At 73.2% G+C, this 56634-nt stretch carries 52 protein-coding genes; 30 read left to right on the forward strand and 22 right to left on the reverse strand.

Annotated features, from left to right (window positions below; all coding sequences use genetic code 11):
- Positions 1-250 precede the first annotated feature (250 nt).
- The 5 genes from ftsH to folK all read left to right on the forward strand — a co-directional run bounded on the left by ftsH (position 251) and on the right by folK (position 5220).
- Positions 251-2779, forward strand: a complete 2529-nt coding sequence (gene ftsH, locus ACL03H_RS04540; RefSeq protein WP_412809799.1) for an ATP-dependent zinc metalloprotease FtsH — start codon at positions 251-253, stop codon at positions 2777-2779.
- A gap of 99 nt (positions 2780-2878) precedes the next feature.
- Positions 2879-3502: a GTP cyclohydrolase I FolE gene (gene folE, locus ACL03H_RS04545; protein ID WP_412809800.1), complete on the forward strand. Its 624-nt coding sequence runs from the start codon at positions 2879-2881 to the stop codon at positions 3500-3502.
- Positions 3502-4329, forward strand: a complete 828-nt coding sequence (gene folP, locus ACL03H_RS04550) for a dihydropteroate synthase (protein WP_412809801.1) — start codon at positions 3502-3504, stop codon at positions 4327-4329. The genes folE and folP overlap by 1 nt, the downstream gene beginning before the upstream one ends.
- Complete coding sequence (gene folB, locus ACL03H_RS04555; protein ID WP_412809802.1) at positions 4322-4699, forward strand: dihydroneopterin aldolase; 378 nt, start codon at positions 4322-4324, stop codon at positions 4697-4699. The genes folP and folB overlap by 8 nt, the downstream gene beginning before the upstream one ends.
- Entirely contained in the window at positions 4696-5220 is a 525-nt protein-coding gene (folK, locus tag ACL03H_RS04560; RefSeq protein WP_412809803.1) for a 2-amino-4-hydroxy-6-hydroxymethyldihydropteridine diphosphokinase, read from the forward strand. Before folB ends, folK begins: the two co-directional genes overlap by 4 nt.
- Before the next feature lie 195 nt (positions 5221-5415).
- On the opposite strand, the gene ACL03H_RS04565 is transcribed toward folK, so the two are convergent.
- Positions 5416-6360, reverse strand: a complete 945-nt coding sequence (locus ACL03H_RS04565) for a MerR family transcriptional regulator (RefSeq protein WP_412810012.1) — start codon at positions 6358-6360, stop codon at positions 5416-5418.
- A gap of 122 nt (positions 6361-6482) precedes the next feature.
- On the opposite strand from ACL03H_RS04565, the gene ACL03H_RS04570 reads away from it, so the two are divergent.
- The 12 genes from ACL03H_RS04570 to ACL03H_RS04625 all read left to right on the forward strand — a co-directional run bounded on the left by ACL03H_RS04570 (position 6483) and on the right by ACL03H_RS04625 (position 20888).
- Positions 6483-6947, forward strand: a complete 465-nt coding sequence (locus ACL03H_RS04570) for a DUF3180 domain-containing protein (RefSeq protein ID WP_412809804.1) — start codon at positions 6483-6485, stop codon at positions 6945-6947.
- A 132-nt stretch (positions 6948-7079) separates the two neighbouring features.
- On the forward strand, positions 7080-8201 hold the full coding sequence (locus ACL03H_RS04575) for a DUF6779 domain-containing protein (protein ID WP_412809805.1): 1122 nt from the start codon (positions 7080-7082) through the stop codon (positions 8199-8201).
- A 116-nt stretch (positions 8202-8317) separates the two neighbouring features.
- Positions 8318-9757, forward strand: a complete 1440-nt coding sequence (locus ACL03H_RS04580; protein ID WP_412809806.1) for a PrsW family intramembrane metalloprotease — start codon at positions 8318-8320, stop codon at positions 9755-9757.
- A gap of 130 nt (positions 9758-9887) precedes the next feature.
- Complete coding sequence (locus tag ACL03H_RS04585) at positions 9888-10787, forward strand: Rossmann-like and DUF2520 domain-containing protein (protein ID WP_412809807.1); 900 nt, start codon at positions 9888-9890, stop codon at positions 10785-10787.
- The gene (gene panC, locus ACL03H_RS04590; protein WP_412809808.1) at positions 10784-11683 is read left to right on the forward strand and encodes a pantoate--beta-alanine ligase; all 900 of its coding nucleotides are present in this window, start codon (positions 10784-10786) and stop codon (positions 11681-11683) included. The genes ACL03H_RS04585 and panC overlap by 4 nt, the downstream gene beginning before the upstream one ends.
- Before the next feature lie 66 nt (positions 11684-11749).
- Complete coding sequence (gene panD, locus ACL03H_RS04595) at positions 11750-12214, forward strand: aspartate 1-decarboxylase (protein ID WP_412809809.1); 465 nt, start codon at positions 11750-11752, stop codon at positions 12212-12214.
- Positions 12215-12252: 38 nt separating this feature from the next.
- The gene (locus tag ACL03H_RS04600; protein ID WP_412809810.1) at positions 12253-13044 is read left to right on the forward strand and encodes a type III pantothenate kinase; all 792 of its coding nucleotides are present in this window, start codon (positions 12253-12255) and stop codon (positions 13042-13044) included.
- 730 nt (positions 13045-13774) lie between these two features.
- Positions 13775-14131 (forward strand): histone-like nucleoid-structuring protein Lsr2, encoded by a 357-nt coding sequence (locus ACL03H_RS04605; RefSeq protein WP_412809811.1) that lies wholly within the window; start codon positions 13775-13777, stop codon positions 14129-14131.
- Positions 14132-14996: 865 nt separating this feature from the next.
- Entirely contained in the window at positions 14997-16103 is a 1107-nt protein-coding gene (locus tag ACL03H_RS04610) for a FecCD family ABC transporter permease (protein WP_412809812.1), read from the forward strand.
- Entirely contained in the window at positions 16100-17188 is a 1089-nt protein-coding gene (locus ACL03H_RS04615) for a FecCD family ABC transporter permease (protein ID WP_412809813.1), read from the forward strand. The genes ACL03H_RS04610 and ACL03H_RS04615 overlap by 4 nt, the downstream gene beginning before the upstream one ends.
- The gene (locus ACL03H_RS04620) at positions 17185-18045 is read left to right on the forward strand and encodes an ABC transporter ATP-binding protein (protein WP_412809814.1); all 861 of its coding nucleotides are present in this window, start codon (positions 17185-17187) and stop codon (positions 18043-18045) included. Before ACL03H_RS04615 ends, ACL03H_RS04620 begins: the two co-directional genes overlap by 4 nt.
- 287 nt (positions 18046-18332) lie before the next feature.
- A complete protein-coding gene (locus ACL03H_RS04625) occupies positions 18333-20888 on the forward strand; it encodes an ATP-dependent Clp protease ATP-binding subunit (protein ID WP_412809815.1) in 2556 nt (851 codons plus the stop codon).
- 222 nt (positions 20889-21110) lie between these two features.
- Here the strand turns inward: ACL03H_RS04625 and ACL03H_RS04630 are convergent, their stop codons facing one another.
- Positions 21111-21839 (reverse strand): DedA family protein, encoded by a 729-nt coding sequence (locus ACL03H_RS04630; RefSeq protein ID WP_412809816.1) that lies wholly within the window; start codon positions 21837-21839, stop codon positions 21111-21113.
- 540 nt (positions 21840-22379) lie between these two features.
- Between ACL03H_RS04630 and ACL03H_RS04635 the strand changes: the two genes are divergently transcribed.
- Positions 22380-25523 carry an ATP-binding protein gene (locus ACL03H_RS04635; RefSeq protein WP_412809817.1) on the forward strand — a complete coding sequence of 1048 codons (3144 nt, stop codon included), beginning with the start codon at positions 22380-22382 and terminating at the stop codon, positions 25521-25523.
- A gap of 271 nt (positions 25524-25794) precedes the next feature.
- Here the strand turns inward: ACL03H_RS04635 and ACL03H_RS04640 are convergent, their stop codons facing one another.
- Complete coding sequence (locus ACL03H_RS04640) at positions 25795-26622, reverse strand: ABC transporter permease (protein ID WP_412809818.1); 828 nt, start codon at positions 26620-26622, stop codon at positions 25795-25797.
- On the reverse strand, positions 26619-27575 hold the full coding sequence (locus ACL03H_RS04645; protein ID WP_412809819.1) for an ATP-binding cassette domain-containing protein: 957 nt from the start codon (positions 27573-27575) through the stop codon (positions 26619-26621). Before ACL03H_RS04645 ends, ACL03H_RS04640 begins: the two co-directional genes overlap by 4 nt.
- A gap of 106 nt (positions 27576-27681) precedes the next feature.
- Here ACL03H_RS04645 and ACL03H_RS04650 point away from each other — a divergent pair, with 106 nt between their 5' ends.
- The gene (locus tag ACL03H_RS04650) at positions 27682-28665 is read left to right on the forward strand and encodes an endonuclease/exonuclease/phosphatase family protein (RefSeq protein ID WP_412809820.1); all 984 of its coding nucleotides are present in this window, start codon (positions 27682-27684) and stop codon (positions 28663-28665) included.
- 179 nt (positions 28666-28844) lie between these two features.
- On the opposite strand, the gene ACL03H_RS04655 is transcribed toward ACL03H_RS04650, so the two are convergent.
- The 6 genes from ACL03H_RS04655 to ACL03H_RS04680 form a co-directional block, all read right to left on the reverse strand.
- Positions 28845-29684 carry an SIR2 family NAD-dependent protein deacylase gene (locus tag ACL03H_RS04655; protein WP_412809821.1) on the reverse strand — a complete coding sequence of 280 codons (840 nt, stop codon included), beginning with the start codon at positions 29682-29684 and terminating at the stop codon, positions 28845-28847.
- Between the two features lie 56 nt (positions 29685-29740).
- Entirely contained in the window at positions 29741-30049 is a 309-nt protein-coding gene (locus tag ACL03H_RS04660) for an antibiotic biosynthesis monooxygenase family protein (RefSeq protein WP_412809822.1), read from the reverse strand.
- Positions 30050-30100: 51 nt separating this feature from the next.
- Entirely contained in the window at positions 30101-32041 is a 1941-nt protein-coding gene (locus tag ACL03H_RS04665) for a YhgE/Pip family protein (protein ID WP_412809823.1), read from the reverse strand.
- A complete protein-coding gene (locus ACL03H_RS04670; RefSeq protein ID WP_412809824.1) occupies positions 32038-32730 on the reverse strand; it encodes an ATP-binding cassette domain-containing protein in 693 nt (230 codons plus the stop codon). Before ACL03H_RS04670 ends, ACL03H_RS04665 begins: the two co-directional genes overlap by 4 nt.
- A 165-nt stretch (positions 32731-32895) precedes the next feature.
- Positions 32896-33405 (reverse strand): 2'-5' RNA ligase family protein, encoded by a 510-nt coding sequence (locus tag ACL03H_RS04675; RefSeq protein WP_412809825.1) that lies wholly within the window; start codon positions 33403-33405, stop codon positions 32896-32898.
- 13 nt (positions 33406-33418) lie between these two features.
- Positions 33419-34303, reverse strand: coding sequence for an HhH-GPD family protein (locus ACL03H_RS04680; protein WP_412809826.1), 885 nt, complete (start codon positions 34301-34303; stop codon positions 33419-33421).
- A 180-nt stretch (positions 34304-34483) separates the two neighbouring features.
- Between ACL03H_RS04680 and ACL03H_RS04685 the strand changes: the two genes are divergently transcribed.
- Positions 34484-35107, forward strand: a complete 624-nt coding sequence (locus ACL03H_RS04685) for a hypothetical protein (protein ID WP_412809827.1) — start codon at positions 34484-34486, stop codon at positions 35105-35107.
- Here the strand turns inward: ACL03H_RS04685 and disA are convergent.
- From disA to ACL03H_RS04700, 3 genes are all read right to left on the reverse strand, one after another.
- The gene (disA, locus tag ACL03H_RS04690; protein ID WP_412809828.1) at positions 35104-36183 is read right to left on the reverse strand and encodes a DNA integrity scanning diadenylate cyclase DisA; all 1080 of its coding nucleotides are present in this window, start codon (positions 36181-36183) and stop codon (positions 35104-35106) included. The two genes, ACL03H_RS04685 and disA, sit on opposite strands and share 4 nt — an antisense overlap.
- Positions 36184-36271: 88 nt before the next feature.
- Entirely contained in the window at positions 36272-37648 is a 1377-nt protein-coding gene (radA, locus tag ACL03H_RS04695) for a DNA repair protein RadA (protein ID WP_412809829.1), read from the reverse strand.
- A gap of 151 nt (positions 37649-37799) precedes the next feature.
- Positions 37800-38363 (reverse strand): copper chaperone PCu(A)C, encoded by a 564-nt coding sequence (locus ACL03H_RS04700; protein WP_412809830.1) that lies wholly within the window; start codon positions 38361-38363, stop codon positions 37800-37802.
- 288 nt (positions 38364-38651) lie between these two features.
- Here ACL03H_RS04700 and ACL03H_RS04705 point away from each other — a divergent pair, with 288 nt between their 5' ends.
- From ACL03H_RS04705 to ACL03H_RS04745, 9 genes are all read left to right on the forward strand, one after another.
- Positions 38652-39140, forward strand: a complete 489-nt coding sequence (locus ACL03H_RS04705) for a CarD family transcriptional regulator (protein ID WP_184483481.1) — start codon at positions 38652-38654, stop codon at positions 39138-39140.
- 19 nt (positions 39141-39159) lie between these two features.
- Complete coding sequence (gene ispD / locus ACL03H_RS04710) at positions 39160-39861, forward strand: 2-C-methyl-D-erythritol 4-phosphate cytidylyltransferase (protein ID WP_412809831.1); 702 nt, start codon at positions 39160-39162, stop codon at positions 39859-39861.
- Positions 39858-40340, forward strand: a complete 483-nt coding sequence (gene ispF, locus ACL03H_RS04715) for a 2-C-methyl-D-erythritol 2,4-cyclodiphosphate synthase (RefSeq protein ID WP_412809832.1) — start codon at positions 39858-39860, stop codon at positions 40338-40340. The genes ispD and ispF overlap by 4 nt, the downstream gene beginning before the upstream one ends.
- Positions 40341-40441: 101 nt before the next feature.
- On the forward strand, positions 40442-40651 hold the full coding sequence (locus ACL03H_RS04720) for a hypothetical protein (RefSeq protein ID WP_412809833.1): 210 nt from the start codon (positions 40442-40444) through the stop codon (positions 40649-40651).
- Positions 40652-40803: 152 nt separating this feature from the next.
- On the forward strand, positions 40804-41511 hold the full coding sequence (locus ACL03H_RS04725) for an HAD family hydrolase (RefSeq protein WP_412809834.1): 708 nt from the start codon (positions 40804-40806) through the stop codon (positions 41509-41511).
- A gap of 88 nt (positions 41512-41599) precedes the next feature.
- Positions 41600-42994: a cysteine--tRNA ligase gene (cysS, locus tag ACL03H_RS04730; protein WP_412809835.1), complete on the forward strand. Its 1395-nt coding sequence runs from the start codon at positions 41600-41602 to the stop codon at positions 42992-42994.
- A gap of 7 nt (positions 42995-43001) precedes the next feature.
- The gene (gene rlmB, locus ACL03H_RS04735) at positions 43002-43961 is read left to right on the forward strand and encodes a 23S rRNA (guanosine(2251)-2'-O)-methyltransferase RlmB (RefSeq protein WP_412809836.1); all 960 of its coding nucleotides are present in this window, start codon (positions 43002-43004) and stop codon (positions 43959-43961) included.
- Between the two features lie 154 nt (positions 43962-44115).
- Positions 44116-45546 (forward strand): MBOAT family O-acyltransferase, encoded by a 1431-nt coding sequence (locus ACL03H_RS04740; protein WP_412809837.1) that lies wholly within the window; start codon positions 44116-44118, stop codon positions 45544-45546.
- Between the two features lie 68 nt (positions 45547-45614).
- A complete protein-coding gene (locus tag ACL03H_RS04745; RefSeq protein WP_412809838.1) occupies positions 45615-46898 on the forward strand; it encodes an alginate O-acetyltransferase AlgX-related protein in 1284 nt (427 codons plus the stop codon).
- Between the two features lie 2 nt (positions 46899-46900).
- On the opposite strand, the gene ACL03H_RS04750 is transcribed toward ACL03H_RS04745, so the two are convergent.
- From ACL03H_RS04750 to ACL03H_RS04770, 5 genes are all read right to left on the reverse strand, one after another.
- Complete coding sequence (locus ACL03H_RS04750; protein WP_412809839.1) at positions 46901-47383, reverse strand: ion channel; 483 nt, start codon at positions 47381-47383, stop codon at positions 46901-46903.
- 301 nt (positions 47384-47684) lie between these two features.
- Positions 47685-48557, reverse strand: a complete 873-nt coding sequence (locus tag ACL03H_RS04755; protein ID WP_412809840.1) for a metal ABC transporter permease — start codon at positions 48555-48557, stop codon at positions 47685-47687.
- Complete coding sequence (locus ACL03H_RS04760; protein ID WP_412809841.1) at positions 48554-49399, reverse strand: metal ABC transporter ATP-binding protein; 846 nt, start codon at positions 49397-49399, stop codon at positions 48554-48556. Before ACL03H_RS04760 ends, ACL03H_RS04755 begins: the two co-directional genes overlap by 4 nt.
- A gap of 38 nt (positions 49400-49437) precedes the next feature.
- Entirely contained in the window at positions 49438-50496 is a 1059-nt protein-coding gene (locus tag ACL03H_RS04765; protein ID WP_412809842.1) for a metal ABC transporter solute-binding protein, Zn/Mn family, read from the reverse strand.
- Positions 50497-50759: 263 nt separating this feature from the next.
- Positions 50760-51857, reverse strand: coding sequence for an ABC transporter ATP-binding protein (locus tag ACL03H_RS04770; protein ID WP_412809843.1), 1098 nt, complete (start codon positions 51855-51857; stop codon positions 50760-50762).
- Positions 51858-52045: 188 nt separating this feature from the next.
- On the opposite strand from ACL03H_RS04770, the gene ACL03H_RS04775 reads away from it, so the two are divergent.
- On the forward strand, positions 52046-53146 hold the full coding sequence (locus ACL03H_RS04775) for a LacI family DNA-binding transcriptional regulator (RefSeq protein ID WP_412809844.1): 1101 nt from the start codon (positions 52046-52048) through the stop codon (positions 53144-53146).
- 1 nt (position 53147) lies between these two features.
- On the opposite strand, the gene ACL03H_RS04780 is transcribed toward ACL03H_RS04775, so the two are convergent.
- From ACL03H_RS04780 to ACL03H_RS04795, 4 genes are read right to left on the reverse strand one after another with little or no spacing between them, the layout of a single operon-like run.
- Positions 53148-54737 (reverse strand): polyamine aminopropyltransferase, encoded by a 1590-nt coding sequence (locus tag ACL03H_RS04780; protein ID WP_412809845.1) that lies wholly within the window; start codon positions 54735-54737, stop codon positions 53148-53150.
- A gap of 4 nt (positions 54738-54741) precedes the next feature.
- A complete protein-coding gene (locus tag ACL03H_RS04785; protein WP_412809846.1) occupies positions 54742-55167 on the reverse strand; it encodes a DUF350 domain-containing protein in 426 nt (141 codons plus the stop codon).
- A gap of 45 nt (positions 55168-55212) precedes the next feature.
- Positions 55213-55632: a DUF4247 domain-containing protein gene (locus ACL03H_RS04790; RefSeq protein WP_412809847.1), complete on the reverse strand. Its 420-nt coding sequence runs from the start codon at positions 55630-55632 to the stop codon at positions 55213-55215.
- A gap of 31 nt (positions 55633-55663) precedes the next feature.
- The gene (locus tag ACL03H_RS04795; protein WP_412809848.1) at positions 55664-56266 is read right to left on the reverse strand and encodes a DUF4178 domain-containing protein; all 603 of its coding nucleotides are present in this window, start codon (positions 56264-56266) and stop codon (positions 55664-55666) included.
- Positions 56267-56634: the final 368 nt, after the last annotated feature.

Genomic DNA, 56634 nt, shown 5'->3' on the forward strand with positions numbered 1-56634 from the left:
TCCCCCCTCCCCTCCCCCCCCCCCCCCCTCGCCCCCCCCCCCCCCCCCCCCCCCCCCGACGCGGGAAAGGTCCGGTTCGGGCCGGGGAGTAGGGTTGTCCAACTGCCACGACGCTCGGCGTGGTGGCGCGCTCCCAGCGGCCGGTACGCTGGTCCGAGGGGGTTGACGGCGGCGACGGTTCGCCGTTCACCGGTGCCGTTGACCGAAGTGAAGTCAGGGAGGGTCGAGGCCGACCGTCGGCCGCAAGTGAATGGACCTCAAGCGCCTGCTCCGTAATCCGCTGATCTGGATCCTGGCGGTCTTAGCGCTGATAATGAGCCTCAGCGTCCTCTTCGACGAGACGAAGGCCTATCAGCAGGTCTCGACCTCCGACGCCCTCCGGCAGATCTCCGAGGGCAAGGTTGCCGAGGCGACGATCCAGGACAAGGAACAGCGGGTCCTGCTGACCTTGAAGCAGGGTCAGACCTTCGCCGACAGCGGACAGCTGATGGCGCAGTACCCCGCCGGGGCCACCAACTCGGTGGTCGACGACATCCGGCGGTCGAACGTCGAGAAGTGGAACACCGAGGTAACCCAGGACTCGTTCTGGACGCAGATGTTGATCTATCTGCTGCCGATCGGCCTCCTGGTGCTCGTGCTCATGTGGATGATGAACAACGTCCAGGGCGGCGGGAACCGGGTGCTCAACTTCGGCAAGTCCAAGGCCAAGCAGCTCACCAAGGACATGCCCAAGACGTTGTTCAACGACGTCGCGGGGGCCGACGAGGCCGTCGAGGAGCTGCACGAGATCAAGGACTTCCTGCAGAACCCGGGCCGCTACCAGGCGCTCGGCGCGAAGATCCCGAAGGGCGTGCTGCTCTACGGGCCGCCCGGTACCGGCAAGACGCTGCTGGCGCGCGCCGTGGCCGGGGAGGCCGGGGTGCCGTTCTACTCGATCTCCGGTTCGGACTTCGTGGAGATGTTCGTCGGCGTCGGCGCCTCCCGCGTCCGCGACCTGTTCGAGCAGGCCAAGCAGAACGCGCCGTGCATCATCTTCGTCGACGAGATCGACGCGGTCGGCCGCCAGCGCGGCGCCGGCCTCGGCGGCGGTCACGACGAGCGCGAGCAGACGTTGAACCAGCTGCTGGTCGAGATGGACGGGTTCGACTCGCGCGGCGGGATCATCCTCATCGCCGCGACGAACCGGCCGGACATCCTGGACCCGGCGCTGCTGCGCCCGGGCCGGTTCGACCGGCAGATCCCCGTCTCGGCGCCGGACCTGCGCGGTCGCAAGGCGATCCTGGGCGTGCACTCCAAGGGCAAGCCGCTGGCTCAGGACGCCGACATGGAGGGCCTGGCCAAGCGCACCGTGGGCTTCTCGGGCGCGGACCTGGAGAACGTGGTCAACGAGGCCGCGCTGCTCACGGCCCGCGAAGGCGGTCAGCTCATCACCGCCGCCGCGCTGGAGGAGTCGGTGGACCGCGTGATCGGCGGCCCGCGCCGGAAGAGCAAGATCATTTCCGAGCGGGACAAGAAGATCACCGCTTATCACGAGGGCGGGCACGCGCTGGCCGCCTGGGCGATGCCGGACGTGGAACCGGTCTACAAGCTCACGATCCTGCCGCGCGGCCGCACCGGCGGGCACGCGCTCATCGTCCCCGAGGACGACAAGGACATGATGACCCGCTCGGAGATGATCGGGCGCCTGGTGTTCGCGCTGGGCGGCCGGTCGGCCGAGGAGCTCGTCTTCCACGAGCCCACCACCGGTGCCTCCAGCGACATCGAGCAGGCGACCAAGATCGCTCGCGCGATGGTGACCGAGTACGGCATGACCGCCCGGCTCGGGGCGGTCAAGTACGGCAAGGAGGAGGGCGACCCGTTCCTGGGTCGCTCCGCCGGCCAGCAGCCGAACTACTCGCTGGAGGTCGCGCACGAGATCGACGAGGAGGTGCGCAAGCTCATCGAGGCCGCGCACACCGAGGCGTGGGAGGTGCTCAACACCTACCGCGACATCCTCGACGAGCTCGTGATGGAGGTCCTGGAGAAGGAGACCCTGGTCCGCAAGGACCTGGAGCGGATCTTCGCCAGGGTGGAGAAGCGGCCCCGGATCACGGCGTTCAACGACTTCGGCGGGCGCACCCCGTCGGAGAAGCCGCCGATCAAGACCCCGGGCGAGCTGGCCATCGAGCGCGGCGAGCCGTGGCCCCCGCCGGTGGCGGAGCCCCCGAAGCTCTCCGCGCCGAACGGCTCGGCGCCCGCGGGTGCCGTCCCGGCCGGGCAGCAGAACCAGGACCAGCCCCAGCCGGGCCAGGGTACGGTGCAGTTCCCGCACCCGAACGCTCAGCAGCCGCCCGCCCCGTACGGGCAGCAGCAGCCGCAGGCCGGCCCGTACGGGCAGCCCCCGCAGGGCCAGCCGCAGTACGGCCAGCCCCCGCAGGGGCAGCCGCAGCACGGCCAGCCGGGTCAGCCGCCGCAGGGCGTGCCGCCGAACTACGGCGCGCCTCCCGGGTGGACCCCGGCGACCGCGCCGGGTGGTGCTCAGCAGCAGCCCTACCAGCAGTGGGTCCCGTCCTGGGAGCGCGGGCAGCAGCCCGCCCCGCAGCAGCCCGCAGGGGAGCAGCACCCGGCGGCCGGGGCGCAGCAGGTGCCCCACCCCGGTTCGGCCCAGCCCGGTTCGGTCCAGCAGAGCCCGGACCAGCAGGGTTCTCCCGGGGCCGGCGAGCAGGCCGCCGAGTCCGGCGACCGGCAGTCACCGGACGCGGAACGGCCGGGCGAGGACAAGGGCGAGAGCGGGCGCTGAGGACCAGCGCCGCGAGCGACAAGACCGAGGCAGGGGCACCGTCGCACGACGACGGTGCCCCTGCGTCGGTTCGGTGAGCCGGTGGAGGATCGACACGTGATGAGCAGTCTCGGCGAGCAGTCGGGGCCGGACGAGCCCCGGACCTCCGATCGGCCCGCCTTCGACGAGCCGCGGGCGGCGGCCGCCGTCCGGGAGCTGCTGCTCGCGGCGGGCGAGGACCCGGACCGCGAGGGCCTGCGGGACACCCCCGCGCGGGTCGCCCGCGCCTACCAGGAGCTGTTCGCCGGGCTCTACACCGACCCGGACGAGGTGCTGGACCGCACCTTCGACGAGGCGCACGAGGAACTCGTCCTGGTGCGCGACATCCCGATGTACTCCCAGTGCGAGCACCACCTGCTGCCGTTCCACGGCGTCGCGCACATCGGCTACATCCCGAACGAGAAGGGCCGGGTCACCGGCCTGTCCAAGCTCGCCAGGCTGGTGGACCTCTACGCGAAGCGCCCGCAGGTGCAGGAGCGGCTGACCTCCCAGGTCGCCGACGCGCTGGCGCGCAAGCTGGAGCCGCGCGGCGTGATCGTGGTGGTGGACGCCGAACACCTGTGCATGGGGATGCGCGGGGTGCGCAAGGCGGGCTCCACGACGACGACGTCCGCGGTGCGCGGCATCTTCCGCAGTTCCGCGTCCTCCCGCGCCGAGGCGCTGTCGCTGATCAGGGGCTCCTGATGGCGCGGCGCTGCGCGGTGATGGGCGTGCTCAACGTGACGCCCGATTCCTTCTCGGACGGCGGCCGCTACCTGGACGTCGAGGCGGCGGTGGCGCACGGCGTCGAGATGGTCGGGGAGGGCGCCGACCTCGTCGACGTGGGCGGCGAGTCGACCCGCCCGGGAGCCGACCGGGTCGCTGCGGCCGTCGAGGCCGAGCGGGTGCTGCCGGTGGTGGCGGAGCTCGCCGGCGCCGGGGTGCGGGTCAGCGTGGACACCACGCGGGCCGAGGTCGCGGCGGCCGCCGTCGCCGCGGGCGCATCGGTGATCAACGACGTCTCCGGTGGGCTGGCGGACCCGGACATGGCGCGGGTGGCCGCCGAGACCGGCGTGCCCTGGGTGCTGATGCACTGGCGCGGGCACAGCCGGAACATGACCGCGCTGGCCCGCTACGAGGACGTGGTCGCCGAGGTGCGCGCGGAGCTGCTGGCGCAGGTCGACGCGGCGCTGCGGGCCGGGGTCCGGGAGGACGCGATCGTGCTCGACCCGGGCTTGGGCTTCGCGAAGACCAGCCACCACGACTGGGCGCTGCTGCACCGGCTGGGCGAGTTCGTCGAGCTGGGCTTCCCGGTGCTGGTGGGCGCCTCCCGCAAGCGCTTCCTCGGGGCGCTGCTGGCCGACGACGACGGGGCCCCGCGCCCGCCGGCCGGCCGGGAGACGGCGACGGCCGCGGTCTCGGCGCTGGCCGCGGACCGGGGCGCCTGGGCGGTGCGGGTGCACGACGTGCGCAGCTCGCTGGACGCGGTCGCGGTGACCGCCGCGTGGAACACCGGAGGGACGGATGGCTGACCGGATCGCGCTGACCGGGCTGCGGGTGCGCGGCCACCACGGCGTCTTCGACCACGAGAAGCGCGACGGCCAGGAGTTCCTGGTCGATCTGACCGTGTGGGTGGACCTGGGCGGTGCGGCCGCAGGGGACGACCTCGCGCAGACGCTGGACTACGGCGAGCTGGCGCGGCGCGCGGCGGACGTCGTGGCCGGGCCCTCGCGGGACCTCATCGAGACGGTGGCCGCGGAGATCGCGGACGGGATCATGGCCGACCAGCGGGCGCACGCCGCCGAGGTCACCATCCACAAGCCCTCCGCCCCGATCCCGCTGACCTTCGCCGACGTGGCCGTGACGATCCGCCGCTCCCGCCGCGCCGCGCGGGGCGCATGAGCCGGGCGGTGCTCTCGCTCGGGTCGAACCTGGGCGATCGGCTGGCGCACCTGCGCTCGGCGGTGGCGGGGTTCGGCCCCGCGGTGGTGGCCGTCTCGCCGGTGTACGAGACCGCGCCGTGGGGGGTCGAGGACCAGCCCGACTTCCTCAACGCGGTGCTCGTCGTGGCCGCCGACGACGTGGACGAGTGGGGCTGGCTGCGGCGCGGGCAGGAGCTGGAGCGCGCGGCCGAGCGGATCCGCGAGCGCCGTTGGGGGCCGCGCACGCTGGACGTGGACGTGGTGACCGTGGACGGCGTGCGCAGCGACGATCCGGAGCTGCTGCTGCCGCACCCGGGCACGGCCGCGCGGGCGACGGTGCTGGTGCCGTGGCTGGACGTGGAGCCCGACGCGGTGCTGCCCGGGCGGGGCCCGGTGGCGGCGCTCCGCGACGCGCTCCCCGTCGAGGAGCTGGCCGGGGTCCGCCTCCGCGCGGACCTCGACCTGGGGAGCGGCCCCGGAACCGGCCCGCTCGGGAGCTGAGCGGCGGAAGTCGCGGCGGCCCGCTCCCCGCGGGACCGAGCCCTCGGGCAGCTCCCGGCGCCACGGCGTCGTTGCCCGCCCGGTACCGCCGCGATCCCGCGCCGGTACCGGGCGCGCCGGCCGGGTCCTGCCCAACGGATCTTCCCGCTGAGCGGGCGGCGACGAGGACCAACCCCGCCGTCGGCCCGGCCGGGATCACAGGGTGGCGCGGACCGCTGCTGCCAGCCAGTGCGTCTGGCGCTCGGTGGTGGGGTGCGGCGGCCAGTCGTTGATGATCGCCAGCAGTTCCCAGTACCGGGACATCCGCTCGTCGTAGGGCCCGCCGAAGTGGTCCGCGAGCTCGGTGCGCGCGGTCGGGTCGTCCGCCGCGCCCCGCTGGCGGGACCAGAGTTCAGCGGCCCGCTCGGCCAGCTCGCGACCTCGCCCGGACTCCGGGACGTGCCCGGCCTCGTCGGCGTGCCGGACCTCGTCGAGCAGCGCCCACCAGGGCGCCGCGTCCTCCTGCGTCCGCACCGGCACGGTCTCCGCATCGCCCTGCTGCGCGGCCTGCTGCTCCCACAGCCGGCGCACTGCGGCTCGGAACCCGGTGTCCCCGGCGAGCTCGGCGAGCTCGATCCACGCCTCCACCTGCTCGGTGCTCGGGTCGTCCGGCAGCTCCGGTTTCGCCGAGCGCATCCAGGCCGCGAAGCGCTGGTCCACGTCGAGGCCGCCGATGGTCTCGTCCCAGAACTCGTCGATGAGCCGGTTGCGCTCCTCGTCGGACAGGTTGGCCAGCTTGTGCATGAGTTTCACCTCTTCGGTCGGTCTGTTCAGCCGGACGACCGCCCGCAGCACCGCGCGCCGCGTCCGCAGCAGCCGCAGCTGGTCCTCCACCAGCGCCAGCTGCGCCTCCGCGAGCCGTCCCACGCTGGTCTCGTCGGCCAGCACCCGCCGCACCTCGTCGAGTCCGGCGCCGAGCTCGCGCAGGGTGCGCACCAGCTCCAGCCGCGCGATGGCGGCGACGTCGTAGAGCCGGTAGCCGGCGTGCGTTCGATCGAGGGGCGGCACGATCCCGCGGTCGGAGTAGAAGCGGATGGTCTTCACGCTCAGCCCGGTGCGCCGGGAGAGCTCTCCGATGGTGTAGCGCTGCGCGTCGTCCACATCGATCACGATCGACCCTCCAGTCGGGGGAGGCTCAAGCCCTTTCCGCCACGCGGGTCAGGTCCGGGACCGGAGCGGGGAGTGCGATGCTGGGGATCGTGGCACCTCGGCAGCAGAATCGGATGACGTTCACCCCGGCGTGGCAGCTGATCGCCGCCGTCCTGATCGCGGCGGCCCTGGCCTACCTCGGTGCCCGGCTCGCCTACGGCGACCTCCCCCGGTTGCCCGCGCTCGCCGGGGTCACGCTGCTGCTGATCGCTCTGGTGGACGTCGTCCTCGCGGCGCTGCTGCGCCCGCGCGTCCAGCGCAAGCCCGGCGCCGAGCCGGTGGACGCGCTGGCCGCGGCGCGGGCGGTGGCGCTGGCGAAGGCGTCCTCGATGGCCGGCTCGATCATGGCGGGGGTGTGGGGCGGGCTCCTCGGACACGTGCTGCCGATGCGGGACGCGGCGCAGGCGGCCAGGGACGACACCACCTCGGCGGTGATCGGCCTGGTCAGCGCGGCCGCGCTGGTGGCGGCGGGGTTGTGGCTGGAGCACTGCCTGCGCAACCCGGACGAGCCCGAGGAGCCCGACGAGGACGCCGGCTAGCCCCGGAACCCGGCGTGCGCGGCGGGGGAGCGCTGGTCCGTTCGGCGGCAGCGGGTGGAGCGCGGCGCCGAACCCGGGCGGCGCCCGTTCCCTGCGGATCTCGAACGGGTAACCGCCGGGTACCGTGTGCCCATGCCCGACCCCGCTCGATCCGCAGCCGCTGACCAGCGACCGTCGGTGCTGTGGGCCGGTGCCCTCGTCCTCGCGGCCGCCGCGACGGCGGTGCTGGTGCTCAGCGACGATTCCCGGGTGCTGAAGCTCGGTCTGGTGGCCGCGCTGTGGGCCGCGCTGCTGGGCGCGTTCGGCGTGGCGAAGCTGCGCGGGAAGGCCGCCGAGGCCGCCGAGCGGGAGGCCGAGCGGCAGCGGATCTACGAGATCGAGCTGGAGCGCGAGATCGCCGCTCGGCGCGAGTTCGAGGCCACCGCCGAGGCGGAGGCCCGGCGCGCCGCGGCAGCCGAATCCGACGCGGAGATCCAGGCGCTGAAGGCGGAATTGCGGGCGCTGCGCAAGAACCTGGAGCAGATGCTCGGCGGGGACGTGCTGTTCGAGCGGGTCGCGCTGCGCGCGGAGTCCACCCGGGTCCGCTCCCTGCCGGAGCGCCCCGCCACGGGTGAGCAGCCGCGGATCATGGACGGTGAGACCGGCGCGCAGCCCCGGATCATCCAGCCGGACGCGCGCGGTCGGCAGTTGCCCGTCGCGCACCGGGGCCAGGTCGCGCCCGCGGCCCCGGAGGCCCCGCGGCCCGCGGAGCAGCAGCCCCCGAACCACGACGCCGAGCCCCGGAACCCCGCCCCCCGGAGCGCGGAACCCAGGAATCCCGAGCCCAGGAATCCCGAGTCCGGCAACGAATCCGGTGTCGGCGAGACCCGGAATCCCGAACCCGGGAACGCCGCGCCCCGGAATCCCGAGCCGCCGCCCGCGAAGCGGCGCAAGCCCGGCCGCCCGCGCCAGAGCGGACCCGCTCCCCGGCAGGCCGCCGAGACGCGCAGGCCGCGCCCCGCAGGCACCCAGGGCGCCTGGCCGGAGTCCACTTCGGACCGGCTCCGTCCGGTGCGCCCCGAGCAGGCCGCCGCCCAGCCGGAGCAGCCCGCCGAGCAGCCCGCCCCGGAGGAGCCCGCCGAGCGGCGCTCCCCGACCAGCGAGGTTCCGGCCGGCGCGCACACCGAGGGCACCTCGGTGACGGACCTGCTCGCCGCCTACGGCGACTCCGCCGAACAGCCCCCGACCAAGCGCCGCCGTCGCCGCGAGTCCTGACCACCGGCTCGCCCGGCGGGCCGGGTGGCGCGGCGGCAGCGGGCGGAGCTGCCCCGGTGGGACGAATGCGCCCCAGGTGGTGTGGGGTCGGCGTGGTGGGTTCTAGGGTTTCGGGCGTGTCCACACGTGATCTTCCCGGGCCCGTCGCCGACATCTCCGAAGCGCGCCGGCTGCAAGCCCGAAAGCACTCCGCGGTCGGCTGGCCCGTCGCGGGCCTGCTGCTGCTCGGCGTCATCGGCCTGGTCATGGTCGGGGTCGCGACCTCCCGGGTCGGGGTGCTGCCCGCACTGGTGGGCGCGCTCGCGGCGCTGATCCCGGTCGGCGTGGTGTTCGCGGCGATCGTGTGGATCGACCGCTGGGAACCCGAGCCGCCCGTGCTCATGGTCGGCGCCTTCCTGTGGGGAGCGGGCGGGGCGACGGCCTGCTCGCTGCTGCTCAACGGCTCCGTGATCGGCCTGGGCGAGTTGCTGTTCGGCCCGAGCGAGCACGTCTTCTTCGAACGCGCGCTGATGGCGCCGCTGGTCGAGGAGGGCGCGAAGGCGCTGTTCGTGGTGGTGCTGTGGTTCTGGCGCCGCTCGGAGTTCAACGGGCTGGTCGACGGCATCGTCTACGCGGGCTTGACGGCCGCCGGGTTCGCGTTCACCGAGAACATCCTGTACTTCGGCAAGGCCTTCTCCGAGAGCGGCTGGGGCAGCGCGACCGGTGGCGTCATCGCCGTGTTCATCCTGCGCGGGGTGCTGGCGCCGTTCTCGCACCCGCTGTTCACCTCGATGGTCGGCATCGGCATCGGGCTGGCCTCGCGGACCACCGACACGACCAAGCGCGTGCTGTGGCCCGCGGCCGGGTTCGCGCTGGCGGTGCTGCTGCACGCGGCCTGGAACGCCTCGACGCTGCTGGGCGGCACCGGCTTCCTCAACGTCTACTTCCTGATCATGGTGCCGATCTTCGCCGGCACCGGCTGGTTGGTGGTCTGGCAGCGCAAGCGCGAGCAGCGAATCGTCGCCGACCAGCTCCCGGTGCTCCAGCGGGCCGGGCTGATCCCGCGCAGCGAGGTGGAGATGCTGGCCTCGCTGGCGGGCCGCCGGGGCTGGCTGCGCAAGGTGCGCCGCAGCGCGGGCGTCGAACCGGCGAAGGCCGTCCGGGACTACCAGATCGCGGTCACGGAGCTGGCGTTCCTCCAGCACCGGGCCGCCGAGGGCCGCACCACCAGTGCGGTGCGACGGGCCCGCCGGGAGCGGCTGATCGGGGAGCTCAAGGCGGCGCGGCGCTCGGCGGTGGGTTCGCAGGAGGCGTTCCAGACGGCCCGGGTGAAGATCCACGAGCTGACCCAGAGCGTGCGCCGCCCCGGCCCCCGGGTGAACGCCGACGGCACCTCCCGGCGGAGCTCCCCTCCGCCGACTCCGGGACCGCCCGCCACCGGTGAGCAACCAGGGCGCCGCCCCGAGTCGCGCCCGCAGCAGGGCCCCGGCAGGCCCGCGCCGCAGGGCCGCCCGCCGCGCCAGCAGCCCGGCCCGCCCGCGCCGCAGCACCGGCCGGGGCCCCCGCCCCGCCAGTAGGCCGTCGAACCCGTCCCGGCGGGTGGTTCTCGCCACCCGCCCGGCCGATCGGGCGTCCGCGCGGGCTACTCTCGCGCTGCTGTCCGGTACCCGGGATCGGGACTGGAACGGTTGGGAGGACGACGTGGCGATGTCTGCCAGCCGGGGCTCAGGTCCCCGGCTGCGGGTCGGCGTGGTGTCCGCGGGCCGCGTGGGTGCGGTGCTCGGAGCGGCGCTCGCGCGAGCCGGGCACGTGGTGGTGGCGGTGTCCGCGGTGTCGGACGCCTCGCTGCGGCGCGCGGAGGAACTGCTGCCCGGGGTGCCGGTGCGCCCGCCGGACGAGGTGGTCGAGGCCGCCGACCTGGTGGTGCTGGCCGTCCCCGACGACGCGCTTCCCGGACTGGTGCGCGGCCTGGTCGCCACCGGTTCGCTGCGCTCGGGGCAGATCCTGCTGCACACCTGCGGCGCGCACGGCGCCGCCGTGCTGGAACCCGCCGCCGACCTCGGCGTGCTCACCCTCGCGCTGCACCCGGCGATGACCTTCACCGGCCGCGCCGAGGACGTCGAGCGGCTGGCCACGGCGTGCGTCGCGGTGACCGCGCCCGAGGACGAGGCGGCGTGGAACGTCGGTGAGGTGCTGGCGCTGGAGCTCGGCGCCGAGCCGGTCCGGGTCGCCGAGCACTCCCGGCGGCTGTACCACACGGCGCTCTCGCACGGTTCGAATCACCTGATCACCCTGGTCAACGAGTGCGCGGACCTGCTGCGCGAGGCGGGGGTCGAGGTCCCGGACCGGATGATGGCGCCCATCCTGTCGGCCGCGCTGGACAACGCGCTGCGCTTCGCCGACCGCGGCCTGACCGGCCCGGTGTCGCGGGGCGACCTCGGCACCGTCCGCGCGCACCTGGCCGCGCTGCGCGAGACCGCGCCGGAGATGGTGTCCGGCTACGTGGCGATGGCGAAGCGGACCGCCGACCGGGCCGAGCGCACCGGCCTGCTGGACTCCCGCGCGGCTTCCGAATTGCACGAGGCGCTCGACGAGGAGCAGCGATGAGCACTGCCGACACCGCGGGCGCCGGCCCCGGCTTCACCGCCCGCGAGCTCACCGTGCACCGCCGCCCGGCGGAGCTGGCCAAGGTCACCCGGGCGCTGCGCGCCACCGGCCGCCCGATCACCCTGGTGCCGACCATGGGCGCCTTGCACGAGGGCCACCTGGAGCTGATCCGCGCGGCCCGCAAGGTGCCCGCGACCGTCACGGTCGTCTCGATCTTCGTGAACCCGCTCCAGTTCGGCCCCGGCGAGGACCTGGACCGCTACCCGCGCACCTTCGACTCCGACCTGGAGCAGTGCCGCGCGGAGGGCGTCGAGCTGGTGCTCGCCCCCGAACCCGCCGACATGTACGCCCCCGACCGGCAGATCGGCGTCACCGCCGGATCGCTCGGCGAGCAGCTGGAGGGCGCGAGCAGACCGGGGCACTTCGACGGGATGCTCACCGTGGTGGCGAAGCTGATCGGCATCGTGCGCCCGGACCTGGCGCTGTTCGGGGAGAAGGACTACCAGCAGCTCGTGCTGGTGCGCCGGATGGCGCGGGACCTGGACCTCGACGCGAAGATCCAGGGCGTGCCGATCGTGCGGCAGGCCGACGGGCTCGCGCTGTCCTCCCGCAACGCCTACCTGGACCAAGAGCAGCGCGCGGCGGCGCTCGCCCTGTCCGCCGCGATGGCCGCGGGCGTGCACGCGGGCCCGGCCGGGGCGGCGGCCGTGCTGGCGGCGGCCCGCGCGGTGCTCGATTCCGAGCCGCTGGTGCGCCTCCACTACCTGGAGCTGCGGGACACCGAGCTCGGGCCGGCCCCGGACTCGGGGGAGGCGCGGCTGCTGGTGGCGGCGACGGTCGGCGGCACCCGGCTCCTCGACAACGCGCTGGTGCAGCTGGGCCCCTCCGGGGGTTGAGCGAGCACCGGTGAACCACCCGCTTCGAAGTCCGGCCGCCGAGGGCGGCGGGGGAGGTAGTCCGCGATGTTCCGCACGATGCTCAAGTCCAAGATCCACCGGGCCACGGTCACCCAGGCCGACCTGCACTACGTCGGTTCGGTCACCGTGGACGCCGATCTGATGGACGCCGCCGACCTGCTGGAGGGCGAGCAGGTCGCGATCGTCGACGTCACCAACGGCGCCCGGCTGGAGACCTACGTGATCACCGGGGAACGCGGCTCCGGCGTGATCGGCATCAACGGGGCCGCCGCGCACCTGGTGCAGCCCGGCGACCTGGTCATCCTGATCGCCTACGGCGTGATGGACGAGCTGGAGGCGCGCTCCTTCCAGCCGCGGGTGATCTTCGTGGACGCGGACAACTCGGTGCTGGAGCGCGGCACCGACCCGGCCGCGGTCCCCGCCGGGGCCGGGCTCGTCAGCGGGGCCGTTCCCGCCGAGACCGACGACGCGGCGAAGCTGGACGCCCTGCTCGCCGCGCCCGAGGCCTGATCCGGACCTGGTCCCGAACCCGACTTGGGAGGTAGCCGGTGCTGCTCGCGCTGGACGTCGGCAACACCAACGTCACCCTCGGCCTCTACGACCTCGACGCCGAGGGCGCGTCCGGCGGGCTGGTCCGGGACTGGCGGATGCGCACCGAACCGCGCATGACGGCCGACGAGATGGCGCTGACCGTGCGCGGGCTGCTCGGGGAGCACGCCGAGGCGATCACCGGCATCTCAGCGCTGTCCACGGTGCCCGCGCTGCTGCGCGAGCTGCGCGTGATGCTCGACCGCTACTGGGAGGGGGTGCCGCGGGTCGTCGTGGAACCCGGCGTGCGCACCGGCGTCCCGCTGCTGGTCGACAACCCCAAGGAGGTCGGCGCCGACCGCGTGATCAACACCCTGGCGGCGCACCACCTGCACGCGACGAACTGCGTGGTGGTCGACTTCGGGACCTCCACGAACGTCGACGTGATCTCGGCGAAGGGCGAGTTCCTCGGCGGGGCGTTCGCGCCCGGCGTGGAGATCTCGCTGGACGCGCTGGCCTCGCGCGCCGCTCAGCTGCGCAAGGTGGAGCTGACCCGGCCGCGCTCGGTCATCGGCAAGAACACGGTGGAATGCCTGCAATCGGGCATCCTGTTCGGCTTCGCGGGCCAGGTCGACGGCCTGGTGCGGCGGATCGTGGCCGAACTGGAATCGACCCACGGCGGGAGCTCCGTCGTGCTGGCCACGGGCGGCCTCGCGCCGCTGGTGTTCGGGGAATCCGAGACCATCCACCACCACGTCCCGGATCTGACCCTGCTGGGCCTGCGGCTGGTCTACGACCGCAACTTCCGCTGACCGGCGTTCTTTTCCGCGCTGCTGGTTCCGCCGTCCCGGCCGGTCGGAGGCGCGAAAAGCCGAATCCGGATGCGCGGGGTCGTCAAACGCTCACGAGTCGTGTCGGTTCCTCGATACTTCTTGTCGGCTTGCCGGAACGCGGGATGTGCTCGGTGAACACTCCGCGGCGGCCGAGGTCCTCGCCGTGAGTGCTCGCTTTCTGCTTGCCGTTGGTGTGCGGAATGCGGTGCGGGTGCGGTGCGGGAATGTCCTGGCGGCACCGATGATGTGGTGCGGTGGAGTCGGTATCGCGGCCGCGATCCGCTTGAGTGCGTGGTCCGGAATGACCCGATCCGGGGAGACTTCCGGGTTTTTCCTCGGCGGGGTGAGTGCGTTTGTGGAGTGGCTGCGCTAACCTGACCGTGACAATGTTCGGTGACGGCTTCGATGACAGCTATTGTTCGGTGCTGCTCAACTCTGTCGAACTCCACCGGCCGGTCTCGGGATGGCGCGAACACCGCCCTGCCGAGCGAGGCCGTTGAGCCAGGCGGAAGGCCGAAGGGCTCGTTGCGAGGGAGGCCCGGGAGTCGGGTGGTGCGCTCGGATTGAGCGGGCTCCGATCAGTTCAGCGGAGCAAGTCGGCACGGCCCTGTTCGCCGGGTCCTGAGCCGGGAGGCTCTCAGCAGAGCGGTCTCGCCAGAACGCCCGCCATCGGCGGTAAATCGACACATATCCGGGGAGGACAGCCAACATGGCGCAGAAGGTGACGGTCACGCTCGTCGATGATCTCGACGGTGGACAGGCCGACGAAACGGTCGAGTTCGCCCTGGACGGCGTCTCGTACCAGATCGACCTTTCCAACGACAACGCGACCGAGCTGCGCGACGCGCTCGCCGGGTACGTTTCCAGCGCTCGCCGGGCAGGTGGCCGGAAGAAGCCCGGTCCGCGCCCCGCGGCGGCGGCTGGTCGCGCCGGCGGCGGTTCGACCAGCGCGGACCGCGAGCAGAACCAGGCGATCCGGGAATGGGCCCGCCGGAACGGCCTCAAGGTCTCCGATCGCGGCCGCATCCCCGCCGACATCGTGGACCAGTACCACAAGGCGAAATGACGACGCGCTGACGCGATCAGGGGGTGCCGGTTTCCGGCGCCCCCTGCGTGTTCTCCGCTCCGAGTTGTCCGGTTCCGGTCTTCGCGGACCACCGGTCTTCCGGGTGCTGGTTCTTGTTCGGTCTTGAGCTTTCTCGTCCTGAACCGGGTCGGGTCCCGGTCTGCGGCCTGGCGTCGGCGGGTCCACCTCCTCCGGGGCGTTCGGTTCGCGGAACCACCGCCGCGCTTCGGCGGTCCGCCGCGATCTGTCCGAGTTTCGCCGTCACCCGCGCGCTGAGCTGGATGCCGCATCCCGAATCTTCCCTCCGGTCCTGCCGGATCCGATGTTCGTTCGGGCCGGGAATGCTGATGTCCGCGCGGGGGCGCGGATCGGATTGCGGCGTCCGGTCGCCGCTCCTCGTTTGCCGGCCTCCGGTTTCGCCGCCCACCGTTAGCCGGAGCGGCGGCCGGTGGGAGGTCGATTTTCGCGGGCCCTCGCCGGTCGTCGACGTTCCGTGTTCTTTCCGCGAACGTCCGCCCGCCGTCCGGGGCATCTGGGCGGCGCGTCGGTGAAATCAGCACGGCGGGTGTTCATGAGCTTGGTTTCCGGAGTGACCCCGCCGCTAACGTTCGGGATTTCGTCCTTCCGCGGGCCGCGATCACCGCAAGATTGCCGTTCCCCGGTCTCGGATCAACGGCGGTGGTTGGGGAAATCCCTCAGCGGTCGGGTTTCGGAATCGATGCCGATGAGCGAGAAACCGTGTACCGGCCCCCGCGTGGTCCCGGCGAGGAGTGACGAGAGGTACGGATCCGGTCGCCCTCGACCCGGTCCGCCGGAGGGAGGCCGTCGGTTAGCCTTAGGGCGGCCTAACCTAACTTGACGCCGCGTGGCGGACCGGACGACCTGGGAGTGGGACGTGAGCAGCGGAACCGTCGGGAGTCCTCCCGGCGCCGAGCGCGGGGCAGCGCCGCGGGACCCGGCCGCCCGCCTCGGGGCCCGCCGCAGGCGCAGGCTGGCCGGCCTGGGCGTGCTGGCGGGTGCGCTGCTGCTCAGCTGCGTGCTCAGCATCGCGGTCGGGGCCAAGCCGATTCCGGTCGCCGAGGTGTGGGGCGAGCTGATCGCTCCGGCGGGCTCGGAGAACGCGCTGATCATCTGGCAGCTGCGGCTGCCGCGCACGATCGTCGGCGTGCTCGTCGGTGCGGCGCTCGGCCTGGCGGGTGCGCTCATGCAGGGCCACACCCGCAACCCGATCGCCGATCCCGGCCTCCTCGGCATCACCCAGGGTGCGGCCCTCGCGGTGGTGCTGGCCGTCTACTCCTTCGGCCTCACCAGCCTCTACGGCTACATCTGGTTCGGCTTCGCCGGCGCGCTGCTGGGGGCGCTCGCGGTCTTCGCGATCGGTTCCGCGGGCCGCGCGGGCGCGACGCCGGTGACGCTGGCGCTCGCGGGCATGGCGATCAGCGCCCTCCTCCAGGCGCTGACCTCGGCGCTGGTGCTCACCGACCAGCAGAGCCTGGACACCTACCGGTTCTGGAAGGTCGGCTCGATCGCCGTCACCGATCCCGGGGTGATCTGGCAGGTGCTGCCGTTCCTGCTGGCCGGGCTGGTGCTCGGGCTGGCCAACGCCCCCGGGCTCAACGCCCTCTCGCTCGGCGAGGACGTCGCCCGCGGGCTAGGGCACCGGGTGCGCGTGACCCGGCGGCTCGGGGTGCTGGCGATCGCGGTGCTGGTGGGTGCCTCGGCGGCGGTGTGCGGGCCGATCAGCTTCGTCGGGCTGGTGGTCCCGCACGTCGCCCGGTTCTTCACCGGCGCCGACCACCGCTGGCTGCTGCCGTTCTCGGCGCTGCTGGGGTCCTCGCTGGTGCTGCTGGCCGACATCGCGGGGCGCCTGGTGGCGCGGCCCGCGGAGGTGCAGGTCGGCGTGATGCTGGCGATGGTCGGCGCCCCGTTCTTCATCGCGCTGGTGCGGCGCAGGAAGCTGGTGCGGTTGTGACCCGGGCTCTCGACGTCCCGCAGCGGGTGCCCGGCCGGTCGCCGCTGCGGCTCGGACCGGTCTCCGGCGTGCTGCGGTGGCGCCCGCTGGCGGTGCTGCTCGGCGGCCTCGCGGTGCTGGTGGTGGGCCTGCTGCTGGACATCGCCCTCGGCGAGTACCAGCTGAGCCCGCTGCGGGTGCTGGCCACCCTCTTCGGCGGCGGGGACTACGCCGACCAGTACGTCGTGTTCGGGCTGCGGATGCCGCGGGCGCTGACGGCGGTGCTGGTCGGCGCGGCCCTGGGCCTGGCCGGGGCGATCACGCAGGCCGTGGCGCGCAACCCGCTGGCCAGCCCGGACATGCTCGGCATCACCTCGGGCGCGGGCGCGGCGGCGGTGCTGGTGATCGTCCTCGGCGGCACCGGGGGCACCCTGGGCGGGCTGGCGGAATCCGCGGGACTGCCTGCGGTGGCGCTGCTCGGCGGCCTGCTCGCCGGGCTCGCGATCTACGGCCTGGCGTATCGCGGCGGGGTCGATTCCTACCGGATCGTGCTGGTGGGCGTGGGCATCACCGCGCTGGCCGGGAACGCGATCTACTGGCTGCTCACGGTCGGCGACGTCAACGACGCGGGCCGGGCGATGGTGTGGCTGACCGGCAGCCTCAACGCCCGCGGCTGGGACCACGTGGTGCCCACCGCGATCGCGCTGGCGGTGCTGCTGCCGCTGAGCCTGCTGGGCGGGCACGCGCTGGGGGCGCTGCAGTTCGACGACGACACGGTGCGCGGTCTCGGCGTCCGGGTGAACCTGGCCCGCGGCCTGCTGCTGCTCGGCGCGGTGGTGCTGGCCTCGATCGCGACCGCGGCGGCGGGCCCGGTGCAGTTCGTGGCGCTGGCGGCCCCGCAGATCGCGTTGCGGCTGTCGAGGTCCGCGCGACCGCCCCTGGTGGCCTCGGCCGTCTTCGGCGGCGCGCTGGTGGTGGTGGCCGACCTGCTGTCCCGCACCGCGTTCGGCGCGGCCGAGGTGCCGGTGGGCATCGTCACCGCGGTGCTGGGCGCGCCCTACCTGATCTACCTGCTCATCCGTCGGTACCGGGAGGACCGCGCATGACCTCATCCGTGTCCACGCCGAGCGAGGCGGTGGCCGACCGGCCCGCCGAGCGGAAGCAGCGGCTCCGAGGCCGGGAGCTGCGGTTGGCCTACGGCGACCGGGTCGTCGTCGACGGGCTCGACATCGACGTCCTCGACGGCACCATCACCGCTGTCATCGGGCCCAACGGCTGCGGCAAGTCCACCGTGCTGCGCGCCCTGGCGCGGCTGCTGCCGCCGACGGGCGGGCAGGTGCTGCTGGACGGCAAGCGGATCCACGAGATGCCGACCAAGGAGGTCGCCCGGGTCCTCGGCCTGCTGCCGCAGACACCGCAGGCTCCGGAGGGGCTGACCGTGGCCGACCTGGTCGCGCGCGGCAGGCACCCGCACCAGTCCTGGTACCGGCAGTGGTCCTCGGACGACGAGCGGGCGGTGGCGGAGGCGCTGGAGCTGACCGGCATCACCGAGCTCGCGGAGCGCGCCGTGGACGAGCTCTCCGGCGGCCAGCGGCAGCGGGCCTGGCTGTCGATGGCGCTGGCGCAGGGCACCGACCTGCTGCTGCTCGACGAGCCCACGACCTACCTGGACCTCGCGCACCAGGTGGAGGTCCTGGACCTGGTCGGCAGGCTGCACGACGACAGCGGCCGGACCGTGGTGATGGTGCTGCACGACCTCAACCTGGCCGCCCGCTACGCGGACCGGCTGGTGGCGATGCGCGAGGGCGCGATCGTCGCGGAGGGCGCGCCCGGCGAGGTGCTCACCGAGGAATTGCTGGCCGACGTCTTCGGGCTGAACGCCCGGGTCATCCCCGATCCGGTCGCGGGTACTCCGATGGTGGTGCCGATCGGTGGCAGAGCGCCCGTGAACGTGCGAGATTAGACCCTCCGAGGACACCTGAACGGGTGCACTGGCGCCGCGGATCCGGGCCGTGTTCGCGCTGAGCGGACATCGGCCCGCTTTCGCGTTCTGGCGGAATGTCGCAGGCCAGCCGCTCGTTGGACGGTGGGCAAGACGGCGAGCGGGTGCAGCAGGCTGCCAGCGGGTCCGGACTCCGCCGGGGTGCGGCTACTAGAGTGGACGCCAGAGTGCTGAACCCTTCGCGGGCATCGGCGAGCAGGAGCCGTGTCCCGGTACAACACCGCCGGCGCAGCAGTCAGGGAGTGCGAATGTTCGAGAGGTTCACCGACCGCGCGAGGCGGGTGGTCGTCCTGGCCCAAGAAGAGGCCCGGATGCTCAACCACAACTACATCGGCACCGAGCACATCCTCCTGGGCTTGATCCACGAGGGTGAGGGTGTCGCCGCTAAGGCGCTGGAGTCGCTGGGGATCGCCCTGGAAGGCGTGCGGCAGCAGGTCGAGGAGATCATCGGCCAAGGCCAGCAGGCCCCGAGCGGTCACATCCCGTTCACCCCACGGGCCAAGAAGGTGCTGGAGCTCTCGCTGCGGGAGGCGTTGCAGCTCGGCCACAACTACATCGGCACCGAGCACATCCTGCTCGGGCTGATCCGCGAGGGCGAGGGCGTCGCCGCCCAGGTGCTCGTCAAGCTCGGCGCGGACCTGAACCGGGTGCGCCAGCAGGTGCTGCAGCTGCTGTCCGGTTACCAGGGCAAGGAGCCCGCCGAGGCCGGCGGCCGCGGTGAGGGCACCCCGTCGTCGTCCCTGGTGCTCGACCAGTTCGGCCGGAACCTGACGCAGAGCGCGCGCGAGTCGAAGCTCGACCCGGTCATCGGCCGGGACAAGGAGATCGAGCGCATCATGCAGGTGCTCTCCCGGCGCACCAAGAACAACCCGGTGCTCATCGGCGAGGCCGGCGTCGGCAAGACCGCCGTCGTCGAGGGCTTGGCGCAGAAGGTCGTCAAGGGCGAGGTGCCCGAGACGCTGAAGGACAAGCAGCTCTACACGCTGGACCTCGGCTCGCTGGTCGCCGGTTCCCGGTACCGCGGTGACTTCGAGGAGCGCCTGAAGAAGGTGCTCAAGGAGATCAAGACCCGCGGCGACATCATCCTGTTCATCGACGAGATCCACACCCTCGTCGGAGCGGGAGCGGCCGAAGGCGCCATAGACGCCGCGAGCATCCTCAAGCCGATGCTGGCGCGCGGTGAGCTGCAGACGATCGGCGCCACCACGCTGGAGGAGTACCGCAAGTACGTCGAGAAGGACCCCGCGCTGGAGCGCCGCTTCCAGCCGATCCAGGTCGGTGAGCCCTCGCTGGAGCACACCATCGAGATCCTCAAGGGCCTGCGCGACCGGTACGAGGCGCACCACCGGGTGTCCATCACCGACGGCGCGCTGGTCGCGGCCTCGACGCTGGCGGACCGCTACATCAACGACCGCTACCTGCCGGACAAGGCGATCGACCTGATCGACGAGGCCGGGGCCCGGATGCGCATCCGCCGGATGACCGCTCCGCCGGACCTGCGGGAGTTCGACGAGAAGATCGCCGACGTGCGCCGCGACAAGGAGTCGGCCATCGACGGCCAGGACTTCGAGCGCGCCGCGCGCCTCCGCGACGAGGAGAAGACGCTCCTCGGGCAGAAGGAGGAGCGGGAGACCCAGTGGAAGGCCGGGGACCTGGACGTCGTCGCGGAGGTCGACGACGAGCAGATCGCCGAGGTGCTGGCGAACTGGACCGGCATCCCCGTGTTCAAGCTCACCGAGGAGGAGACGACCCGTCTGCTCCGCATGGAGGACGAGCTGCACAAGCGGATCATCGGCCAGGACGACGCGGTCAAGGCCGTGTCCCAGGCGATCCGCCGCACGCGCGCCGGGCTGAAGGACCCGAAGCGCCCCTCGGGCTCGTTCATCTTCGCCGGTCCGTCCGGTGTGGGTAAGACCGAGCTGTCGAAGGCGCTGGCCGAGTTCCTGTTCGGCGACGACGACGCGCTCGTGCAGATCGACATGGGTGAGTTCCACGACCGGTACACCGCTTCGCGGCTGTTCGGTGCCCCCCCGGGCTACGTCGGCTACGAGGAGGGCGGCCAGCTCACCGAGAAGGTCCGCCGCAAGCCGTTCTCCGTGGTCCTGTTCGACGAGATCGAGAAGGCCCACCAGGAGATCTACAACACGCTGCTGCAGGTGCTGGAGGACGGCCGCCTGACCGACGGCCAGGGCCGCACGGTGGACTTCAAGAACACGGTGCTGATCTTCACCTCGAACCTCGGGACGCAGGACATCTCGAAGGCCGTGGGGCTCGGCTTCTCCGCGGGCAACTCCGCCGACTCGAACTACGAGCGGATGAAGTCCAAGGTCCACGAGGAGATGAAGAAGCACTTCCGTCCGGAGTTCCTCAACCGGATCGACGACGTCATCGTCTTCCACCAGCTGACCGAGAACGAGATCATCCAGATGGTCGACCTGCTCGCCGGCCGCGTGGAGAAGGCGCTGCGGGGCAAGGACATGTCCCTGGAGCTGACGACGAAGGCGAAGAAGCTGCTCGCCAAGCGCGGTTTCGACCCGGTGCTGGGCGCTCGGCCGCTGCGCCGCACGATCCAGCGCGACATCGAGGACCGGTTGTCCGAGAAGATCCTGTTCGGCGAGATCGAGGCTGGCCAGATCGTGATCGTGGACGTGGACAACTGGGACGGCGAGGGCAAGGACGACGAGGCGGTGTTCACCTTCCGCGGTGAGCCGCGCCCGTCGACCGTGCCTGACTCGCCGCCGGTGGACCTGGCCTCCTCGGCCGGTTCCTCGGAGGAGTCCTCCCAGGACAACAACGAGGAGTGACCTCGGATCTCCGATCCACTTCGCGGCCCCCGCACTTCCGGTGCGGGGGCCGCGTCGCGTCCGCGACTCGACGGTCGAGGAGCACCCGGTGCTCCGGGCTCAGCGTCGCCGGCGTCGCACTCCGGCCGATCGCTCGAGATGGTTCGCCGTCGCGCACTCGGCGGCGGGCCGCTTGGCGGGTGAGCGGCGCGTTCACCCGCGGGAACGGGGCGAGCGGGCAGCTCACCTGATGCGGGGGAGCTGCTGGGTGGGGACCTCGTCGGGGGAGAGGCGGGGGAGTTCCTCGGTGATCTCGTCGGCCAGCTCCCGCTCGCGGCGGGCGCTGCGGAGGCGGGAGACGACGAAGCAGGCCAGTGCCACCACGACGGCGCCGACGACGACCTTGGAGAGGACTCCGGCGTACTGCTCGACCAGGTACCAGTTCTCCCCGAGCAGGTAGCCGGCCACCACGAACAGCGTGTTCCAGATCAGGCTGCCCAGGGTGGTGAACAGCACGAACGCGGGCAGCGGCATCTTCTCCACCCCCGCCGGCAGCGAGATGAAGCTGCGGAACAACGGGATCATCCGGCCCAGGAACACCGCCTTCACCCCGTGCCTGGCGAACCACGCCTCGGTGCGATCGACGTCGGAGACCTTGACCAGCGGCAGCTTCCCCGCGATCCGGCGCATCCGGTCCCGGCCCAGCGAGGCGCCCAGCCAGTAGAGCACCAGCGCGCCGACGGTCGAGCCGATCGTCGTCCACAGCACCGCGGAGACGATGTTCATGTCACCCCGGCTGGCGGTGAACCCGGCCAGCGGCAGGATCAGCTCGCTGGGGATGGGTGGGAACACGTTCTCCAGCGCGATGATCAGCCCGGCGCCGGGGCCGCCGAGAGCCTCCATCACGCCGATCACCCACCCGGTGAATCCGGTGGGCTCGGCAGCGGCAGCGGCCAGTGCGGTCGAGGGCATCGAGGCTCCGAACGATCGTCAAGGGGTCTCGGGCGGGCCGGGCCCGGCATCGTCCGGGGCCCGGTCGACGCGACCGCACCGGGCGGTCAGGCCGAACAACCAGCTCACGGGAACCGCACCCTCGGCTTCGAGAACGGTCATCGAGCGTGATCGATGCGGTATGTCCGTTTGATCCATGATTCCAGTCCGGCGGTGATGCTCGCCGTGTGATCCTCATCGCTGCGCCGGGGATGTGGACAGCCGGGTGGCCTGTGGACAAAACCTGTGGACAACTTGTGGGCAGTGCTGTCGACCTCCGTGGAACGCGGTGGGAGCCGGCGTGCCGACGCGGTCGGTGCGAAGTCGCCGCGCACCCGGAAAGGGCCGCTTTCGTGCGAGAACAGCCTTGATGAGCTGCCAAAACCCCGCTGCGGACGGGGTTGTTCGCAGGTCGTCCACCGTCGCTGGAGTTGTCCACAGGCAACCTCCGGAGTTGTGGGTGGTTTCACCCGAGACCGAATTCGACGGCCTCCGGCCAAGGAGGTCTGCGAAGCTGGATCGGTGCGAGTGGCGATGCTGGGACCGTTCCGGCTGCGTGCGGCGGACGGCCGCCCGGTCGAGATCGGCGGACCTCGGGTGCGCGCCCTGCTCGCCCGGCTCGCGCTCGCCGCCGGAACCCCCGTGCCCGCCGAGACGATGATCGCCGACCTGTGGGGTCCGGAGCAGCCGGGCGGCGCGCTCAACGCGCTGCAGACCCTCGTCTCCCGCGCCCGCCGAGCCGACGACGTCCCGCCGCTGCGCTCGACCTCCGCCGGGTACGTGCTCGACCTCGATCCGGATGAGGTCGACGTGCACCGCTTCGACCGGCTCGCCGCGCGCGGCAGCGCTCAGCTGCGCGCGGGACGCCCGGACGTGGCCGCCGCGGAGCTGCGCGAGGCGCTCGGGCTGTGGCGGGGAGACCCGCTGGTGGACCTCCCGGATCCGCCCTTCGTCGCCGAGCACACCGCCCGGCTGGAGGAGGCCCGACACCGGGCGCGGGAGGACCGGCTCGATGCCGAACTGCGCCTCGGCGGCCACGGGGAGCTCGTCGCGGAGCTCGACGGCCTCTGCGCCCGCCACCCGACGCGGGAGCGGCTCCTCGTGCTGCGGATGCGAGCCCTCGCCGGGGCCGGGCGCCGGCTCGACGCGCTCGCCGCCTACACCGCGCACCGCGATCGGCTCGACGCCGAGCTCGGCGTGCCGCCCGCCGCCGAACTCCGCGAGCTGCACGCGGAGCTGCTGCGCGACGATCCGGAATCGGTTCGCGCCCCGGTCGCTCCGCCGCGCCCTCCCCGGCCCGGCCGGATCAGCAGCTTCGTCGGCCGGGAACGGGAGATCGCGCAGGTCCGCGAGGCCCTCCGCCGCTCGCGGCTGGTCACCCTGTTCGGTCCGGGCGGGGCGGGCAAGACCCGGCTGGCCGCCGAGAGCATCGCCGAGATCGCCGACCGGCCGGTGTGGTTCGTCGAGCTCGCCTCCGTCCGGGACGGCCACGACCTCCCCTCCACCGCGCTGACCACGCTCGGCATCCGCGAGACCAGGCTGCTGGAGACCCCGCAGCCGCAGGGCACCGCGCGGGTGGCCGACGCGCTCGCGGCCGAACCGGCCGTGCTGGTGCTGGACAACTGCGAGCACCTGATCGACCAGGCCGCCGCCTTCGCGCACGAGCTGCTCACCCGCTGCCCCGACCTGCGGGTGCTGACCACCAGCCGCGAGCCGCTGGCGCTGACCGGGGAGGAGCTGTTGCCCGTCGGCCCGCTGGAGCTGCCCGCCGACGACGCCGACCCGGCCGGGTCGGCCGCCGTCCGGCTGTTCGTCGACCGCGCGCGCTCGGCCCGCCCGGACTTCGAGCTCACCGAGCGCACGGCCCCCGAGGTGGTCGAGGTGTGCCGCCGGCTGGACGGGATCCCGCTCGCGATCGAACTGGCCGCCGCCCGGCTGCGCTCGATGTCCCCGGCGCAGATCGCCGCGCGGCTCGACGACCGGTTCCGGTTGCTCACCGGCGGCAACCGCACCTCGCTGCCCCGGCACCGCACGCTGCGCGCCGTCGTGGAGTGGAGCTGGGAGCTGCTGAGCGAGCAGGAGCGGCTGCTCGCCCGCCGGATGGCGGTCTTCGCCGGGGGCGTGCGCGCCGAGTCCGTCGCGGCCGTGTGCTCCGGACCGGAACTGCCCGCCGCCGAGGTCTTCTACGTGCTCTCCTCACTGGTCGAGAAGTCCTTGGTGCACGTCGTCGACACCGAGCAGGGCCGCCGCTACCGGATGCTGGAGACCGTCCGCGCCTACTGCGGGCAGCGCTGCACCGCCGAGGACGATCCGGACCGGGTGCGGACCGCGCACCTGGCGCACTTCCTGGCCGTCGCGGAGGAAGCCGAGCCGCGGCTGCACGACCGGGACCAGGTCGAGTGGATGGAACGCCTCGACGCCGATCACGACAACCTGCTCGCAGCGCTGCACTGGGCCGTGGAGTCCACCGACGCCGACGGCGGCCTTCGGCTGGCCGCCGCGTTGAGCTGGTACTGGACGATGGCCGCGCAGGACGAGGACGCCCAAGCCCGGCTGGACGCGGTCGCTGCCCTCACCGGTCCGGCGTCACCGCAGGCGAGGGCGGCCGTCCAACTGGCGCGGACGATGGGTGACCGGGGCGACGGCTGGTTCTGCCGGGCGCAGGAGGCCGCGCGCGCCGCGCGGGCGGCCGACGTGCTGGACCGCTACCGGCACGCGGGGCTGCTGGAAGCCGGGGTGTGGCTGATCGTCGGCGAGTTCGGCGAGGTGCGCAGGGTTCTGGAACGCGCCGCCGCGCACCCGGATCCGTGGGTCCGGGCCGCCGGGCTGTTCGGGCGGGCGTTCGGCGCCGAGCACGGCGGAGACGCGCTGGCCGCGGAGGAGCACGTGCGCGTCGCCGCTGCGGCGTTCCGGGAGCTCGGGGACCGATGGGGGCAGGCGCAGACCATGAACAGCCTCGCCGGGTTCCGCTCGCTGCGCGGCGACCACGCCGGTGCGATCGAGGTGCTCACGGAGTCGCTGGAGTCGCTCCGGCGGCTGCGCTCCCGGACCGACCTGGCCTCGCTGGTGCTGCGGATCGGGATGGAGCGGGTGCGCGCGGGCGACCTCGACGGCGGTCGCGCCGACCTGGAGCACGCCCGCTCGCTGGTGCAGCGGCGGCAGCCGTGGCTGCAGAGCTGGTTGCTCACCTGCCTGGCCGAGCAGACCAGGCTCGCCGGGGAGCACGAGGAGTCCCACCGGCTGCTGGACGAGATCCAGGCGCTGCCCGTCGCCCCGCACGAGCAGGCGGCGGCGCTGCAGCTGCAGCTGGTGCACCGGGCCCGGCTGCTGCTGGACGAGGGCCTGCCCGGCGAGGTTCCCGTCCTGTTGGGGAAGGCGCTGAGCGGCGGCTTCGGCGGGCGGGACATGCCCGCCGCGGCCGTGGTCGCCGAGTGCGCGGCGCGCTGGTGCGTCGAGACCGGGCAGCCGCGGCTCGCGGCCCGGCTGCACGGCCTCGCCGCCGCGCTGCGCGGCTTGCTCGACGAGGGCGACCCCGACGTGCGGGAGGCGCGCCGCCGCCTCGACCTCCTGCTGGCCCCCGACCAGCACCGGCAGGAGGCCGAGGCGGGCGCCGCCCTCTCCCGCGAAGAGGCGCTGGCCGAGCTCCGCGCCCTCCTGGCCCCCTGACCCCGAACCACCCGCACCGACCCCGACCGCGATTTCCCACGAAATCGCACCCTCCCCAGCCCCAGGACGCGCGATTTCGCGAGAAATCGCGCGCTCCCGGCCTGGGCATCGGCGATTTCTCGCGAAATCGCGTGCCGCTCGGCGGGGGCGGGGCTCGGGGAGCGCCCGCGGTGGCGGGTGGGTCGGCCGGGGCCGGCTCCGCCGCTGAGCGGAGCCGCGCCCGGTCCGGAGGCTCGGGCGGGGGTTCCGGGCGGGCGGTCAGACCCGGTGGTCAGACCCGGCGGCGGTAGGCCCACATCGCGAGGGGGAAGAACACCGCCGTCAGCGCGACCATCCAGATCACCGTGGCGGTGAGCGGGCCCGCGACCGGGCCGCCGATCATCAGGCCCCGCGCGGTGTCCGCGAGCTGGGTGACCGGGTTGATCTGCACCCACACCTGCAACCACCCGGGCATCGTCTCGGTCGGCACGAACACGTTGCTGCCCATGGTCAGCGGGAACATGAACGCCATCGCGACACCGGGCAGCGCCTGCTGGCTGCGGATCAGCATCCCGAGGAACACCGTGATCCAGCACATCGACAGCGCGAAGGCCAGCGCGACGAGGAACGCGGCGAAGGCCTGCACGGGCCCGGTCTCCACCCGGAAGCCCATCAGCGTCGCCACGCCCAGCAGCACCGCCACCGCCACGACGTAGCGGACGACGTCGCCGAGCACAGCGCCGATCAACGGCGCGGAGCGGGCGATCGGCAGGCTGCGGAACCGGTCGAACACGCCCTTGTTGATGTCGGTGTTGAGCTGCATCCCGGTGCCGAGCGAGCCGAAGATCATGTTCATCGCCATCACGCCGGGCAGCGTCTGCTGCAGGTAGGCGCCGGTGTCCTGAGCGATCGCGCCGCCGAACAGGTACACGAACATGACGAGGAACAGGATCGGCTGCACGGTGACGTCGAGCAGCCCCTCCGGCGACTTGCGGATCTTGAGCACGCTGCGCCCGGCCAGCGTCAGGCCGTGCCGGAGGGTGCGCAGCGGTCCGATGCGCTCGTGCTGGTGCGGGGTCGGCACCGCCGTCCCGGTCGATCGTTCCGCGGTGCTGGTCATGCTGCGGTCTCCTCCTCCGCGGCGGACTTCCCGGTCAGGGCGAGGAAGACCTCGTCCAGGCTGGGCAGTCGCAAGGCGAGTTCGTCGGCGGTGATCCCCGCGTCGTCGAGCCTGCGGACCAGGGTCGACAGCAGCACCGGATCGTCCACCGGTGCGGTGATCAGGCCGCCGTCGTCGGCGGTCGCGGGCCGGACTCCGGTGAGCTCGGCGACGATCCGCCGCACCTCACCGATGTCCTCGGCGCCGCTCGGGCGCACCTGCAGGGTCTGCTTGCCGGTGCGGCGCTTGAGCTCCTCGGCGCGGCCCTCGGCCACCACCCGCCCCCGGTCGATCACGCTGATCCGATCCGCGAGCTGGTCGGCCTCCTCCAGGTACTGCGTGGTCAGCAGCACCGTGACGCCCTCGTCGGTGAGCGCCCGCACCATGTCCCACACCTGGTTGCGGCTGCGCGGGTCCAGACCCGTCGTCGGCTCGTCCAGGTAGAGCACCTCCGGCCTGCCGACGAGGCTCGCGGCCAGGTCCAGCCGCCTGCGCATCCCGCCCGAGTAGGTCTTGATCGCCCGGCCACCGGCGTCGCTGAGCGAGAACCGCTCCAGCAGCTCCGTCGCGCGGGCGCGGGCGTCGCGCCGGGACAGCTCCAGCAGCCTGCCGATGAGCACCAGGTTCTCGACGCCGGTCAGGTCCTCGTCCACCGAGGCGTACTGCCCGGTCAGGCCGATCCGGCCGCGCACCGCCACCGACTCCGTCAGCAGGTCGCGCCCGGCGATCGTGGCGCGCCCGGCGTCCGGGCGCAGCAGCGTGGCGAGGATCCGCACCGCCGTCGTCTTGCCCGCACCGTTGGGGCCCAGCACGCCGAGGATCGATCCGGTGGACGCGGCCAGGTCGACCCCGTCCAGCGCGGTGGTCGCGCCGAAGCGTTTGACCAGGCCTTCAGCCTGGATCGCGTAGGACATCCCGTCTCCTTCGTTCGCTATGCTCCCCACCATCGGGGCATCCGCTGGCAACCCGCGCACAGCGCGCTGACAGCTCACGTGAGCCTCGCGACACCGGGGGTGCTGGATGGACGCGGCCGAGGCCGACCACCCACCCCGCCGACGGCGGAGTCGCCTGGTCACGGCGGTGTTCCTGCTGCTCGTGCTGGCCGTGGCCGGGTGGTCCGCGCCCGTGCTGCTGGGGTTCGACACGGCGAACCGCGGCACGATCGCGCTCGTCGCGACCCTGCAGTACGCCGTTCCGGCGGGTGCCGCGCTGACCGTGCTGGGCCTGGCGCTGCGACGCTGGTTGAGCACGCTGCTGGTGGGTCTGCTCACCGCGGTGCTGGCGGTCCTGGTGCTCCCCCGGGCGATCCCGGACTCGCCGACACCGGCGCAAGGTTCACCGCTGCGGGTGCTGTCGGTCAATCTGTTTTTCGGCCGGGCCGACGCCGCGCAGGTGGTCCGGCTGGTGCGCGAAGGCGAGGTCGACGTGCTGAGCCTGCAGGAGCTCACCCCGGAGGCCGTCACCGCGCTGGACCGGGCGGGACTGGAGCGGCTGCTGCCGCACCGGGTGCTGCGCAGCGGTCCCGGGGCGGAGGGCACGGGCATCGCCTCCCGGCTGCCGCTGCGGGAACTCGCGCTGGCGCGGCCGAGCGCGCTGGCGCAGCCTTCGGCGCTCATCGACCTGCCGGGGCGCCGGGACGTGGAGTTCGTCGCGGTGCACCCGCTCTACCCGATGGGCCCCGGCACGGCGGAGGTCTGGGCGCGCGAGCTCGACGAGCTGCCCCGCCCGAACGGGGAGGGCGGCCCGCCCCGGGTGCTGGCGGGGGACTTCAACGCGACGCTGGACCACTCCCCGCTGCGGGCGCTGCTGGGCACCGGGTACGAGGACGCCGCGGAGGTCACCGGCGGCGGCCTGGTCCCGACCTGGGGAACGGGCTGGTTTCCGCGCGTCACGATCGACCACGTGCTCACCAGCGGTGGCCTCGTCGCGCAGGCCTACTCGGTGCACGACGTCCCCGGCAGCGACCACCGGGCGATCCTCGCGCACCTCGTCGTGCCGGACTGACCGCTCGTTCGCGGCACGGCCCGCACGGGGGAGCGGGGGCGACCGTCCGCGGTGCGGGGTCGATCGCTGGTGCGACGCAGCGCGGTGGGAACGCCGTTCCTGGGCAGGAGTCCGCCGCGCGCTCGCGGGTGGTGCGGGCCGGGGCTCCGCCCAGCGGCTCGGCGGCGTGCGGGAGGTGGTCAGCGGCGGGTGGTGAGCAGCTCCTCGATCGCGGTGAGGGCTTCCAGGGCCCCCGAGGCGATCGAGATGCCGCGCCCGTGCCGGACCTCGGGCTCTCGGGGGTTGATCCGGACCAGCGCGCCGGAGGCGGCGGAGGCCAGCTCCGCGTGCCTGCGCACCGTCGGCACCGCCGTGCCCGCGCCGAGCTCGACCACCACCAGCCGCGCCGCGCGCAGCGAACGCCGCCACACCTGCAGCTCGTCCAGCCGGGGCTGGGCGAACCCGGGGACCCAGCTCCAGTCGCCGAACATCAGGATGTTCGGCCGCGCGATCCCACCGCAGTTCCGGCAGGCGGGCAGCGGTGGCCTCGCCCGCATCGTGTCGATCTCCACCGGCACCGAGAGCTCTCCGGCCGGCCACACCTCGTCGGTGCAGGGTTCCAGGCACTGCAGGTGGTGGATGCTGCCGTGGCACTCGGCCACCTGCTCGGCCGCGAACCCGGCGCGGTGGAACTGGCCGTCCACGTTGGACGTGAAGACCCGGGCTCCGGCGGGAGCCCGGGCCGCCCAGCGCCGCAGCACCGCGAAGCCCTCGTGCGGCACCGTCTCCCGGTACAGCTCCAGCCGGTGCCCGTAGAAGCCCCAGGCCAGCTCGGGGTCCTCGGCGAAGTGCACCGGATCGGCGACCTCCGCGAAGCTCAGCCCCAGCCGCTCGTAGGGCGGGTACGCGCGCCAGAACCCGGCGTCACCGCGGAAGTCGGGCAGCCCGGAGTCGACCCCGAGCCCGGCCCCGGCGCAGATCAGCAGCGCCTCCGCCCCGGAGATCAGCTCAGCGGCGGCGGCGAGCGCGTCCGAGCGCACGGTGCTCCTCACGTCGAACGGGTGCGCGGGGCGGGAGACCCACCCCGCGCGGGACCTCAGGCTTCCTTGTGGCGCTCCTGCACGACCTCGAACTCCAGCAGGCTGGAGCCGGTGGCCACGGTGTTCTTGTGCTCGCCGGAGTGGGCGGCCTTCGCGGGGCCCTGGGCCCAGTTCTGGAAGTCCTCCTCGGTCTCCCACTTCGTGTAGACGAAGTACCGGTCCTCGCCGCTGGTGGGGCGCAGCAGCTCGAAGCCGAGGAAACCGGGGGAGTCCTCGACGGAGCCGTGCCGCCCGGCGAAGCGCTTCTCCAGCTCCGGGCCGGAACCTTCGGGGACCTCGATCGCGTTGATCTTCACAACAGCCATGACCTCAGCCTACGTACCCGCGCCGGGGGCTGGCGAGCAGCGCAGCGCGGCTCACAGCTCGATCTGCGGGTGCAGCCTGCCGATCGTCCACACCCGCTGCCGCAGCACCACCAGCGAGGTCAGCACCAGGAATCCGAGCAGCACCGAACCGAGCACGATCGCGTCCCGCGCCAGGTGCTGCGCCTCGCCGCCGGTGAACGCCACCCGCAACCCGTCCACCAGGTAGCTCATCGGCAGCACCGGGTGCAGCGCCCGGATCGGCGCGGGCGCGGTCTCCACCGGGTACAACCCGCCGGAGGCGGCGACCTGGAGCAGCAGCAGCGCCAGCGACACCAGGCCGCCGACCGCGCCGAACGCGGCGCGCAGGAAGTGGTTCACCGCGGTGAACCCGGCCGCCCCGAGCGCCACCAGCCCGATCGCTCCCGGCAGGTCCACCGGGTCCAGGCCCAGCAGCAGGTCCGTCGCGCCCAGCAGCACCAGCCCGCCGATCACACCGAGCGCCGCCGCCGGGAGCCAGCCGCCCAGCGCCACCGACAGCGGATTGGTGCGCCCGCCCAGCGCCCGCTGGTTCAGCGGGGTGAGCAGCAGGTACGCGAACAACCCGCAGACCCACAGCGCGATCCCGAACAGCAGCGGCGCCACCCCGCGCCCGTAGACGTCGGCCGAGTTCAACGTCGTCGCCCGCACCACCGAGGGCGTGCCCAGCTCCCCGGAGGCCTTCGCGACCTCCGTCGGTCCGGCCGGGGGAAGCCGGTCCAGCCCGTCCCGCACCTGGTCGGCGAGCCGTCGCGCGCCGTCGTGCAGCTGGCCGGAGCCGGTCTGGGCGACCCCGATGTTCGCGACCAGCGCGTTCACCCCGTGGGTGAGCCCGCCGACCCCGCCGGTGAGTTCCGCCGACGCGGTGCGCAACCGGGTGGCGGGATCGGCGAGGCCGTTCACCTGCCGCTGCAGCGGTGCCAGCTGGTCGCGCAGCCCCCGCGCCCGCTCCTGCGCCGCGTCCGCGCCGCGCGCCGCGTCCCGCGCGGCTCCACCGACGGCGGCCGAGGTCGCCGCCGCTTGCCGGACGTCCCCCAGCGCCGAGCGGTACAGCGGGTCCCCGCGCAGCTCCGGATACCGGTCCGCCAGCTGCGCCAGGGCGCTCGCCGAGCGGTTCGCCTGCTGCCGCGCCGCCGCCGCGCCGCCGCGCACCGAGCTCAGCCCGCTCACCGCCGAGCCGTTCGACTCCAGCAGCGACTCGGTGGTGGCGGGCAGCTCCCGCCCGGTGAAGTCGCTGATCGAGGACATCCGCTCGTCCAGCTCGGCCGAGGCCCCGGCGATGTCGCCGACGCCGCCGGAGACCCGGCCGGTGCTGTCCCGCACCCCGCTGAGACCGCGCGCCAGCGCCGCCGTGCTCTGCTGGTTCAGCTGGGTCCCCTGCACCAGCTGCCGGGAGACCTCGGCCGCGCCGTCGAGCCTGCCGCGCACCTCACCGAGGTCCCCGTAGAGGCCGCGCGCGTAGGCGGCGTAGGCGGCGGAGTTGATCTGGTTCTGCAACTCGTAGCGCGCGGCGTCGGCCATCACGCCCGCCAGGTGCCCGTTCGCGTCGTTGCGGGTCAGCAGCACCGCGGGCCGCTGCGGTGCGGTGCGGGTGGACCGGGCCAGCCGGGCGCTGAAGTCCTCCGGGACGCGGATCGTGAAGTAGTAGCGCCCGTCCTCCAGCCCGCGCCGGGCGGCCTCCTGGTCGACGAAGTGCCACTGGAAGGTGTCGGTGGTGCGCAGCTGCTGGACGAACTGCTCACCCGCGTTGATCTGCTCCCCGTGGTGGTCGGCCGGGCGATCGGAGTTGACCACCGCCACCGGGATCGCCGCCGTCCGGCCGTAGGGGTCCCAGTTGGCCCACAGGAACAGCGCCCCGTACAGCAGCGGCAGCAGCACCAGCACCGCGGGTGCGAACCGGCGCCACGGCCCGCGGAACCGGCGCAGCTCCAGCCACGCCAGGTAGACGGCCTTCATCGGACCGGCTCGTTCGCCGCGGAGCTCAGCAGCGGCAGCCCCCCGGTGTCGTCGCCGAAGTCGACGACGTTGTACGGCAGCCGGATCAGCACGTCCGCCTCGGGCCCCGGCTCGGTGGAGCTGGCCAGCACCGTGGTCCCGGTGTCGGCGACCGCGCGCAGCGCCGACCACACCCGGTTGCGCCCCGAGGGCAGCAGCCCGGTGACGACGTCGTCGACGACGATCCCCGGCGGTGCCCCGGCGGCGGCCAGCGCGATCGCCAGCAGCAGCCGGTCGTCCGGGTACAGCTCGTCGATCAGCGCGGAGCGGTCCACGTCCAGCCCGACCAGCGCCATCGCCTCGTCCACCGCGCGGGCGGGGATCCGGGAGGTGCACCGGCGTTCCCGGATCGCCTCCCGGACCCGCAGCCTGCCCTCCAGCTCGAAGCCGGGGGACAGCCGCGCGGGCACGATGGCGCGGCGCACCAGGCTCGGCCGGCGCGGCGCCTCGTCGACCTCGATGCGCCCGGCGACGATCCGCAGCCTGCCGGAGAGCGCCAGCAGCAGCGCGGTCCGCCCGGTGCCGCCCTCGCCGAGGACCACGGCGAGCTCGCCGGGGTAGACGCGCGCGTCGACGTTCTCGAAGACGATGCCCTCCGGTCCCGTCGCGGTGATCCCGCGCGCCACGATGCTCACGCCCTCGACGTCCATCTCGCTCCCTCACGCCGCGTGACAGGCTTCGATCCAAACTGGCCCCTCACCAGGCCGGGAGCAACTCGGGCGGGGGCGCGTCAGGTCCGCAGCGGAGCGATCAGGTGCGCTGGTCGCAGGGGTGGAGCGCCGCCGCGCGGGCGCGAGCCCGGATCACCCGTTCGATCAGCGGGTGGCGAGCACCTCGGCCTCGCCGGAGCGGGAGTCGAGCACCGCCACCTCGGCGACCGCGGCCCGCACCGGCTCCACCGCGCGCAGCGCGCGGAAGCCCGCGGTCAACCGCTCGCCGTCCAGCGGCGGGGTCAGCGCGCAGTGCGGGATCCACGCGCCCGGGAAGTGGTAGGCCGAGGGGTGCGCCACCTTCCCGGCCAGCACGTCGTGCACGGCCGAGTGCACCGCCAGCAGCTCGGCGTCGACCACCGCGGCCAGCAGCAGCACCGCTTCCTCGCCGGGGAAGGTGCCCAGCGTGCCGAACCACAGGTCCGGCAGGAACAGCGCGCGCAGCTCGGCGCGCAGGGCGGTTCGGGTTGCCGCCGGGATGGTGCGGGCCGCCGCCAGCGCGACGCTCGGCCTGCCCCCGGCCACCGGGACCCCGGCCGCCGCCAACGAGTCCCGCAGGGCGCGCAGCCGCTCCTCGGTGTCCTCGTCGAAGAACACGGTCAGCACCTGCGCCACGGCCGCCTCCCGCTCAGCGCTCGCCGGGCAGCGCGAACCTGCCGTCCTCGGTCTGCTCCAGCAGGCCGTCCACCAGCAGCGAGTCCAGGCAGCGGTCGCGCTGCCCGGCGTCCGACCACACCGCGTCGAGCCGCTCCCGGGGCACGGGGCCCTCGGTGCCGCGCAGCACGTCGAGCAGCTTCCCCCGCACCTGGCGGTCGGTCCCGGCGAACTTCTGCACCTTCTTCGGCGGACCCGCGTAGGCCGGCCGGCCCGCGCGCTGCCAGGCGCACTCCGCGGCGATCGGGCAGCGCTCGCAGGCCGGGGAGCGGACGGTGCAGATCACCTGGCCGAGCTCCATCAGCGCGGCGGACAACCGCGCGGCGCTCGCGTCGTCGGAGGGCAGCAGCGCGTCCACGTCGGCGAGGTCCCGCTTCGTCGACGGCGGCCCGGCGTCCCCGGCGGCGTGCACCGCGCGGGCCACCACCCTGCGGACGTTGGTGTCCACCACCGGCGCCCGCCTGCCGTAGGCGAACGCGGCGACCGCGCGGGCCGTGTAGGCCCCGATCCCGGGCAGCGCCAGCAGGGTGTCCACATCGGACGGGACGACGTCGCCGTGCTCGGCGGCGATCACCGCTGCGGCCTCGTGCAGCCGCAGCGCGCGGCGCGGGTAGCCGAGCTTGCCCCAGGCGCGCAGCACCTCGGCCTGCGAGGTCGCCGCGAGATCGGAGGGGCGCGGCCAGCGGCGCAGCCACTCCTGCCAGATCGGCGCGACCCGGTTCACCGGCGTCTGCTGCAGCATCGTCTCGCTGACCAGCACGCCCCAGCCGGTGATCCCGGCCGCGCGCCACGGCAGCGGACGGGCCTCCGCCTCGAACCAGTCGATGAGCTCGGTGGGGTCCCAGGTGATCGTCGTCATCTCGCTCCCGATCCTGCCAGCACTCGACCGGGCGCCCACCGCCGCCCTCGCGAGCCGGGCGATGACGATCAAGATCGCCTGATCGGACGATCGACTGCAACTGATCAGCGGTGTCAAAGCACCTGATCGGGTGTGCTCGCCTTGGTCCGTCCAGCCGGATCACGGGGTTACTGTCGGATCGTGCTGGACCCCATCGGACCGCTGCCCCGCGAGGTGTACTGGCGCCGCCGCGCCCTGGCGCTCGGCGTGATCCTGCTGGCCGTCGCGGCCGCGGTGTGGGCCGCCGCGGTGCTCGTCGGCACCACCCGCGCCCCGCACCCCGCCCCGCAGGCCGCGCTCCCGCCCCCGGAACCGCACGCCGCCCCGGCCCGGCCCGCGGCACCCCCGCCGCCACCCCCGCCGTGCGCCGACCAGGACCTGCGGATCGCCGCGGAACCGGTCCGGGCGAACAACCCGGCGGGGGAACCGATCGCGCTGCGGATGGTCCTCACCAACGCCAGCTCCACGGCCTGCGTCCGGGACACCGACCGGATGCTCCGCGAGATCGTCGTCTCCACCGCCGACGGCACCCGCTACTGGTCCAGCAGCGACTGCCACGTCGAATCCACCAACGAGAAGCCGCTCCTCGCCCCCGGTGCTTCCGTCCGCAACGAGATCCGGTGGACCGGCGTCGCCTCCACCCGCGACGCGAGCCCGAGCCAGTGCGCCGCCGAGCGCGACACCGCCCCCGCGGGCGACTACGTCGTCGGAGCCCGGCTGGACCGCCTCGTCAGCGAGCCGGTGCCCTTCCGCATCACCGGCTAGACGTAGTGGTCCGTCGTGCAGGACTCCGCCAGCCGCAGCAGGGCGTCGCGGATCTGCCGGGCGCGGGACTCGCCGATGTGCTCCACCGCCCGCAGCCGCTCGACGTCCGCCGCCAGCAGGGCCTGCAGCGAACCGAAGTGCGCGACCAGCTGCCCGCGCGTCGCCGCGGGCAGCCTGGGGACCCGCGCCAGCAGCCGGTAGCCGCGCGGGCGCAGCGCTCCCTCCAGGTCCTCCGCCCCGCCCCGGTAGCCGAAGGCCTGCGCCACCGCCGCGAGGTCCAGCAGCGCCGTGGCGTCCAGCTTCGCCAGCGCGGCGTCCACCTGCTCCGAGGTCGGCATCCCGCCCGCGGTCGGGAGGTATTCCTGCACCACCAGCTCCCGGTCCACGTCGATGCCGCCGACCAGCTCGTCGAGCTGGAGCTCGATCAGCCTGCCGTCGCTGCCCAGCTCCACCACCGCGCCCTCGATCTCGTCGGAGATCCGCCGCACCATCTCCAGCCGCTGCACCACCGTCATCGCGTCCCGCAGCGTGACCGCGTCCGCCACCTCCAGAGCGGACAGCGCGTGCGTCACCTCGGCCAGCCGCGCGGTGTAGCGCTCCAGCGTGGCGAGCGCCTGGTTGGCCCTGGACAGGATCTCCGGCGAGCCGGACAGCACGTGCCGGTGGCCGTGGATGTAGACGCTGACCAGGCTCATCGACTGGCTCACCGAGACCACCGGGTGCCCGGTGTGGATCGCGGTGCGCTCAGCGGTGCGGTGCCGGGTGCCGGACTCGTCGGTGGGGATCGTCGGATCCGGCACCAGCTGCACGTTCGCCCGCAGGATCCGGGTCGCGTCCGTGGACAGCACCACCGCACCGTCCATCTTGGACAGCTCCCGGAGGCGGGTGGCGCTGAACTCCACGTCCAGCCGGAAGCCCCCGTCGCAGATCGACTCCACGGTGCGGTCGTAGCCGAGCACGATCAGCGCCCCGGTGCGCCCGCGCAGGATCCGCTCCAGCGCGTCGCGCAGCGAGGTGCCCGGCGCCAGCCACGCCAGCGTGGCGCGCAGCTGCTCGGGCTGGCCGCTCTCCGCCACCGGTCCTCCTCCTCCCGCTCCCGGATCGGTCTTGCCCGGCGATACCGCCGCCCGGCCCGCTCGCCGGGGCGGATCCGCCGATCGGCGATCAGCGGGACCGCAGCGACTTCAGCGCGGTCTGCAGGTCCGGCACCTCGGTCGCCCGCACTCCGGCGGGCAACCGGCCGGAGTCCGGCGGCACCAGCGCCCGGTCGAAGCCCAGCCGAGCCGCCTCCGCCAGCCGCCGTCCCACGCCGCTGACCCGGCGGATCTCCCCGGCCAGGCCGACCTCGCCGATCACCACGATGTTCGGCGGCAGCGGGACGTCCAGCGCGGAGGAGGCGATGGCCAGCGCCACCGCCAGGTCCGCCGCGGGCTCGGTGACCTTCATCCCGCCGACCGTCGCGGCGAAGACCTCCTTCTCCCCGGTGCGGATCCTGCCGCGCTTGTCCAGCACGGCCAGCGTCATCGACACCCGCGCCGAGTCCAGGCCGCTCACCGCGCGGCGCGGGATCTGCATCTGGGTCGGGGCCACCAGCGCCTGCACCTCGGCCAGCAGGGGCCGCTTGCCCTCCACCATCACCGTGACCGCCGTGCCGGGGACCGCGGCCTCCTGCCGGTTCAGGAACAGCCCGGAGGGGTCGGTGACCTCCGCGATGCCGTCGTCGCGCTGCTCGAAGCAGCCGACCTCGTCGGCCGGGCCGAACCGGTTCTTGATGCCCCGCAGCATCCGGAGTGAGGAGTGCCGGTCGCCCTCGAAGTTGAGCACCACGTCCACGAGGTGCTCGAGCGCGCGCGGCCCGGCCACCGCGCCGTCCTTGGTCACGTGGCCCACCAGCACCACCGGCAGCCCGCGCTCCTTCGCCAGCGCCACCAGTCCCGAGGTCACCGCCCGCACCTGGGTGACCCCGCCGGGCGTCCCGTCCACGTCCGGGGACTGCACCGTCTGCACCGAGTCCACGATCAGCAGCCCCGGCTTGATCGCGTCGACGTGGCCGAGCACCGCGGACAGGTCGTTCTCCGAGCCGAGGTAGAGCTCCGGGTCCAGCGAGTCGGTGCGTTCCGCGCGCAACCGCACCTGGCCCGGCGACTCCTCGCCGGTGATGTAGAGCGAGGGGCCGCCGGTGCGGGCCGCCGCCCAGCGGTGCGCGACCTCCAGCAGCAGCGTCGACTTGCCCACCCCGGGCTCGCCGGCGAGCAGCATCACCGCGCCCGGCACGATCCCGCCGCCGAGGACGCGGTCCAGCTCCGCGATGTGGGTGGGCACCGCCCGCGCCGAGTCCAGGTCCACCTCGGCGATCGGGCGGGCGGAGGTCGCGGGCGCCGCGGCGGTCAGCGTCGCGAACGCGGGCTTGGCCGGGGCCGCCTCCTCGACGGTGTTCCACTCGTGGCACTTCGGGCAGCGTCCGACCCACTTCGCGACCTCGTGGCCGCACTCGGCGCAGCGGAACCCGGGCCGGGCGGTGCGGGTGTTCTTGGCAGGCACGGACCCGAGGCTAGCCGTCCGCGCCGACCGCGCCCCCGGCCGACACGGCGCCGGGGTGTCGGCCCGGCCCGGCCCCGGACGCGCCGAAGGCCGCCCCGGTGCGGGACGGCCTTCGGGTGGCGTGCGGGCCGAGATCGGCCGTTCGCGCAGGTCAGTGGTGCGAGTCCCCGCCGCCGGTGTCCGGGCGCGGGGTCGAGTCCTCACCGATCGGCACCTGCACGGTCAGCGGACCCGCCTTCTCGAACTCGAAGGTCACCGGGATGGTCACGCCCGGGGTGATGTCCTGGGTGAGGCCCTGCAGCGTGATCGAGACCTGCCGCTGCTCCGGGCCGCCCGCGTGGACTTCCTCGGAGCCGTAGGCGTGCAGCGCCGACCGGGAGGGCAGGGTGGTCTCCTCGCCGACCTGGGCCGAGCGCGCGTAGGTGCTGGAGACCCGCACCAGGCGGTCCAGCTCGCCGGTGTCGTTGATCAGCACGCCCGCGAGCGGGGCCGAGGAACCGGCGGGGTAGCGAGCCCCGGTCTCCGGGAAGGACAGCGTCGCGTTGCGGACGCCGATGCCGCCGGCGTCTCCGCTGCCGCCCGGGACGGCGGCGACCTGCGTGTCGGTCTCGGTGACCTGACCCGCGCTGCAACCGGCGAGTGCGACGAGGGCGCCCAGGCCGAGGGCGGCCGAGGTCAACCGCGCGCGAAAGGGGTGGTGCTGGGGGCGGCTCACGGTGGCAGTGTCCTTCCTGATAGCCGGACGACCGCGAAGGAGCTTAGTGGTCCGGTTCGCGCGACCAGTAGGCAGACCCCACATCGGTTCGCGCTCCCGCGCCGTGACTCGTGTTCGGAAGGTGTCCACATTGGATCAAAAGGGGGTTGCGGAGGGCTGTGGGATGCATGTCCGGGTGCGGTTTGTCAACCCCCGATCGCGTCCTGACCTGCGACGACGGGTGGGAGCCGGTCGAGGCTCAGTTGCCGCCCATGCTAAGCTGGGCGCAGCGAAAGGGGCAGAGGACACATGGTTTTCAAGGTCGGAGAGACCGTCGTCTACCCGCATCACGGTGCCGCGCTCATCGAAGCAATCGAGACCCGTGTGATCAAGGGCGAGGAGAAGCAATACCTCGTCCTGAAGGTCGCGCAAGGTGATTTGACCGTTCGCGTTCCCGCGGACAACGCCGAGATCGTCGGTGTTCGGGACGTGGTCGGTCAAGAGGGTCTGGACCGCGTCTTCGACGTGCTGCGCGCCCCGCACACCGAGGAACCTACCAACTGGTCCCGGCGGTACAAGGCCAACGTCGAGAAGCTCGCTTCCGGCGACGTGAACAAGGTGGCCGAAGTGGTGCGCGACCTCTGGCGGCGCGAGAAGGACCGTGGCCTGTCCGCGGGTGAGAAGCGCATGTTGGCGAAGGCCAGGCAAATACTGGTCAGCGAATTGGCGCTGGCCGAGGGGACCGACGAGGGCAAGGCGGAGTCCCTGCTCGACGAAGTCCTCGCCACGGCCGTCTGATCGGCGGGTCCTGCTCGACGTGAAGGTGGTGGCCCTCGTACCGGCCGCCGGGCGCGGGGTGCGCCTCGGGGCCGGGATGCCGAAAGCGCTGGTCCCCGTGGCCGGTGAATCCCTGCTGGTGCGCGCGGTCCGCGGTCTGCTGGACTCCGGTCGCGTGCACCACGTCGTCGTCGCCGCCCCGGCTGACCAGGTCGAGGTCGTCCGCCGCGAGCTCGCCGGGTTCGATCCCGGCTCGGTGCACGTGGTCCCCGGCGGCGCGGACCGGACGCAGTCCGTGCGCTTGGCGCTGGCCGACGTCGATCGAGTCGCGCCCGGCGCCGACGTGGTGCTCGTGCACGACGCCGCCCGCGCCTTCACCCCGCCGGAGATGATCGCGGACGTGGTGGACGCCGTGCTCGGCGGTGCTCCCGCCGTGATCCCGGTCCTCCCCGTCGCGGACACCATCAAGCAGGTCGACCCCGGCGGCGCGGTGACCGCCACCGTCGACCGCTCGCTGCTGCGCACCGTGCAGACCCCCCAGGGCTTCCGGCCCGACGTCCTCCGCGCCGCCTACGACGCGGCCGGGGACGCCGCCACCGACGACGCCGGGCTCGTGGAGCGGGCCGGTGGCGAGGTGCGCACCGTGCCGGGGCACCCGCGCGCGTTGAAGATCACCACTGCTTTCGACCTGGCCGTCGCCGAGTCGGTGCTGGCCGCCGAACCGATCGGAGAACCCCGGTGACCGGACCGCTGCCGAGGATCGGGCAGGGCGTGGACGTGCACCCCGTCGAGGCCGGGCGGGAGTGCTGGGTCGCCGGGCTGCACTGGCCCGGGGTGGACGGGTGCAGCGGTCACTCCGACGGCGACGTCGCCTCGCACGCGCTCTGCGACGCGCTGCTCTCGGCCGCCGGGCTGGGCGACCTGGGCGCCGTGTTCGGCACCGGCGACGACCGGTGGGCGGGCGCGCACGGCGCGGAGCTGCTGGCCGAGGTCGTCTCCCGGATCAGCGAAGCCGGGTTCCGGGTCGGCAACGCCACCGTGCAGGTGATCGGCAACGCGCCGCGCATCGGCAGGCGCCGCGAGGAAGCGCAGCGGGTGCTCTCCGAGGTGCTCGGCGCCCCGGTGTCCGTGGCGGGCACCACGAGCGACGGCCTGGGGCTCACCGGTCGTGGCGAGGGCATCGCGGCCGTGGCCACCGCACTGCTCTTCCCGGCGGCTTGACCAGCTGATCTGGTTAATTCCGCCCCACCAGGGGGACAAATCGGGGAGATCTCGGGGTGCGCTCCAGGACCGGAGCGCCCGCGCTGGGTCATGCTCGACGCATGGTGATCGAACGCAATCGCTGGGTGCGCGGGGCCGTGATCGGGCAGCCCGTGATCGCGTGGCCCGCCGCGCTGCTGGTGTGGGCGGGCGGCGGCCCGGTCGCGCTGGCCGCGACGCTGCTGTGGATCAGCACCGCCTCCTGCGTCTTCGGCATCCTCGGCCCCCGCTGCCGGGACGATGTCCGCACCCGAGACCCCCGTCGGTGCTGAGCCGTCGCTGGGCGCGGACCTCGGTGATCGTGAGCGTCGTTCGCCGGGAGGGCGAAGTGCTCCGGGGCGCGGGCGCCCGCCGATGCTCCGTCGAGGCGTGAGATCGGCCGCAGCGGCGGATCAGCTGGCGCGCGGCCCGTAGGCTGTGCGCCGTGAGCTTGCGCGCGGTGTTCTTCGACTATTCCGGCACGTTGTTCCGCCTCGAGCAGGACGAGTCCTGGCTCGCCGGGCTCACCGACGGCGGCGGCGACCCGCTGGACCTGGAGGCGCAGACCGAGCTGCTGCGCAGGCTCACCGCGCCGACCGGCCAGGTCGTCGAGTTCGAGCCTGAGTTCCGCGACGCCTGGGACCAGCGCGACCTCGACCCGGGGATGCACCGCAAGTCGAACCTGGAGGTGCTCCGCCTCTCCGGCGTGAGCACCCGGGAGCAGGCCGAGGCGCTCTACGGCCGCCTGGTGGACCCGCTGTCCTGGACCCCGTACCCGGACACCGCGGCGGTGCTGCGCGGGCTGCGCGCGGCCGGGGTGCGGATCGCCGTGATCAGCAACATCGCCTTCGACATCCGCCCCGCCTTCGAGGCGCTGGGCGTGTCCGACCTCGTCGACGAGTACCTCATGTCCTACGTCGAGGGCGTGATCAAGCCGGACCCGAAGCTGTTCCTGCGCGCCTGCGAGCGGATCGGGGTGGCGCCGGAGGAGGCGCTCATGATCGGCGACAGCGAGGAGGCCGACGGCGGGGCGGCCGCGGTCGGCTGCGCGGTGTCCATCGTGGAGCCGGTGCCCACCGCCGAGCGGCCGGACGCGCTGCTCGCGGCCGTCGCCGAGCACGGGCTGCTGCCCGCGCCCACCTCCGGGGAGTGATCCACCGGGGCTCCGCGGGTTCCCGCGAAGCCTTGACGCGAGGCCCCTGTCGTGGTTCACGATCAGGGGACACCCGTACCATCGAGGCGTGAGCCTGCACCTGCACGACACCGCGACCCGCACCACGCGCGAATTCCGCCCGCGCTGCGACGGAGTGGCGTCGATCTACGTCTGCGGGGCCACCGTGCAGGGCGTGCCGCACCTCGGGCACGTGCGCAGCGGGCTCAACTTCGACGTGCTGCGCCGCTGGCTGAGCCGCACCGGTTACGACGTGCGGCTGGTCCGCAACGTCACCGACATCGACGACAAGATCATCGCGAAGGCCGAGCAGGCCGGCCGCCCCTGGTGGGAGTGGGCCGCCACGCACGAGCGCGCCTTCGAGCAGGCCTACGACCGGCTCGGCTGCCTGCCGCCCTCGGCGCTGCCGCGGGCCACCGGGCACATCGGGCAGATGGTCGAGCTCATCCAGCGCCTGATCGACTCGGACCACGCCTACCCGGCGGGCGGCGACGTGTACTTCTCCGTCGGCTCCTACGCCGAGCAGTACGGGCGGCTCTCCGGCCAGCGGCTCGACGAGGTGCAGCAGGGGGAGAGCGCGGCTGGCGGCAAGCGCGACCCGCGCGACTTCACGCTGTGGAAGGGCGCCAAGCCCGGCGAGCCGAGCTGGCCGACGCCCTGGGGCGACGGCAGGCCCGGCTGGCACCTGGAGTGCTCGGCGATGGCCACCTACTACCTGGGGTCCGAGTTCGACATCCACGGCGGTGGCCTGGACCTGGTGTTCCCGCACCACGAGAACGAGCTCGCCCAGTCCCGCGCCGCCGGGGATCCGTTCGCCCGGTACTGGCTGCACAACGCCTGGGTGACCATGAGCGGCGAGAAGATGTCGAAGTCGCTCGGCAACACCCTGAGCATCCCCGAGGTGCTCAAGCGCGCCCGCGCCTGCGAGATCCGCTACTACCTGGTGACCCCGCACTACCGCTCGACCGTGGAGTTCTCCGAGGAGGCGCTGCAGGAGGCGGTGGCGACCTACCGGCGCATCGAATCCTTCGTGCGCCGCGTCGCGCAGCGCACCGGCCGGGTGGAGCTCGGCGAGGTGCGGCCCGAGTTCGCCGCGGCGCTGGACGACGACCTGTCCACTCCGCAGGCCGCCGCGGTCGTGCACACCGCGATCCGCGAGGGCAACGCCGCGCTCGACGCCGGCGACGACGCAGCGGCGCGCGAGGCGGCCGCCGCGGTGCGCACCATGACCGACGTGCTCGGGCTCGACCCGCTCTCGCCGCAGTGGGCCGAGGACTCCGGCGCCGACGACGCGGCGCGCCGGGCACTGACAGAGCTGGTCGACGGCCTGCTGGAGCAGCGGCAGAAGGCTCGGGCGGAGCGCGACTTCGCCACCGCCGACCTGTTGCGGGACCGGCTGCTGGCGTCCGGCGTTGCCGTCGAGGACACACCCGACGGTCCGATGTGGACACTCAAGGACGGGTGAACGAACGTTGGCAGGCAACGACAAGCGCCGTGGCGCGACCCGCAAGCCGGGAACCAAGAAGGGCATGGTGAAGGGCTCCGGCGGCCAGCGCCGCAAGGGGCTGGAGGGCAAGGGCCCGACGCCGAAGGCCAAGGACCGGGTGCCGCACCCCGCGAAGAAGCGCGCTGACGCCGCCAAGGCCCGGGCCGAGAGCCAGAACCGCAGGCAGCGCGAGCAGCGCGAGCTGCCGGAGATGGTGGCCGGGCGCAACCCGGTCGCCGAGTGCCTCCGCGCGGGCGTGCCCGCGACCGGGCTGTACGTGGCGCAGGGCATCGACACCGACGACCGGGTCAAGGACGCGGTGCGCAACGCCTCCGACAAGGGCATCTCGGTGGTCGACGTGCCGCGCACCGAGCTGGACCGGATGACCGGGGGCGCGCTGCACCAGGGGCTCGTGCTGCAGGTGCCGCCGTACAAGTACGCGCACCCCGAGGACGTGCTCTCGCACGCGCACGACTCCGGCCTCCCGCCGCTGCTGGTGGCGCTGGACGGCGTCACCGACCCGCGGAACCTGGGCGCGGTCATCCGCTCGGCGGCCGCGTTCGGCGCGCACGGCGTGATCCTGCCGCAGCGTCGCAGCGCCGGGATGACCGCAGTGGCCTGGCGCACCAGCGCGGGCACCGCGGCGCAGATCCCGGTCGCGATGGCCGTGAACCTGACCCGCACGCTCAAGGACCTCAAGTCCGAGGGCCTCATGGTCGTGGGGCTGGACGCCGACTCCGACATCACCTCCGACGAGCTGGAACTGGCCACCGGCCCGCTGGTCGTCGTGGTCGGGTCCGAGGGGCGCGGGCTGTCCCGGCTGGTGCGCGACACCTGCGACCAGACGGTGTCCATCCCGATGGCCGGGCAGGTCGAATCGCTCAACGCCTCCGTGGCCGCGGGCGTCGTCCTCGCCGAGGTCGCCCGGCGCCGCCGGACCCGCTGATCCGCCGGCGAGGTGGGCGCCCCGGACGGGACGCCCACCTCGGCCGCCGGTGAGCACGCGCGTTCCGGACCGGAGCGCGGGGGTGCTCGGCTAGGCTCCGAGGCCGAGACGATCGGGAGGCCGGGTCCTCCCAGCACGGCGAGGCCCATCACCGATGTACTTTTCGACACCCCTGTTCCTCTGGTACTTCCTGCCTGCCGTGCTGGCGGCGGTGCTCATCGCGCCCCGCTCCGCGCGCAACGCGATCGTGGCCGTGGCGAGCCTGGTGTTCTACGCCAGCGGGGCGGGCGGGACGACGCTGCTGCTGCTCGCGTGCATCGTCGTCAACTTCATGGCCGGCCGGGCCCTGGAGCCGGACGGGACGCGGCCGCACCGCGAGCGGCGGAACCTGCTGCTCGGCACCGTCGCCTTCGACCTCGCGGTGCTCGTCGTGTGGAAGTACGCGGGGTTCGCGACCGAGCAGCTGGCGACGCTGAGCCGCTGGTTCGGCGGGGACTTCCCGGTGCTGCAACTGGCCCTGCCGATCGGGATCTCGTTCTACACGTTCCACCACATCTCCTACGTGGTCGACGTCTACCGCGGTGAGCGACCGGCGCTGCGCGAGCCGGTCGCCTTCGTCACCTACATCGCGATGTTCCCGCAGCTGGTGGCCGGGCCGATCGTGCGCTACCGGGAGATCGCCGACCAGCTGCCGCAGCCCCGCACCCACCGGCTCGACGACATCGCCGCTGGATTTCCCCGCTTCGCCTGGGGGCTGACGAAGAAGGTCGTCGTCGCCGACACGCTGGCGCCGATGGTCGACGCCTGCTTCGCGACCCCGGCCGAGGACATGAGCTTCGCCGTGGCCTGGCTCGGTGCCATCGGCTACACGGTGCAGCTGTACTTCGACTTCTCGGGATATTCGGACATGGCGATCGGGCTCGGGCGGATGCTCGGGTTCCGGTTGCCGGAGAACTTCGCGCGGCCGTACTCCTCGGTGACCGTCACCGAGTTCTGGCGGCGCTGGCACATGTCGCTCTCGCGCTGGTTCCGCGACTACGTCTACATCCCGCTCGGCGGCAACCGGCGCGGCACCGGGCGGACCTACCTGAACCTGACGATCATCTTCGTGCTCACCGGGTTCTGGCACGGGGCGGCGTGGACCTACCTGGTGTGGGGGTTGTTCCACGGCGCGCTGCTCGTGATCGAGCGAGCCACCGGGCACGACTCCGCGCCCGTCGACCCCTGGGCGCGGCGCGGGCGGCGGGCGCTGACGCTGCTGCTGGTCGTGGTGGGCTGGGTGGTCTTCCGCGCGCCGGACGTGGGCACGGCGCTCACCATGATCGGGCACATGCTGCTGCCGGACCTGGCCGGGCTCACCGACATCGTCGCCGCCTCGGTCACCCACCAGCGGGTGTTCTTCCTGCTGGTGGCGCTCGTCGTGGTGCTGCTGCCCGCGTCCACCGGCACCGGGCCGTTCCTGGAATCGGTCCGCTCCCGCCAGGCGAACGCCCTGCGCATCGGCGTCATGACGGTGGGCCTGCTCTACTCCGGACTCCTCGTCGCCACGGGAACCTTCAGCCCCTTCCTGTACTACCAGTTCTGAGCCGGTGCGGGGTGTGAGGTGCGTGGATGCGGGGACGAGGGGTGCGGGGCGCCGCTAACGTGTGCGATGTGTCGAGGACGGAACCGACCGAGTTACCAGCGGTCCACGAGTCGTGGCTGCCCCGCGAGCACCCGATGCACCGGCCGAGGCACGGCAGGCGGCAGCGGGCGGCGCTGGTGTGCGCGCTGCTGTTCCTCACCGCCCCGTTCAGCACCTGGTTGCTCGGAGCCCGCGCCGAGCAGCTGGAGAACCGGCCGCTGGCGGAGTTCCCGGGCATCACCGAGGGCTGGGGCTTCCTCACCGGCCTGAGCCCCTGGGCCGCGGAGAACCTGCCGTTCCGCGGGCCCGCCGTGCGCTCGGTGCACGGCATCAGCCAGGGCGTGTTCGGGGAGCAGGCCCGGTTGGAGGCCGGCACCCACAGCTCACCCGTCGGCACCGGCAGCGATCAGGAGCAGTCCCGGCCGCCGCTGAACGAGAGCGTCTTCCCGAAGGTCATCGAGGGCAAGGCGGGCTGGCTCTACCTCGGGCACGACGTCGCCTACCCCTGCACGCCCAAGCGCGGCGCGGACGAGGTGATCGCGGGTCTGCGGCGGTGGCGCCAGGTCGTCGAGGCCTCCGGGCGGCGGTTCGAACTCGTCATCGCACCCGACAAGTCGACGATGTACCCGGCGAACCTGCCCGAGAACTACGCCGGGAAGGACTGCGCGGGCCGGGCCCGGCAGGAGTTCTGGCAGCGGATCCCGGGCGAGACCGGCGCGCTGGACATGCGGGAGCCGCTGCGCGAGGTCGCCGACCGGAACGGTCGGGCGATCTACCACGACATCGACACGCACTGGACTCACGAGGGCGGCATCACGATGGTCTACCAGCTCGCCGAGCGGCTCGCCCCCGGCAGCACGGCGACCTGGAAGGTGCTGCCGAGCCGGGCGTACCCGCACTCCGCGGACATCCCCGACCTGCTCGGCCAGAGCCGCACGGTGCCGATCCAGGCGTACTCGTTGGCACCCGACGGAGGGGCGGACAACACGCGGTTCCGGCCCAGCGACTTCCACGAACCGCTGCGGCTGGAGTCGGAGGTGAAGCCCGGCATGATCGACCAGCCGACGCGGATGGTGGGGGACTCGTTCACCCAGTTCGCCAGCCCGTACCTCGCGGCCACCTTCTCCGACATCGCCGTCGTGCACCCGGAGGAGATCGCGAAGCGCCCGCAGGAAACGGGTGCGCTGCTGGCCGAGGGCGACGTGGTGACCTTCGAGCTCTCCGAGCGGTTCGTCTCCGGCGGGCGCTACGACCTGCTCGACCCGGCGGTCGCCGACCAGGTGGGCGCGATCCTCGCCGCCGACCCGCGCTGAGCTCAGCGGGCGGTGCGCACCGCCTGGACGGCGGCGCCGACGAAGGCGAGGTTGAACACCAGGTGCACCGCCACCAGCACCCGCGCGGGCTGCGAGACGGCGTGCGCGTCGCCGAAACCGACGGTGCTCGTGATCGACAGGGCGAAGTACAGCGCGTCCACCTTCGTGCGCAGCGAGGCGACCGAGCCCGGCCAGTGCTCGTTCAGGCCGAAGTACACCGCGGCGAAGAACAGCACCGCCAGGTACAGGGCGAGCAGCACGCCGGTCAGCGCCACGCCTCCCGTGCGGAACCGGCGGACCTGCCGGACGATCAGCACGGCCACCGCGCTCAGGCCGAGCACGAACGAGGTGGTGAACCCCCAGGTGTTCGTCAGGTCGAACACGTCGAACGGGAGCAGGAAGTAGCCAACGGAGCACAGCGCCAGGGCCGCCACGTTGACCACCGCACCGCGCAGCAGCGCGTTCCGGGAGCCGGGCGAGAACACGGACCCAGCCTGCCCCCGCCCCCGCGCCGGCACCGACCGGACCTCACCCACCCGAGCCACCCCGATCCAGTGAGCCGAACGCGATTTCTCGAGAATTCGCCCCACCCCACGCCCCGCGACCCGCGATTTCGCGAGAAATCGCGCACCCCCGGGCGGCGGGAGGGGAATTTCGCGAGAAATCGCGGGTCGGGTACATCGCCGCAGGTCGGGCGGTGCGGGTGGTGCGTGGTCGGGCGCGTTCGGGAGCGATTTCGTGAGAAATCGCGGCGGGGGCGGGCGGGGACGGCTGGGGCGGGCGGGGTCAGGCGGGGGCGCGGGAGATGCGGCGGAGGCGGATGTTGCCCGCCGCCCGGCAGACCAGGTAGATCGCGAAGGACAGGATCGTGACGAAGGCGCTCACCGGCGCCCCGGGCGCCAGCGAGAGCAGGATGCCGCCGAGCACGGCGACCTCCGCGAACACCACCGCGAGCACGGTGGACAGCAGCGGGCTCGCGGTGATCCGCGCGGCCGCCGCCCCCGGCGTGACCATCAGCGCCAGCACCAGCAGCGCCCCCACGGTGTAGACCCCGAGCGCCGTCGCGACCCCCACGAGCACCGCGAACAGCGGAGTGAGCAGCCGGGCCGGAACGCCGCGCGCCGCGGCCACGTCCGGGTCGACGCTGGCGAACAGCAGCGGCCGGTAGACGACCGCCAGCACCACGAGCACGACCGCCGCGCTCCCCGCGAGCAGCGCCACGTCGGCGGAGTCGACCCCGACGATCTGCCCGATGAGCAGGCTGAACTTGTTCGCGGTCCGCTCCGGGTTCAGCCACAGCAGCAGGACACCGAGGCCGAGTCCGAAGGAGAGGATCGCTCCGATCACCGAGTCCCGCTCGCCTCCGCGCTGCCCGAGGAACCCGAGCAGCAGCGCGGCGACCACGGCTCCGCCGAGCGCACCCACGCCGACGCTCGCGCCGAGCAGCAGCGCCGCGGCCGCTCCGGTGAAGGCGAGCTCCGCGGTGCCGTGCACAGCGAAGGACATCTTCCGCGCCACCACCAGCGGCGCCAGCGCCCCGGACACGAGTCCGAGCGCGGCCGCCGCCAGCAGCGCCTGCTGCACGAAGGGGTAACCGAGCAGATCCAGCGTGAGACCGAAGTCGAAGAACCGTTCCAGGGCCTCGCTCAGCGCTTTCATGCGGTCTCCGCGACGTGGTGATCTGCTTCATCGGTGCCGGTGACGACGAGCCGTCCGCCGACCCGGGCCACCTCGACGTCGGAGCGGTACAGCTCCGAGAGCGTCGCGGAGGTCATCACCTCGTCGGGCGTGCCGATCCGGAACCGGCCGTCGACGAGGTAGAGGATGCGGTCCACCAGCGGCAGCACCGGGTTGATCTCGTGGGTGACGAACAGCACCGCCGCGCCGGTCTCCCGGGCCTGCCCGGCGATCAGCCTGCTCACGTTGCGCTGGTGGGCGATGTCCAGGGAGAGCAGCGGTTCGTCGCACAGCAGCACGTCCGGCTCGCCCACCAGCGCCTGCGCCACCCGCAGCCGCTGCTGCTCGCCGCCGGAGAGCAGACCGAGCGGCATCCGCGCGTACTCGGTGGCTTCCACCGCGCGCAACGCCCGCTCGACCCGCTGTCGGCGCTCCTTGCGCCCGCGGAAGCCGATGCCCCAGTGATGCCCGTCCAGCCCGAGCCCGACCAGGTCGCTCCCGCGCACGGTGAGCGTCGGGTCCACGGAGCGCTGCTGCGGGATGTAGCCGATGCGGGAGCTGCCGCGCCGGGCCGGCTCCCCGGCCACGTGCACCTCGCCCCCGCTGAGCGGCTGCAACCCGAGCAGCACCCGCAGCAGGCTGGTCTTGCCGGATCCGTTCGGGCCGAGCACCGCGAGGAACTCGCCGGGGTGCACGTCGAGGTCGAGCCCGTCCCACAGCGTCCGGGTGCCGTAGGACAGGCGAGCGCCGCGGAGCCGGACCGCCGGGTCGCGGCCCGAGGCGGCGGTGCGGTCCGGGGGTGCGGTGTCGGTGCTGGGTTCCACGGTGGGCTCTCGGATCTGTCGTGGGAGCGGGCGGGCGGTCAGGGCTGGGCGGGCAGCGCGTCCCGCAGCGCCGAGATCTGACCGTCCATCCAGCGCACGTAGTCCACGCCGGGCGGCAGCGTCTCGGTCATCTCGACGACCGGGGTCCGATTCTGCTCCGCGGCCTCGCGCACCGACTCGGTGACCGGGGATTCGGTCTGCGGGTTGTAGATCACGGCGGCGGCGCGACGGGACTGCACCGCGTTCTGGATCTCCGCGACGGCGGCGGCCGAGGGGTCGTTGCCCGACTCGACGGAGTGCACGAACGAGGGCGGGGTGATGTCGGTGAGCCCGGCGGCCTCGACGAGGTAGTGCGCGACGGGTTCGGTCACGATGACCTCCCGGCCGTGCTCGGTGGCGGAGATCTCCTGAACGCGGCCTTCGAGGCCCTCGATCTGCTCGCCGAAGCGGGCGGCGCCGTCGCGGAAGGACTGGGCCTGCTCGGGGCGCAGCTCGCCGAGCTCGGCGGCGATGCGGTCGGCGGTCTCGCGCACCACGTGCAGGTCGTACCAGACGTGCTCGTTGCCGGAGTGGTCGTGACCGGCGTGCTCGTCCGCGCCGTGCGCTTCAGTGCCGTGCTCGTGCTCGTGCTCGTCCGCACCGTGCTCCTCGGTGCCGTGCTCGTGCTCCTCGGCGGCGCCTTCCTGCTCAGGAGCTCCGTGGTCGTGGCCGTGCTCGTGCCCGCCTTCGACGGCCTGCACGGTGGGCTTCTCGGAACCGGAGCCGGCGAGGATCTGCTCGGCGAACTCGTCGTAGCCACCGCCGTTGAGCACGACCAGGTCGGCGTCGCTGACCTTCGCGGCGTCCCGGGGGCTGCTCTCGTAGGAGTGCGGGTCGGCGGCGGGATCGTCGATGATCGACTCGACCTCGACGCCGGGGCCCCCGACGGCCCGGGCCACGTCGGCCCAGACGTTGGTGGTGGCCACGATCTTGAGCGCACCGTCGTTCCCGGCCTGCTCGGAGTCGGCGCTGCCGCAGGCGCCCGCGCCGAGCGCGACGGCGGTGAGGCAGGCCAGCGCGGTTCCGCCGCGCCGGGCGCGGTGGGGGAAGACGGTCATGAACGCACTCCTCGGGGATGCACCGTTGAGGTGGGGCAACCGGAGCCGGTGGGCTCGCGGCGACCGCAAACGGAAACCGTTGTCATGTTCACCGTACGCCGGGAGTGAGTGGTCGAACCAGCCTCCGGGCGGGATCGCTGATGTGAACATGACAACGCTTCGCATTATCGCTCCGCGCTGTCCCCGCCGGTGCGCGCGCCCCCCGGACAGCACGATGCCCCCGCCGGGGAACGGGGGCATCGTGGCCGAGCGGAACGCGGAGATCAGGCGGTCAGCCGGGTGCCGTCGTCGGGGCGGAAGAGGTGCACCTCGCCGGCGTCCCGCAGCGCGACCTTGACCTTCTGGCCGAGGGCGGGCGGGGTGCGGCCGTCGGTGCGGACCACGAACCGCTCCGGGGACCCGCTGACCTGGATCGTGCCGTGCACCAGGGCGTCGGCGCCGAGCTCCTCGACGAGCTCGACGACCATCTCCATGCCCTTCTCGTCGTCGCCGGAGACCAGGCTCAGCGCCTCCGGGCGCACGCCGAAGGTCACCTCCTTGAGCCCGTCCGCGGCGGTCAGGGCGGCGCGGGTCAGCGGAATGGTCTGCCCGTCCAGCTCGGCGCCGGCCGCGGACAGCGGCACCGTCTTGAGGTTCATCGCGGGCGAGCCGATGAACCCGGCGACGAAGGCGTTGCGCGGGTTCTCGTAGAGCTCGCGCGGGCTGGCGACCTGCTGCAGGAGGCCGTCCTTGAGCACCGCGACCCGGTGGCCCATCGTCATGGCCTCGACCTGGTCGTGCGTCACGTAGATCGTGGTGGTGGCCAGTCGCTTCTGCAGGGCCGCGATGTTCGCGCGGGTCTCCACGCGGAGCTTGGCGTCCAGGTTGGACAGCGGCTCGTCCATCAGGAAGACGCTGGGCTCCCGCACGATGGCGCGGCCCATCGCGACGCGCTGGCGCTGGCCGCCGGAGAGCGCCTTGGGCTTGCGGTCCAGGTACTTCTCCAGGTCGAGCATCTTGGCGGCCTCGGTGACCTTGGCCCGGATCTCGTCCTTCGGCGTCTTGCGCAGCTTCAGCGCGAAGCCCATGTTGTCCGCGACCGTCATGTGCGGGTACAGGGCGTAGGACTGGAAGACCATGGCGATGTCGCGGGCCTTCGGCGGGGTGTTGGTGACGTCCTGGCCGCCGATCGTGATGGCGCCCTCGTCGATGTCCTCCAGGCCCGCCAGCATCCGCAGCGCGGTGGACTTGCCCGAGCCGGACGGCCCGACGAGCACCAGGAACTCACCGTCGTCGATCTGGAGGTCGAGTGCGTCGACGGCTCGCACGGGTGGGTTGCCGGGGTAGAGGCGTGACGCCTGGACGTAAGCGACCTCGGACATGTGTGACGCACCTTTCACTTACTCGGGTTAAGCACAACCTAGCGCTTAACCGCGTTCAGGTCACCCCCTCGGGGGATGCGAATCGAATCGTGATTAATCGGGCGCCGCCCCGAGATCGTTGCCGTTCGGCAATGGGATCTGCATCTCGGCGGCTTCACCGCCGGGTACTGAACCGTTACGGTTCCTCCATGGCTCGGTCAACGAATGCCCGACGGCCTGCGACGCTGGCTTCGCTCGCGGCGGAACTCGGGGTCTCCAGGACCACGGTGTCGAACGCGTACAACCGCCCGGACCAGCTCTCCCCGGAGCTGCGGAAGCGGGTGCTCGACACCGCGCGCAGGCTCGGCTACCCGGGCCCCGATCCGGTGGCCCGCTCGCTGCGCACCCGGAAGGCGGGCGCGGTCGGGCTGCTGCTCACCGAGAACCTCTCCTACGCCTTCCGCGATCCGGGTGCCCTCGGCTTCCTGGAGGGTCTCGCCGTCGCCTGCGAGGACGCCGGGCACGGGTTGCTGCTCATCCCGGCCAGCCCGGAGCGCGAGGACGTCGCCTCGGTCCACCGCGCGGGCGTCGACGGTTTCGTCGTCTACTCCGTGCCCGACGACGACCCGCACCTGGCCGCCGTGCTGGAGCGGCCGGTGCCGGTGGTGATCTGCGACCAGCCGCGCCTGGACCAGGTGGACTGGGTCGGCCCGGACGACGAGAGCGCCGTGAAGGTGCTCGCGGAACATCTGATCGGGCTGGGGCACCGCCGCATCGGGGTGTCCTGCATGAGGCTGGCGCGCGGCCGCAACGACGACGTCGCCTCGGTGCACCGGCAGGCCAACGCCAGCTTCCACGTGCAGCGCTCCCGGCTCACCGCGCTCGCGGCCGCGTTCAGCGAGGCCGGGGTCGACTGGTCGCGGGTGCCGGTGGTGGAGCGCTTCGACCACACCACCGAGATGGGCGCCTCCGCCGCCGCGCAGCTGCTGGAGATGGACCCGGAGATCACCGCGATCATCTGCACCTCGGACATCCTCGGCCTCGGCGCCCTGGAAGAGGCGCGGCGCCGCGGGTTGCGGGTGCCCGACGACCTCACGATCACCGGCTTCGACGGGATAGCCGAGGCCGAGCGGGTGGGCCTGACCACGGTGCGCCAGCCCGTCCTGGAGAAGGGCCGCGCCGCCGGCCGCCTGCTGCTGGACACCAGCGAGCCCGGCCGTCCGCGCGACGTCGTGCTGGAGACCAGGCTGCTCACCGGCACCACGGCGGCCCCGCCCCGGGCTGCCGAGGAGCGCTGGTTCGGGCCGTGACTCAGTAGTTCTGCCACTCGCCCCTGGAGTACTCCAGGATCGTCGGGTGCAGGAGCGTCGACGGCTCCAGCCCCGGGATCCGCGAGCGGTCCGGGGGGAACGCGGCGCTCGCGGCGAGGGTGTCCGCGTCCAGCGAGCGCAGCGGCGGCGCGTCCGCGGGCAGCGCCAGCTCTGGTGCCGCGCCCACCGCGCCCAGGTGGAAGCCCCACTCGCCGAAGCTGGGGACCGAGACCTCGTAGGGCGTCGTGGCCAGTCCGGCCTCGCGCATCGTCGCCTCGATCGCCCAGAACGCCTTCGGCGCGAAGTACGGGGAGCCCGACTGGACCGCGACCCGCGCGTGCCCGGCCATGGCCTGCTCGACCAGACCGTAGAACTCCGCCGAGTACAGCTTCGCCGTCGCCGTCGAATCCGGATCCGGCATGTCCACGATCACCGCGTCGAACCGCTCCCGGTTGTCGCGCAGCCAGCTGAAGGCGTCGGCGGCGACCGGGTGCACCCGCGGGTCCGCCAGGGCGTGCCGGTTCAGCGCCGAGACCCGGGGATCCTCGCGAGCCAGCCGGAGCATCGCCGGGTCCATCTCCACCAGGGTCACGTCCCGCACATCCGGGTAGCGCAGCACCTCCCGCAGCGCCAACCCGTCCCCACCGCCGAGCACCAGCACCCGGGAGCGCGGGCCGGACAGCAACGGGTGCACCAGCGCCTCGTGGTAGCGGTACTCGTCCACCGAGCTGAACTGCAGGTCGCCGTTGAGGTAGAGCCGGGTGTCGGCCGCCCCGGACAGCGCCACCGACTCGGTGAGCACGATCTCCTGGTACGGCGTGCGCTGCGACTGCACCACCGGGTCCCGGTAGAGCGCCTGCCGCGCGGTCACCTCGAAGTCGTCGGCCAGCGCGAAGGCGGCACCCAGCACGCCCGCGACCAGCACCGACGCGCTCACCAGCACCAGGGTGGCCCGCTTGGACAGCTCGCGGCGGAACACCACCAGGACCAGGCCCAGCCCGGCCGCGGCGTTGAGCATCCCCACCAGCAGCGCGCCCTGCAGCTGCCCGAACAGCGGCAGCAGCACGAACGGGAAGGCGAGCCCGCCGAGCAGCCCGCCCACGTAGTCCGCGGCGAACAGGTCCGCCACCGCCGAGCCGGCGTCCTGCGCCCGGATCCGCTGCAGCAGAACCATGAGCAGCGGGATCTCCGCGCCGATCAGCGCCCCCAGCGCCAGCGCCGTCACGATCAACGCGGGCGTGTAGAGGCTCAACCAGGCGAACGCCGCGTAGAGGCCGAGCACGCTGAGGCCGCCCAGCAGCGCCAGCAGCACCTCGATCCCGGCGAACGCGGGCGCCGCCCAGCGCTGCAGCGGCTTCGCCGCGAGTGCGCCCACGCCCATCGCGAACACCATCAGCGACAGCACGATCGACGCCTGCCCGACGGTGTCGCCGATCAGGTAGCTGCCCAGCGCGACCAGCGCGAGCTCGTAGACCAGCCCGCAGGCGGCGCACAGGAACACCGCGACCAGCACGGCGATTCGGGCCGCCCGGCCGCGCGGGGCCGGCTCGGGCGCGGCGGTCTCCCGCGCGGACTCGGCGGTGGTGGTCATCGCGTCACCAGATGGCGGCGGCCATGATGATCGCGATGACCACGTGCGCCCCCGCCGACACCCAGGTGCCCGGGTGCAGGTCGGGGGAGGCGAGCTCCTCGCCGAGCTTGCCCGGGGTGAGGGCATCGATGATCAGGAACGACACGCTCATCAGCACCAGGCCGAGCAATCCGTAGGTCACGGTGCCCGCCAGGCCGAGGACCAGGTCGTTGGCGCTGGCGGCGATCGCGGTGACGAGGATGATGCCGACGCCGAACAGCCCCGAGACCAGCAGCAGCGCCGCGTTCGGGTTCCGCTGCACCCAGATCAGGTCTCGCAGCCGCCCGGGCGTGGCGAGGTCGACGAGCAGGTAGCCGAACACCATCATCAACATGCCGATCACGCCGTAGGCGACTGCGGCCACCAGGCCGGAGAGCAGTTCGTGGAGCAAGATCGTTTCGCCCTTCTCGTGGGTGGGTCTGTCAGACGCGGTCGGTCACTTGCCGGTGCCCGGGCCGCCGCCGCGGAAGGTCGCGCCGCGCGTGCTGCTGTTCCAGCCCCAGACGGAGCCCACGTGCGAGTGGTAGTGCCGGTAAGCGCGGTCGGCGTCCATCACGTGCACCACCGAACCCGTTCCGCGCGGCTGGATGATCACCGCGTCGTCGGAGTAGCGCAGGTACACGCCGCTGGAGTCGCTCGTGCGCGCCTGCGGCCGCCACCTGCTCGTGATCTCCTCCGCCACGACCGGAACCGGCTTCGGCGTCGTGTACGCCCGGTTCCCACGGTCGCCTCGGATGTCCAGGGAGGTGGCGCGCTGGTAGTTGCTCGCCACGTAACCGCGGGCGTTCGAACCACCCGCGAACAGCGTGACCGCCGCGATGACCAGGGCTATCACCATGACGATCCCGATCAGCAAGAACCAGAGGCTTCGTCTCACCGCCCGCGCCTCAGCTCTCGACCGGGTAGATGCGGACGTCGTAGCGGCTGAGCTCCTCGCCGGTGCTGGCCTCCCAGCCCGCCTCGCCCCAGGACTCGAAGCCCAGCAGCGAGCCGTCGGCGGCCTCGTAGTCCCGGTAGCGGACGGTGCCCCGCTCGGACAGGCCGGTCGTGGCCTCGCTGCGGAACGTCGCCGTGCCGGACTCGTCGCGCTCGTAGGTGCGGCCGCCGAACTCGACGTGCTTCGGGCCCGGCTCCCCGGCGTCCTCGACCGGGGTCCACAGCGTCAGCTCCAGATCCGGGTCCTCCTCGACCGCCAGCCAGCGCTGCTCGCCCTTCGCGTCGTCGAGCAGGTGCTCGGCCCAGCCCCAGCCGCCCTCGTCCAGCCGCAGCGTCCCGCGCACGGTGTAGCTCTGGCCGCGTACCTCCACGATGTCGCCGGCCTTCAGCTGCCGCGGGTCGCCGCGCAGCGAGTCCTGGTCGCCCGTGTGGAACGGGTCGGTCGGCCCCGCTGCCGCGCGCTGCGTCGGCCGGGTGCGGCGGTACAGCAGCACCAGGCTCGCCGCCGCGACGACGACTCCGATGAGGACGATCGCGATCGTCAGTCCGGTCACGTGAGACCCCCCGTGGTCCGTGCGGTCCGCCGCACAGGCTCGACTTGCGGCCGGAGCGTAACCGCCGGATACCACCCGAACGGCGGTTTTCCCGAAATCGTGACCGAACCCGACCCGCCCAGCCCCACCACCCCGACCCCCGCACCGCGACACCCGGCCCCGCGATTTCGCGAGAAATCGCGCCCCCACACTCGCGCCGGGGGCGATTTCTCGCGAAATCGGGGCCACCACCCACGACCCAGCGATTTCGCGGGAAGTCGCGCCCCGGCACGCCTGGGTCGGGGCGATTTCGCGGGAAATCGCGGGGTGGGCGTGCGTTGTCGCGGTGGGGGTGAGGGACGAAACGGGCCGCCCCCGGAAGTGGAGGC

Source organism: Saccharopolyspora antibiotica (assembly GCF_047200635.1).
Classification (GTDB): Bacteria; Actinomycetota; Actinomycetes; order Mycobacteriales; family Pseudonocardiaceae; genus Saccharopolyspora_C.

What these genes read in the sequence shown, in the direction of transcription:
- ftsH (WP_412809799.1), top strand. Translation starts at nt 251, where the DNA reads ATGGACCTCAAGCGCCTGCTCCGTAATCCGCTGATCTGGATCCTGGCG.
- ACL03H_RS04575 (WP_412809805.1), top strand. Translation starts at nt 7,080, where the DNA reads ATGCCCGACCCCGCTCGATCCGCAGCCGCTGACCAGCGACCGTCGGTG.
- ACL03H_RS04680 (WP_412809826.1), bottom strand. Translation starts at nt 34,303, where the DNA reads ATGACGACGATCACCTGGGACCCCACCGAGCTCATCGACTGGTTCGAG.
- ACL03H_RS04585 (WP_412809807.1), top strand. Translation starts at nt 9,888, where the DNA reads ATGTCTGCCAGCCGGGGCTCAGGTCCCCGGCTGCGGGTCGGCGTGGTG.
- ACL03H_RS04775 (WP_412809844.1), top strand. Translation starts at nt 52,046, where the DNA reads ATGGCTCGGTCAACGAATGCCCGACGGCCTGCGACGCTGGCTTCGCTC.
- ACL03H_RS04765 (WP_412809842.1), bottom strand. Translation starts at nt 50,496, where the DNA reads ATGACCGTCTTCCCCCACCGCGCCCGGCGCGGCGGAACCGCGCTGGCC.
- ACL03H_RS04570 (WP_412809804.1), top strand. Translation starts at nt 6,483, where the DNA reads ATGACGTTCACCCCGGCGTGGCAGCTGATCGCCGCCGTCCTGATCGCG.
- ACL03H_RS04670 (WP_412809824.1), bottom strand. Translation starts at nt 32,730, where the DNA reads ATGGACGTCGAGGGCGTGAGCATCGTGGCGCGCGGGATCACCGCGACG.
- ACL03H_RS04780 (WP_412809845.1), bottom strand. Translation starts at nt 54,737, where the DNA reads ATGACCACCACCGCCGAGTCCGCGCGGGAGACCGCCGCGCCCGAGCCG.
- ACL03H_RS04720 (WP_412809833.1), top strand. Translation starts at nt 40,442, where the DNA reads ATGGTGATCGAACGCAATCGCTGGGTGCGCGGGGCCGTGATCGGGCAG.
- folE (WP_412809800.1), top strand. Translation starts at nt 2,879, where the DNA reads ATGAGCAGTCTCGGCGAGCAGTCGGGGCCGGACGAGCCCCGGACCTCC.
- ACL03H_RS04650 (WP_412809820.1), top strand. Translation starts at nt 27,682, where the DNA reads ATGGACGCGGCCGAGGCCGACCACCCACCCCGCCGACGGCGGAGTCGC.
- ACL03H_RS04660 (WP_412809822.1), bottom strand. Translation starts at nt 30,049, where the DNA reads ATGGCTGTTGTGAAGATCAACGCGATCGAGGTCCCCGAAGGTTCCGGC.
- ACL03H_RS04630 (WP_412809816.1), bottom strand. Translation starts at nt 21,839, where the DNA reads ATGCCCTCGACCGCACTGGCCGCTGCCGCTGCCGAGCCCACCGGATTC.
- folK (WP_412809803.1), top strand. Translation starts at nt 4,696, where the DNA reads ATGAGCCGGGCGGTGCTCTCGCTCGGGTCGAACCTGGGCGATCGGCTG.
- folP (WP_412809801.1), top strand. Translation starts at nt 3,502, where the DNA reads ATGGCGCGGCGCTGCGCGGTGATGGGCGTGCTCAACGTGACGCCCGAT.
- ACL03H_RS04705 (WP_184483481.1), top strand. Translation starts at nt 38,652, where the DNA reads ATGGTTTTCAAGGTCGGAGAGACCGTCGTCTACCCGCATCACGGTGCC.
- folB (WP_412809802.1), top strand. Translation starts at nt 4,322, where the DNA reads ATGGCTGACCGGATCGCGCTGACCGGGCTGCGGGTGCGCGGCCACCAC.
- ACL03H_RS04755 (WP_412809840.1), bottom strand. Translation starts at nt 48,557, where the DNA reads ATGAAAGCGCTGAGCGAGGCCCTGGAACGGTTCTTCGACTTCGGTCTC.
- ACL03H_RS04620 (WP_412809814.1), top strand. Translation starts at nt 17,185, where the DNA reads ATGACCTCATCCGTGTCCACGCCGAGCGAGGCGGTGGCCGACCGGCCC.
- panC (WP_412809808.1), top strand. Translation starts at nt 10,784, where the DNA reads ATGAGCACTGCCGACACCGCGGGCGCCGGCCCCGGCTTCACCGCCCGC.
- ACL03H_RS04645 (WP_412809819.1), bottom strand. Translation starts at nt 27,575, where the DNA reads ATGTCCTACGCGATCCAGGCTGAAGGCCTGGTCAAACGCTTCGGCGCG.
- ACL03H_RS04740 (WP_412809837.1), top strand. Translation starts at nt 44,116, where the DNA reads ATGTACTTTTCGACACCCCTGTTCCTCTGGTACTTCCTGCCTGCCGTG.
- ACL03H_RS04640 (WP_412809818.1), bottom strand. Translation starts at nt 26,622, where the DNA reads ATGACCAGCACCGCGGAACGATCGACCGGGACGGCGGTGCCGACCCCG.
- ACL03H_RS04770 (WP_412809843.1), bottom strand. Translation starts at nt 51,857, where the DNA reads ATGTCCGAGGTCGCTTACGTCCAGGCGTCACGCCTCTACCCCGGCAAC.
- ACL03H_RS04625 (WP_412809815.1), top strand. Translation starts at nt 18,333, where the DNA reads ATGTTCGAGAGGTTCACCGACCGCGCGAGGCGGGTGGTCGTCCTGGCC.
- panD (WP_412809809.1), top strand. Translation starts at nt 11,750, where the DNA reads ATGTTCCGCACGATGCTCAAGTCCAAGATCCACCGGGCCACGGTCACC.
- ACL03H_RS04605 (WP_412809811.1), top strand. Translation starts at nt 13,775, where the DNA reads ATGGCGCAGAAGGTGACGGTCACGCTCGTCGATGATCTCGACGGTGGA.
- ACL03H_RS04665 (WP_412809823.1), bottom strand. Translation starts at nt 32,041, where the DNA reads ATGAAGGCCGTCTACCTGGCGTGGCTGGAGCTGCGCCGGTTCCGCGGG.